At 73.1% G+C, this 56,740-nt stretch carries 53 protein-coding genes (2 of these 53 cut by a window edge); 27 read left to right on the top strand and 26 right to left on the bottom strand.

Annotated elements, in window-relative coordinates:
- A protein-coding gene (locus KBX06_RS00785; RefSeq protein WP_210832228.1) for a penicillin-binding transpeptidase domain-containing protein crosses the window boundary here: on the bottom strand, window positions 1-1,696 show its 5' portion. 266 nt of this gene lie to the left of the window's left edge; the window shows 1,696 of its 1,962 coding nt (coding positions 1-1,696); its start codon is at window positions 1,694-1,696; its stop codon lies off the left edge, out of view.
- Window positions 1,697-1,982: 286 nt separating this feature from the next.
- Between KBX06_RS00785 and KBX06_RS00780 the strand changes: the two genes are divergently transcribed.
- Window positions 1,983-7,061, top strand: coding sequence for an NAD-glutamate dehydrogenase (locus KBX06_RS00780; protein WP_210832227.1), 5,079 nt, complete (start codon window positions 1,983-1,985; stop codon window positions 7,059-7,061).
- 96 nt (window positions 7,062-7,157) lie between these two features.
- Here the strand turns inward: KBX06_RS00780 and KBX06_RS00775 are convergent, their stop codons facing one another.
- Window positions 7,158-7,862 carry a class F sortase gene (locus KBX06_RS00775; protein WP_210832226.1) on the bottom strand — a complete coding sequence of 235 codons (705 nt, stop codon included), beginning with the start codon at window positions 7,860-7,862 and terminating at the stop codon, window positions 7,158-7,160.
- Window positions 7,846-8,889, bottom strand: a complete 1,044-nt coding sequence (locus KBX06_RS00770) for a hypothetical protein (RefSeq protein ID WP_210832225.1) — start codon at window positions 8,887-8,889, stop codon at window positions 7,846-7,848. The genes KBX06_RS00775 and KBX06_RS00770 overlap by 17 nt, the downstream gene beginning before the upstream one ends.
- 567 nt (window positions 8,890-9,456) lie before the next feature.
- Between KBX06_RS00770 and KBX06_RS00765 the strand changes: the two genes are divergently transcribed.
- On the top strand, window positions 9,457-11,244 hold the full coding sequence (locus tag KBX06_RS00765) for a glycoside hydrolase family 6 protein (protein ID WP_210832224.1): 1,788 nt from the start codon (window positions 9,457-9,459) through the stop codon (window positions 11,242-11,244).
- Window positions 11,245-11,356: 112 nt separating this feature from the next.
- Here the strand turns inward: KBX06_RS00765 and KBX06_RS00760 are convergent, their stop codons facing one another.
- The 3 genes from KBX06_RS00760 to KBX06_RS00750 form a co-directional block, all read right to left on the bottom strand.
- A complete protein-coding gene (locus KBX06_RS00760; protein WP_210832223.1) occupies window positions 11,357-11,740 on the bottom strand; it encodes a hypothetical protein in 384 nt (127 codons plus the stop codon).
- A gap of 153 nt (window positions 11,741-11,893) precedes the next feature.
- Window positions 11,894-12,859, bottom strand: coding sequence for a hypothetical protein (locus KBX06_RS00755; RefSeq protein WP_210832222.1), 966 nt, complete (start codon window positions 12,857-12,859; stop codon window positions 11,894-11,896).
- A 10-nt stretch (window positions 12,860-12,869) separates the two neighbouring features.
- Entirely contained in the window at window positions 12,870-13,466 is a 597-nt protein-coding gene (locus KBX06_RS00750; protein ID WP_210832221.1) for a hypothetical protein, read from the bottom strand.
- A gap of 174 nt (window positions 13,467-13,640) precedes the next feature.
- Here KBX06_RS00750 and KBX06_RS00745 point away from each other — a divergent pair, with 174 nt between their 5' ends.
- The 9 genes from KBX06_RS00745 to KBX06_RS00705 all read left to right on the top strand — a co-directional run bounded on the left by KBX06_RS00745 (window position 13,641) and on the right by KBX06_RS00705 (window position 24,651).
- Window positions 13,641-14,060, top strand: coding sequence for a Fur family transcriptional regulator (locus KBX06_RS00745; protein WP_210832220.1), 420 nt, complete (start codon window positions 13,641-13,643; stop codon window positions 14,058-14,060).
- A 32-nt stretch (window positions 14,061-14,092) separates the two neighbouring features.
- The gene (locus KBX06_RS00740) at window positions 14,093-15,583 is read left to right on the top strand and encodes a catalase (protein WP_247684963.1); all 1,491 of its coding nucleotides are present in this window, start codon (window positions 14,093-14,095) and stop codon (window positions 15,581-15,583) included.
- Between the two features lie 229 nt (window positions 15,584-15,812).
- Window positions 15,813-18,500, top strand: a complete 2,688-nt coding sequence (locus KBX06_RS00735; protein ID WP_210832218.1) for a nitrate- and nitrite sensing domain-containing protein — start codon at window positions 15,813-15,815, stop codon at window positions 18,498-18,500.
- Window positions 18,500-18,919 (top strand): roadblock/LC7 domain-containing protein, encoded by a 420-nt coding sequence (locus KBX06_RS00730; RefSeq protein ID WP_210832217.1) that lies wholly within the window; start codon window positions 18,500-18,502, stop codon window positions 18,917-18,919. The genes KBX06_RS00735 and KBX06_RS00730 overlap by 1 nt, the downstream gene beginning before the upstream one ends.
- Window positions 18,909-19,298 carry a DUF742 domain-containing protein gene (locus KBX06_RS00725; protein WP_210832216.1) on the top strand — a complete coding sequence of 130 codons (390 nt, stop codon included), beginning with the start codon at window positions 18,909-18,911 and terminating at the stop codon, window positions 19,296-19,298. The genes KBX06_RS00730 and KBX06_RS00725 overlap by 11 nt, the downstream gene beginning before the upstream one ends.
- The gene (locus tag KBX06_RS00720) at window positions 19,279-19,881 is read left to right on the top strand and encodes an ATP/GTP-binding protein (protein ID WP_210832215.1); all 603 of its coding nucleotides are present in this window, start codon (window positions 19,279-19,281) and stop codon (window positions 19,879-19,881) included. The genes KBX06_RS00725 and KBX06_RS00720 overlap by 20 nt, the downstream gene beginning before the upstream one ends.
- Window positions 19,882-20,015: 134 nt before the next feature.
- Window positions 20,016-21,053 carry a lactonase family protein gene (locus KBX06_RS00715; RefSeq protein ID WP_210832214.1) on the top strand — a complete coding sequence of 346 codons (1,038 nt, stop codon included), beginning with the start codon at window positions 20,016-20,018 and terminating at the stop codon, window positions 21,051-21,053.
- Between the two features lie 142 nt (window positions 21,054-21,195).
- Window positions 21,196-22,956 carry a substrate-binding domain-containing protein gene (locus KBX06_RS00710; RefSeq protein ID WP_210832213.1) on the top strand — a complete coding sequence of 587 codons (1,761 nt, stop codon included), beginning with the start codon at window positions 21,196-21,198 and terminating at the stop codon, window positions 22,954-22,956.
- A gap of 213 nt (window positions 22,957-23,169) precedes the next feature.
- A complete protein-coding gene (locus KBX06_RS00705) occupies window positions 23,170-24,651 on the top strand; it encodes a sugar transferase (RefSeq protein ID WP_210832212.1) in 1,482 nt (493 codons plus the stop codon).
- Between the two features lie 13 nt (window positions 24,652-24,664).
- Here the strand turns inward: KBX06_RS00705 and KBX06_RS00700 are convergent, their stop codons facing one another.
- A complete protein-coding gene (locus KBX06_RS00700) occupies window positions 24,665-25,795 on the bottom strand; it encodes a PP2C family protein-serine/threonine phosphatase (RefSeq protein WP_210832210.1) in 1,131 nt (376 codons plus the stop codon).
- 96 nt (window positions 25,796-25,891) lie between these two features.
- Here KBX06_RS00700 and KBX06_RS00695 point away from each other — a divergent pair, with 96 nt between their 5' ends.
- The gene (locus KBX06_RS00695; RefSeq protein ID WP_210832208.1) at window positions 25,892-26,425 is read left to right on the top strand and encodes a MarR family winged helix-turn-helix transcriptional regulator; all 534 of its coding nucleotides are present in this window, start codon (window positions 25,892-25,894) and stop codon (window positions 26,423-26,425) included.
- A gap of 36 nt (window positions 26,426-26,461) precedes the next feature.
- Here the strand turns inward: KBX06_RS00695 and KBX06_RS00690 are convergent, their stop codons facing one another.
- Together KBX06_RS00690 and KBX06_RS00685 are read right to left on the bottom strand one after the other, a co-directional pair.
- Entirely contained in the window at window positions 26,462-28,132 is a 1,671-nt protein-coding gene (locus KBX06_RS00690) for a PP2C family protein-serine/threonine phosphatase (protein WP_307854365.1), read from the bottom strand.
- Between the two features lie 128 nt (window positions 28,133-28,260).
- Window positions 28,261-29,526, bottom strand: a complete 1,266-nt coding sequence (locus KBX06_RS00685) for an ROK family protein (RefSeq protein WP_247684961.1) — start codon at window positions 29,524-29,526, stop codon at window positions 28,261-28,263.
- Between the two features lie 49 nt (window positions 29,527-29,575).
- On the opposite strand from KBX06_RS00685, the gene xylA reads away from it, so the two are divergent.
- The 3 genes from xylA (at window position 29,576) to KBX06_RS00670 (ending at window position 33,766) form a co-directional block, all read left to right on the top strand.
- Complete coding sequence (gene xylA, locus KBX06_RS00680) at window positions 29,576-30,763, top strand: xylose isomerase (protein WP_210832205.1); 1,188 nt, start codon at window positions 29,576-29,578, stop codon at window positions 30,761-30,763.
- Between the two features lie 12 nt (window positions 30,764-30,775).
- The gene (xylB, locus tag KBX06_RS00675) at window positions 30,776-32,227 is read left to right on the top strand and encodes a xylulokinase (RefSeq protein ID WP_210832203.1); all 1,452 of its coding nucleotides are present in this window, start codon (window positions 30,776-30,778) and stop codon (window positions 32,225-32,227) included.
- Between the two features lie 114 nt (window positions 32,228-32,341).
- Window positions 32,342-33,766, top strand: a complete 1,425-nt coding sequence (locus KBX06_RS00670) for an MFS transporter (protein WP_210832200.1) — start codon at window positions 32,342-32,344, stop codon at window positions 33,764-33,766.
- Between the two features lie 51 nt (window positions 33,767-33,817).
- Here KBX06_RS00670 and KBX06_RS00665 read toward each other — a convergent pair whose 3' ends face one another.
- The 5 genes from KBX06_RS00665 to KBX06_RS00645 form a co-directional block, all read right to left on the bottom strand.
- Complete coding sequence (locus KBX06_RS00665) at window positions 33,818-35,494, bottom strand: glycoside hydrolase family 13 protein (protein WP_210832910.1); 1,677 nt, start codon at window positions 35,492-35,494, stop codon at window positions 33,818-33,820.
- 58 nt (window positions 35,495-35,552) lie between these two features.
- Window positions 35,553-36,599 carry a LacI family DNA-binding transcriptional regulator gene (locus KBX06_RS00660; protein WP_210832199.1) on the bottom strand — a complete coding sequence of 349 codons (1,047 nt, stop codon included), beginning with the start codon at window positions 36,597-36,599 and terminating at the stop codon, window positions 35,553-35,555.
- A gap of 59 nt (window positions 36,600-36,658) precedes the next feature.
- Entirely contained in the window at window positions 36,659-37,627 is a 969-nt protein-coding gene (locus KBX06_RS00655) for a carbohydrate ABC transporter permease (protein WP_210832197.1), read from the bottom strand.
- Window position 37,628: 1 nt separating this feature from the next.
- Window positions 37,629-38,678: a carbohydrate ABC transporter permease gene (locus tag KBX06_RS00650; protein WP_210832195.1), complete on the bottom strand. Its 1,050-nt coding sequence runs from the start codon at window positions 38,676-38,678 to the stop codon at window positions 37,629-37,631.
- Window positions 38,679-38,746: 68 nt separating this feature from the next.
- A complete protein-coding gene (locus KBX06_RS00645; RefSeq protein ID WP_210832193.1) occupies window positions 38,747-40,090 on the bottom strand; it encodes an ABC transporter substrate-binding protein in 1,344 nt (447 codons plus the stop codon).
- 247 nt (window positions 40,091-40,337) lie between these two features.
- On the opposite strand from KBX06_RS00645, the gene KBX06_RS00640 reads away from it, so the two are divergent.
- Complete coding sequence (locus KBX06_RS00640) at window positions 40,338-41,111, top strand: M23 family metallopeptidase (protein ID WP_210832191.1); 774 nt, start codon at window positions 40,338-40,340, stop codon at window positions 41,109-41,111.
- A gap of 127 nt (window positions 41,112-41,238) precedes the next feature.
- On the opposite strand, the gene KBX06_RS00635 is transcribed toward KBX06_RS00640, so the two are convergent.
- From KBX06_RS00635 to KBX06_RS00615, 5 genes are all read right to left on the bottom strand, one after another.
- Window positions 41,239-41,733: a TspO/MBR family protein gene (locus KBX06_RS00635; protein WP_210832189.1), complete on the bottom strand. Its 495-nt coding sequence runs from the start codon at window positions 41,731-41,733 to the stop codon at window positions 41,239-41,241.
- 160 nt (window positions 41,734-41,893) lie between these two features.
- Window positions 41,894-42,037: a GPGG-motif small membrane protein gene (locus KBX06_RS00630; protein ID WP_210832187.1), complete on the bottom strand. Its 144-nt coding sequence runs from the start codon at window positions 42,035-42,037 to the stop codon at window positions 41,894-41,896.
- Window positions 42,028-42,804, bottom strand: coding sequence for a metallophosphoesterase (locus KBX06_RS00625; RefSeq protein ID WP_210832185.1), 777 nt, complete (start codon window positions 42,802-42,804; stop codon window positions 42,028-42,030). The genes KBX06_RS00630 and KBX06_RS00625 overlap by 10 nt, the downstream gene beginning before the upstream one ends.
- Before the next feature lie 9 nt (window positions 42,805-42,813).
- On the bottom strand, window positions 42,814-43,089 hold the full coding sequence (locus KBX06_RS00620; RefSeq protein ID WP_210832183.1) for a hypothetical protein: 276 nt from the start codon (window positions 43,087-43,089) through the stop codon (window positions 42,814-42,816).
- Window positions 43,086-43,724 (bottom strand): nucleotidyltransferase family protein, encoded by a 639-nt coding sequence (locus tag KBX06_RS00615; protein WP_210832180.1) that lies wholly within the window; start codon window positions 43,722-43,724, stop codon window positions 43,086-43,088. Before KBX06_RS00615 ends, KBX06_RS00620 begins: the two co-directional genes overlap by 4 nt.
- 102 nt (window positions 43,725-43,826) lie before the next feature.
- Between KBX06_RS00615 and KBX06_RS00610 the strand changes: the two genes are divergently transcribed.
- The 4 genes from KBX06_RS00610 (at window position 43,827) to KBX06_RS00595 (ending at window position 48,120) form a co-directional block, all read left to right on the top strand.
- Entirely contained in the window at window positions 43,827-44,582 is a 756-nt protein-coding gene (locus KBX06_RS00610; protein ID WP_210832178.1) for a dTMP kinase, read from the top strand.
- A gap of 255 nt (window positions 44,583-44,837) precedes the next feature.
- Window positions 44,838-45,752 carry a MurR/RpiR family transcriptional regulator gene (locus KBX06_RS00605; protein WP_210832175.1) on the top strand — a complete coding sequence of 305 codons (915 nt, stop codon included), beginning with the start codon at window positions 44,838-44,840 and terminating at the stop codon, window positions 45,750-45,752.
- On the top strand, window positions 45,749-46,699 hold the full coding sequence (locus KBX06_RS00600) for an N-acetylmuramic acid 6-phosphate etherase (RefSeq protein ID WP_210832173.1): 951 nt from the start codon (window positions 45,749-45,751) through the stop codon (window positions 46,697-46,699). Before KBX06_RS00605 ends, KBX06_RS00600 begins: the two co-directional genes overlap by 4 nt.
- Before the next feature lie 431 nt (window positions 46,700-47,130).
- Window positions 47,131-48,120, top strand: a complete 990-nt coding sequence (locus KBX06_RS00595; protein ID WP_210832909.1) for an RNA polymerase sigma factor RpoD/SigA — start codon at window positions 47,131-47,133, stop codon at window positions 48,118-48,120.
- 73 nt (window positions 48,121-48,193) lie between these two features.
- On the opposite strand, the gene KBX06_RS00590 is transcribed toward KBX06_RS00595, so the two are convergent.
- On the bottom strand, window positions 48,194-49,168 hold the full coding sequence (locus KBX06_RS00590) for a C40 family peptidase (RefSeq protein ID WP_210832171.1): 975 nt from the start codon (window positions 49,166-49,168) through the stop codon (window positions 48,194-48,196).
- Between the two features lie 540 nt (window positions 49,169-49,708).
- Here KBX06_RS00590 and KBX06_RS00585 point away from each other — a divergent pair.
- Window positions 49,709-50,191, top strand: coding sequence for a DUF6232 family protein (locus KBX06_RS00585; protein ID WP_307854362.1), 483 nt, complete (start codon window positions 49,709-49,711; stop codon window positions 50,189-50,191).
- A gap of 6 nt (window positions 50,192-50,197) precedes the next feature.
- Here KBX06_RS00585 and KBX06_RS00580 read toward each other — a convergent pair whose 3' ends face one another.
- Both KBX06_RS00580 and KBX06_RS00575 read right to left on the bottom strand, forming a co-directional pair.
- Complete coding sequence (locus tag KBX06_RS00580; protein WP_210832166.1) at window positions 50,198-50,527, bottom strand: DUF3817 domain-containing protein; 330 nt, start codon at window positions 50,525-50,527, stop codon at window positions 50,198-50,200.
- Between the two features lie 26 nt (window positions 50,528-50,553).
- The gene (locus KBX06_RS00575) at window positions 50,554-50,979 is read right to left on the bottom strand and encodes a hypothetical protein (protein WP_210832164.1); all 426 of its coding nucleotides are present in this window, start codon (window positions 50,977-50,979) and stop codon (window positions 50,554-50,556) included.
- A 121-nt stretch (window positions 50,980-51,100) separates the two neighbouring features.
- On the opposite strand from KBX06_RS00575, the gene KBX06_RS00570 reads away from it, so the two are divergent.
- The 3 genes from KBX06_RS00570 to KBX06_RS00560 are packed head-to-tail and all read left to right on the top strand — an operon-like array spanning window position 51,101 to window position 52,320.
- A complete protein-coding gene (locus KBX06_RS00570; RefSeq protein ID WP_210832908.1) occupies window positions 51,101-51,427 on the top strand; it encodes a DUF6158 family protein in 327 nt (108 codons plus the stop codon).
- A complete protein-coding gene (locus KBX06_RS00565) occupies window positions 51,427-51,747 on the top strand; it encodes a hypothetical protein (RefSeq protein ID WP_210832163.1) in 321 nt (106 codons plus the stop codon). The genes KBX06_RS00570 and KBX06_RS00565 overlap by 1 nt, the downstream gene beginning before the upstream one ends.
- A 36-nt stretch (window positions 51,748-51,783) precedes the next feature.
- Window positions 51,784-52,320, top strand: coding sequence for a DUF1360 domain-containing protein (locus KBX06_RS00560; protein WP_210832161.1), 537 nt, complete (start codon window positions 51,784-51,786; stop codon window positions 52,318-52,320).
- 63 nt (window positions 52,321-52,383) lie between these two features.
- Here KBX06_RS00560 and KBX06_RS00555 read toward each other — a convergent pair whose 3' ends face one another.
- The 3 genes from KBX06_RS00555 to KBX06_RS00545 all read right to left on the bottom strand — a co-directional run bounded on the left by KBX06_RS00555 (window position 52,384) and on the right by KBX06_RS00545 (window position 54,124).
- Window positions 52,384-52,593 carry a hypothetical protein gene (locus tag KBX06_RS00555; protein ID WP_088998736.1) on the bottom strand — a complete coding sequence of 70 codons (210 nt, stop codon included), beginning with the start codon at window positions 52,591-52,593 and terminating at the stop codon, window positions 52,384-52,386.
- A 58-nt stretch (window positions 52,594-52,651) separates the two neighbouring features.
- Window positions 52,652-52,900 carry a hypothetical protein gene (locus KBX06_RS00550; protein ID WP_210832907.1) on the bottom strand — a complete coding sequence of 83 codons (249 nt, stop codon included), beginning with the start codon at window positions 52,898-52,900 and terminating at the stop codon, window positions 52,652-52,654.
- A 135-nt stretch (window positions 52,901-53,035) separates the two neighbouring features.
- Complete coding sequence (locus KBX06_RS00545; RefSeq protein WP_210832159.1) at window positions 53,036-54,124, bottom strand: 3-deoxy-7-phosphoheptulonate synthase; 1,089 nt, start codon at window positions 54,122-54,124, stop codon at window positions 53,036-53,038.
- 312 nt (window positions 54,125-54,436) lie between these two features.
- Between KBX06_RS00545 and KBX06_RS00540 the strand changes: the two genes are divergently transcribed.
- Together KBX06_RS00540 and KBX06_RS00535 are read left to right on the top strand one after the other, a co-directional pair.
- Window positions 54,437-55,591 carry an alkaline phosphatase PhoX gene (locus KBX06_RS00540; protein WP_210832157.1) on the top strand — a complete coding sequence of 385 codons (1,155 nt, stop codon included), beginning with the start codon at window positions 54,437-54,439 and terminating at the stop codon, window positions 55,589-55,591.
- Window positions 55,592-55,676: 85 nt separating this feature from the next.
- Window positions 55,677-55,892: a hypothetical protein gene (locus KBX06_RS00535; protein WP_210832155.1), complete on the top strand. Its 216-nt coding sequence runs from the start codon at window positions 55,677-55,679 to the stop codon at window positions 55,890-55,892.
- On the opposite strand, the gene KBX06_RS00530 is transcribed toward KBX06_RS00535, so the two are convergent.
- Window positions 55,859-56,599: a phosphodiesterase gene (locus tag KBX06_RS00530; protein WP_210832153.1), complete on the bottom strand. Its 741-nt coding sequence runs from the start codon at window positions 56,597-56,599 to the stop codon at window positions 55,859-55,861. The two genes, KBX06_RS00535 and KBX06_RS00530, sit on opposite strands and share 34 nt — an antisense overlap.
- An 88-nt stretch (window positions 56,600-56,687) precedes the next feature.
- Between KBX06_RS00530 and KBX06_RS00525 the strand changes: the two genes are divergently transcribed.
- Window positions 56,688-56,740 carry the beginning of a pitrilysin family protein gene (locus KBX06_RS00525; protein WP_210832150.1) on the top strand. It continues 1,240 nt past the right edge of the window, so only the first 53 of its 1,293 coding nucleotides appear in the window; it begins with the start codon at window positions 56,688-56,690; its stop codon lies off the right edge, out of view.

The following is a 56,740-nucleotide window of genomic DNA, read 5'->3' as shown; positions in this document are numbered from 1 at the left end:
TGAGCTGCGGGCCAGGGGCGGCGGGCTGCGCCGGGGCCGGGTCGAGCACCAGCTTCGGCTGTTCGAAGCGGCCCCGGGCGACCGCCGCGGTGGCCGACGCCATGGCCAGCGGGCTGACCAGCGTGGTGCCCTGGCCGATGGCGGCGGCGGCCTGCTCGGTCGCGCCGCCGTTCGCCGAGACCTTGCCGGTGAAGGCGTCGAGGCCGACGTCCCACTGCCCCTCCAGCCCGAGGGAGCGGCCGGTCACGGCCAGCCCGTCGGGGCCGAGCTTCGGCGCCAGCGCGGCGAACGCGGTGTTGCAGGACTTGGCGAAGTCGGTGCGGAACGGCACCGCACCCAGCTCGAAGTTGTCGCTGTTCTTGAACGCCCGCCCGTCGACGGTGAACGTCTTCGGGCAGCCGACCGTCGCGTCGGGCGTGACCACACCCCGGTCGAGCAGGCCGAGCGCGCTGACCATCTTGAAGGTGGAGCCCGGCGGGACCTGGGCGGTGAAGGCCAGGTTCTCCCCGGCCGCCCCGGGGCCGTTGGCCGCGGCGAGCACCGCGCCGTCGCCGATCCGCACCGCCACCAGCGCCGCCCGGCGCTTCTCGCCGCGCAGGGCGGTGTCGGCCGCGTTCTGGGTGGCCACGTCGAGCGTCGTCTTCACCGGCTGCCCGGGCTTCGGCTCGCTGCGGAACACCTCGGTGCCGGTGGGCACCAGCGTGCCGTCCGGGCCGGGACGCTCGGTGATCACGGTCAGCCCCGGTGCGCCGCGGAGCCGCTCGTCGTGGCGGCCCTGGAGCCCTCCGTGCCCGACGAGGTCGCCGGCCTCGTAGCGGTCGGGGTGCTGGGCGAGGTCGTCGGCCTGGGCCGGGTCGACGGAACCGAGCACCGCCCGGGCGAACTCCCGGGTGGGTGCCAGGTCGAGCTCGTCACTGCGGAACTTCGTGCCCGGCAGGTCGTAGATGCGCGGCTTGATCTGCCGGTACGCCTCCTCCCGCAGGGTCACCACCTCGACGAACGCGCCCGGATCCGCGTCGGCGAGCCGCTGGGGCAGATTTGAGAGGTCCACGGGGGGCGTGATCGTGGGCCGGACCGCCCGGAAGGCCGCGTCCAGCTTCCGGGTCAGGCTGGCGAGGTTGGTGACCTCGCCCGGTTGGAGCCCGACCCGCACCACGGGCCGGGGCGCCACGATCGGCCGGCCGGCGGCGTCGAGCACCGCGGCCCGGGTGGCGACGCTGCGGCGCAGCCCCAGCCGGTCGCCCCGGGTGAGCTGCTCCTGCACCAGCTGCGGTTCCCAGATCACCCGCCACTCGTCACCGCCGCGGTTGAGCCGCACCGGGCGCTCGTACGCCCAGCGGGCCTCGCCCGGGAGCGCCCAGTCGACCTTGACCACCGCGGTCGCGACGTCCTTGGTCACCTTCGCCTCACCCCGGCGGGTCAGCGTGGGCGGTGTGGCCGCCAGCTCGCCGGAGAGCTCCTTGAGCTCGCGGGCGACGTCGGACGCCGACAGCTTCGCGCCGGTCGGGTCGACGAAGCCGACGGCCTGGAGGTCGCCCGAGCGCCAACCGGCGAGGAACGCGTCGACGCTGCGCTCCGGCCCGTCACCGCCCGAGCACGCGGTGAGGACGCCGGTCGCGAGCGTGGTCGCGGCGAGCAGCGCCAGTGCCGGGCGGAGCCGGTTGCCGCGGGGGCGGCGGGGGTACGACAGGGGCATGGGAACGGATCTCCGATCTCGGGCTGTCCCGCACGCTAGTACGGCGACGCCGTCCGCACCGTCCCCCGCACCGGGACGTGCGGAAAGAGAGGTCGATGGCGGGGTGATGAACGACCGGAGGCGGGGTACTCCCGAACCGGCCAACCTCGTACCCGCAACGGGTGAAAGGACGAAGTCCGGAACCGGACGTCCGCACCGTGGTCCGCCGAGCAAGGGGCGGAACGGCAGGGCCTAGGCTGGGCGGCAGAGTGACCCACAACGCGGTGGGTCGAGGGGAGTGGCACCGATGGACCGGCGTCCGGCGATCAAACCGGGACCCGACCTCCGGCAGGATGACACCAGCCGGGACGACAGCTTCGATTCGGCGACCGACGGGGACGGCCTCGGCCGGCTCGACACAGGAGTTACCGGGATGACCGGTTCGAGTATCGACACCCTCTACGACCTGGGCCTGCCCGCCGACGCGCTGGTCGACGACGTGGAGGACAACGAACTCGACGAGCCCGTTCCCAACGTGGAGCGCCTGGTCGCCCAGGCGGTCGCGTTGGCCGGCGACGACCACGACGCGGCGACCCTGGTCAGCCGCTTCTGGCGGTTCGCGCCGGACGAGGAGCTGATCGGGTTCACCGCCGAGGAGATGCTGGAGGCGGCCCGCGCGCACCGCGACCTCGCCCAGCAGCGGGTGCCCGGCGAGTTGAAGCTGCGCATCCACGAGCCCGACGCCGACCAGCACCACACCGTCATCGAGATCGTCACCGACGACATGCCGTTCCTGGTCGACTCGGTGACCGCCCTGCTCAACTCACACCACCTGGACGTGCACCTGCTGGTCCACCCGCTGGTGGTGGTCCGGCGTGAGCCGCTGGGCCGGCTGGTCGAGGTCTCCGCCGACGTCGAGCCCGACGACGCCATCGCCGGTGACATCGTCGAGAGCTGGATGCACATCGAGGTCGACCCCGTACGCGACGCCGCCGAACGGGACACGCTGCGCCGGGAGCTCCAGCGGGTGCTCACCGACGTGCGGGAGGCGGTGGAGGACTGGCCGAAGATGCGCCAGCGGGCCCTCGCCCTCGCCGACGAGCTGGCCGCCGCGCGGACGTCGGACACCCGGCCGCCCGTCCCGGAGAAGGACATCACGGACTCCGTGGAGCTGCTCCGCTGGCTCGCCCACGACCACTTCACGTTCCTGGGCTACCGGGAGTACCGGCTGGTCGACACCGGCGAGTCGGGTGTCGGGGGCGGCGATCGGGGCAGCGGCCAGGCGCTGGAGGTGGTGCTCGGCACGGGGCTGGGCATCCTGCGCCAGGACTCGCCGGAGGCCCGGCCGCTGTCGTCGATGACGTCCGAGGCGCACGACAAGGTCACCGAGAAGCGCCTGCTGATCATCACGAAGGCGAACTCACGGGCCACGGTGCACCGCTCCGCCTACCTCGACTACATCGGCTTCAAGATCTTCAACGAGTCCGGCGAGGTGATCGGCGAGCGGCGCTTCCTGGGCCTGTTCTCCACGGCCGCGTACCGGACCAGCGTGCAGGAGCTGCCGGTGGTCCGCCGCAAGGTGGCCGAGGTGCTGGACCGCTCCGGCCTGAGCCAGCGCAGCCACTCCGGCAAGGACCTGCTCCAGATCCTGGAGACCTACCCGCGCGACGAGCTGTTCCAGATCAAGACCGAGGACCTCTACCACGCGGTGATCGGCGTGCTGCGGATGGCCGGCCGCCGGCAGCTGCGGGTGTTCCTGCGCCGCGACGCGTACGGGCGGTTCATCTCCTGCCTGATCTACCTGCCCCGGGACCGGTTCACCACCCAGAACCGGCTGCGGATGCAGGACATCCTGCTGCGCGAGCTCAACGGCGTCGGGGTCGACTACACGACCCGGGTCACCGAGTCGATGCTCGCCCGGGTGCACTTCATCGTCCGGACCGACCCGACGAAGACCCCGGGCGACATCGACGCCGACCTGCTCGCCGAGGAGCTGGCCGACGCCACCCGGCTCTGGGATGACGACTACCGGCTGGTGCTGGAGCGCAAGCTCGGCGACGAGCAGGCCAAGCACCTGTTCACCCGCTACGCCGACGCCTTCCCCGAGGGCTACAAGGACGGCCACACGCCGTACGAGGCGATGAAGGACCTGGCGAAGCTGGAGCTGCTCGAGGAGCCCGGCCAGCTGGAGATGCACCTGTTCCGCAAGCAGCTCGCGCCGCGGGCCGGCGGGCGGGGGCCGGACGTCGACGAGGCGATGGACGTCCGCTTCAAGGTCTACCGCTACGGCGAGCCGATGATGCTCTCCGCCGTACTGCCGGTGCTGCACTCGCTCGGCGTCAAGGTGGTCGACGAGCACCCGTACGAGGTGGACCGGATCGACGGTCGGGTCTACCTCTACGACTTCGGGCTGCGGCTGCCCGAGGGGCACCAGGAGCTGGCCGAGGTGCGCCCGCACGTGGAGAACGCCTTTGCGGCGGCGTGGCGCGGCGAGGCCGAGGTGGACGGCTTCAACGAGCTGGTGCTGCGCGCCGGGCTCACCTGGCGGCAGGTGGTGGTGCTGCGCGCGTACGCGAAGTACCTGCGTCAGGCCGGCACCGTCTTCTCCCAGGAGTACATGGAGCAGACCTTCATCGGCTACCCGAGGATCGCCGCACTGCTGGTGGAGCTGTTCGAGGTGCGGTTCGCGCCCGGCACGGACGGCCACGAGCAGCGGCAGCAGCGCAGCGCCGAGCTGGTGGGCGACATCCGGGCCGCGCTGGACGACGTCGCCAGCCTCGACCAGGACCGGATCCTGCGCGCCTACCTGACGATGATCCAGGCCACCCTGCGCACCAGCTTCTACCAGAAGCGCGCCGACGGGCGGCCGAAGTCGTACGTGGCGCTGAAGCTGGACCCGCAGGCGATCCCGGACCTGCCGGCGCCGCGGCCGAAGTTCGAGATCTTCGTCTACTCGCCCCGCTTCGAGGGCGTGCACCTGCGGTTCGGGCCGGTGGCCCGGGGCGGGCTGCGCTGGTCCGACCGTCGCGAGGACTTCCGCACCGAGGTGCTGGGCCTGGTCAAGGCGCAGATGGTGAAGAACGCCGTGATCGTGCCGGTGGGCGCCAAGGGCGGCTTCGTGCTCAAGCAGAAGCCGGGGGACCGCGACGAGGCGGTGGTCTGCTACAAGGAGTTCATCTCGGCGCTGCTGGACGTCACGGACAACATCGTCAGCGGCGAGATCGTGCCGCCGGAGGACGTGGTCCGGCACGACGGCGACGACCCCTACATGGTGGTCGCGGCGGACAAGGGCACGGCGACGTTCTCGGACATCGCCAACGAGATCTCCACGGCGCACCGCTTCTGGCTCGGCGACGCGTTCGCCTCCGGCGGCTCCGCCGGCTACGACCACAAGAGGATGGGCATCACCGCGCGGGGCGCCTGGGAGTCGGTGAAGCGGCACTTCCGCGAGATGGGTCACGACACCCAGACCGAGGACTTCACGGTCGTCGGTGTGGGCGACATGTCCGGCGACGTGTTCGGCAACGGGATGCTGCTGTCGGAGCACATCCGGCTGGTGGCCGCGTTCGACCACCGGCACATCTTCCTCGACCCGGACCCGGACGCCGCCACCTCGTACGCCGAGCGGAAGCGGCTGTTCGACCTGTCCCGCTCGTCCTGGGAGGACTACGACCGGGCGCTGATCTCGGCCGGCGGCGGGGTGCACCCGCGTACGGCCAAGTCGGTGCCGATCTCGCCGCAGGTCCGGGAGCGGCTCGGCCTGGACGCCGACACCGAGCAGCTCTCCCCGCAGGAGCTGATGAAGGCGATCCTGACCGCGCCGGTCGACCTGTTCTGGAACGGCGGCATCGGCACGTACGTGAAGGCCTCCAGCGAGACCAACGCGGAGGTGGGCGACAAGTCCAACGACGCGATCCGGGTGGACGGCAGGAACGTGCGCTGCCGGGTGGTCGGCGAGGGCGGCAACCTGGGCTGGACCCAGCTCGGCCGGATCGAGTACGCCCAGACCGGCGGGCGGATCTACACGGACTTCATCGACAACGCGGCCGGGGTGGACTGCTCCGACCACGAGGTGAACATCAAGATCCTGCTGAACACGGCGGTCGCGGACGGCGAGCTGGGCCTGCCCGAGCGCGACGAGCTGCTCGCGGAGATGACCGACGAGGTCGCCGAGCTGGTGCTGCGGGACAACTACGACCAGGCCCGGGCGATCAACAACGCGCAGGCGCAGGCCGCCTCGCTGCTGCCGGTGCACCGGCGGATGATCACGGATCTGGAGCGTTCCGGCGCGCTGAACCGGTCCCTGGAGGCGCTGCCGCCGGACGACGAACTGGCGGTGCGGACCGAGTCGGGGCTGACCGCGCCGGAGTTCGCGGTGCTGCTCGCGTACATCAAGATCGCCCTTGAGACGGAGATCCTGGCCGAGGGGCTCGCGGACGAGGAGTGGACGACCGACGTCCTGGTCAACTACTTCCCGACGCCGATGCGCCAGCGGTTCGCCGACCGGATGGGCCAGCACCGGCTGCGCCGGGACATCGTGACGACGGTGCTGGTCAACGAGGCGATCAACCGGGGCGGGATCTCGTTCGTCTTCCGGGTGGTCGAGGAGACGGCCGCCTCGGCGGCGGACGTGATCCGGGCCTACGTGGTGGTCCGCGAGGTGTTCGGGCTGCGCGCGCTGTGGGACGCGGTGGAGGCCCTGGACAACAAGGTCGACCCCGAGTTGCAGACCAGCGCCTACCTGGACACCCGGCGGCTGCTCGACCGGGCGGTGCGGTGGCTGGTGACCAACCGCCGTTCGCCGATCGACGTGCCGGCGGAGATCGCCCGGCTGCGCGACGGGGTGGCGCTGCTCCTGCCCGACCTGGAGGAGCGCTTCCACGGCAGCGAACGGGAGTCGCTCGCGGCGCACATCGACTCGCTCGCCGAACGGGGGCTGCCGCGCGACCTGGCCGAGCAGGCGACCCGGCTGATGTACAGTTTCGGCCTGCTCGACGTGGTGGAGACGTCGGCGAGCAGCGGGCGGGACGTCGGCGAGGTGGCCTCGGTCTACTTCGTGCTCTCCGACCGGTTCCGGGTCGACTCGCTGCTGTCGAAGATCTCCCTGCTGCCGCGTGAGGACCGCTGGCAGACGCTGGCCCGGATGGCGCTGCGCTACGACCTGTACGCCGCGCTGGCCGCGCTGACCGTGGAGGTGCTCGACTCCACTCCCGGCGACCTGTCGCCGCAGGAGCGGGTGCTCCAGTGGGAGCAGTCGAACGCCACCTCGATCCACCGCGCCGAGCGGGCCATGGGGGAGTTCGACGAGTCCCGGGCGGACCTCGCCGCCCTGTCGGTGCTGCTGCGCCAGATCCGTACCCTGGTGCGGACCTCCGCCGCCGCCTGACGCGTACGGCAGACGGTCCGGCCGGTCGGGTGTCCCGACCGGCCGGACCGCGTCGTGCCGTCCGGTGGCTTCCGCGCGGTGCCCGCGGTTGCCGGCTCAGACCGGCATGGAGGCGAAGACGACCACGTTGTCCGGGTAGCTGCCGGCGGCCCGGTCGAAGGTTCCGCCGCAGGTGACCACGCGCAGGCCGGGCCGGTCGCTGGGGCCGTAGACCTGCTCGGTCGGGAACTCCGTCTTCGGGTACGCCTTGACCGACTCGACGGTGAAGGTGGCCTGCTGGCCGTCCTCCCGGGTGACGGTGATGGTGTCGCCCGGCTGCAGGGCGCCGAGGGAGAAGAAGACCGCCGGCCCGATCTCCGCCGAGTCGACGTGCCCGACGATGACCGCGTTGCCGATCTCACCCGGGCTCGGACCCGGCTCGTACCAGCCGGCCAGCTGCGCCTGTTCCAGCGGGGGCACCTGGACGGTGCCGTCCGGGTTGGTGCCGAGCGACATGATCGAGGCGTCGACCCCGATCCGGGGGATGGTGATCGTGGTGGGGGCGGAGCGGGCCAGGCCCGTGCCGGTGGCGACGTCCGGGTCCGCGTCGGGGGCGGGCACGTCGGCGACCGCCGGCCCGGTGCGGGTGGGCGCGGCCAGTGGCTGCGGGGGCAGGGGAGCGGGCGCGGACTTGAGCGAGGCGCCGATCAGGCCGGCGCCGACCATGGCGACCACGACGACGACGGCCGCGCCGGCGGCGCGCCACGGTGTCCCGTGACGGCCGCCGGCCGGTGTCGCCGTCGGGTCAGACGAAGGACTCATCGGTCCGACGCCGGCGCATCAGCACGAGGCCGCCCAGGGCGGCAGCGCCGATCAGGCTCGCCCCGCCGGCGGCCAGGCCGCGGTCGGTGCCGGCGGCCACGCCACCGTCACCACCGTCGACCCCACCGCGCGGCAGCACGACCAGTTCGCCCTCGCCGCACGAGCCCTTGAGCTTGTAGTGGCCCGGCGTGGCGTCCTCGGACACCTCGGCCTCGCCGTAGTACACGTAGTCCCGCTTGTGCTTCCAGCGGCCCTCGCTGTTGCCGTTGCCCTCGGACTCCTCGTCCGACCAGCCCTTGTGGTGGCCCTTGCGGTCGTACTCGTCCGAGTCGTATCCGTCGTGGTCGCCCTCGGCGTCCTGGCCGTGCTCGTAGCCCATCCAGCCGTGCTTGCGCTCGTCCGCGGCGTCGTCCGCGGCAGCGTCGTCGACGTCGACGGCAGCGTCGGCGGCGGCAGCGGCGGCAGCAGCGTCGGCGGCGGCAGCAGCGTCGGCGGCGGCGGCAGCAGCGTCGGCGGCGGCGGCAGCAGCGTCGGTGGCGGCGGCGTCGGCACCGCCACCCTGGCCACCGTTGGGCTGGCCACCGTTGGCGGGCGGCTGGCCACCGTTGGCCGGCGGCGTCGGCTGGCCGGTGCCGTCGGCGGGCGGCGTCGGCTGGCCGGTGCCGTCGGCCGGCGGCTTCGGCCTGGGGGTCTCGTCCCTGCCGTCCTGGCCCTTGTCGTGGTCGCGGCCCTTGTCGTGGCCGCGGGAGTCCTGCTCCCCGCGACGCCAGTCGCCCCGGTCCTCGGCCGGCTTGAGCTTGACCTTGCCGGTGACCTTCGACCACACGTAGGCGTGCTCCTGCCGGTCGGGGCAGACCTCGATCAGCTTGACCGTGTCGCCCGCCTTGACGACGTGCGGCTTGGCGTAGACCTTGCCCTCGCCGGCGGGCTGGCCGTCCGCCAACGCGATCCCCGGCGTGAACACGAGCAGGGAGGCCCCACCCAGGGCAGCGCCCGCAACGACCTTCCCGAGCATCTTGTTTGCCATGACCTGCGTCACTCCATCCCTGTTGTCCTTGGCTCGGTGACAACCGAGCTACCGATGACGTTAGACCGTTTCACGAGCTATGAAGGGAAAGATTCGTGTTTTAGCGCTTCACGGAACTACGCCCGGTAGAAGTGCTTCGCGGCTTTAGTCGGGCTAGCAGTCCGGCCGGGTGGTTCGCGACCGGCGGTGCGCCGAGGGGTCGGTCGCGCGACTCGCGCCGCCGCGGTCGGATCGTCCCCTCTCATCGGTCCCGGGGGTGCCGGTGGCCTCGCCAGCCTCGGTCGTTGCATCGAGGCATTGCCATGGAAGCGCTCCCATGCAAGAATCGCTGCACGCGGTTCGGGGAGCCACACCGCGCAAGGCAGGAGTCGAGGGCACCGGTTCGCCGGACGACGTCCCGCCTCCCGGCCGGCACCTTGTCGCCGGTCGGACCACCACCACAACGCCCGTCCGGGTCGGGCACCCCCCGAAGAACCCGTGGCACCGGCGGACGTCCGTGCAGGACGCCCATCGGGCCGTAACGCCGGGCCGTTCGCGGATCCGGTCTCGCCCAAGGAGATCAGTGGCATGAATATGTGGAGAAGGCTGTCCGGCCCCCGCCGGGCCCTCGCGCTCGGCGGCGCGGGCGCTCTGGTCGCGGGCGGACTGGTGGCCCTGCCGGTCACCGTGGCGCACGCCGCCACCCAGTGCGACGTGTCGTACACGACCAGCGACTGGCAGGGCGGGTTCACCGCCTCCGTCAACATCAAGAACATCGGCGACGCCCTCAACGGCTGGACGCTGGGCTTCACCTTCCCCGACGGCAACCAGCGCGTGCAGCAGGGCTGGTCGGCCCGTTGGTCCCAGAGCGGCCGGAACGTCACCGCGCAGAACGAGTCCTACAACGGCACGGTGGCCAGCGGCGCCACGGTGAGCATCGGCTTCAACGGCGCCTGGAGCGGTAGCAACCCGAAGCCCACCTCGTTCACGCTCAACGGCGTGACCTGCAACGGCGGCACCCCGCCCACCACGGCCCCGCCGACGACGCCGCCCCCCACGACGCCGCCGCCGACCACCCCGCCGCCCACCACTCCGCCGCCCACCACCCCGCCGCCCGGGCAGAAGGTGGACAACCCCTACCTGAACGCCCAGGGGTACGTGAACCCGGAGTGGAAGGCCAAGGCCGAGTCGGTGCCCGGCGGCAACCGGGTGTCGAACAACCCGACCGCCGTCTGGATCGACCGGATCGCCGCCATCAACGGCACCCCGGACAGCAGCTCCAACGGCGCCATGGGCGTCCGTGACCACCTGAACAAGGCGCTCGAGCAGGGGGCGAACTACATCCAGTTCGTCATCTACAACCTGCCCGGCCGCGACTGCGCCGCGCTGGCGTCCAACGGTGAGCTCGGCCCCAACGAGCTGCCGCGCTACAAGGCCGAGTACATCGACCCGATCGCCGCGATCCAGGGCGACCCGAAGTACGCCAGCCTGCGCATCATCAACATCATCGAGATCGACTCGCTGCCGAACCTGGTGACCAACACCTCCGGCAACCCCGGCGGCACCGCGATGTGCGACACGGTGAAGGCCAACGGCGCCTACGTCAACGGCGTCGGGTACGCCCTGTCGAAGCTGGGCGCGATCGGCAACGTCTACAACTACATCGACGCCGCCCACCACGGCTGGATCGGTTGGGACAGCAACTTCGGCCCGACCGCGCAGATCCTGAAGGACGCCGCCGTCGCCTCCGGCAGCACGGTGAACCACGTCCACGGCTTCATCGTCAACACCGCCAACTACTCGGCGCTGCGCGAGCCGCACATCAAGATCACCGACAACGTCAACGGCACCAGCGTGCGCCAGTCCAAGTGGATCGACTGGAACTTCTACGTGGACGAGCTCTCGTTCGCCCAGGCGTTCCGCAACGAACTGGTCGCCAAGGGCTTCGACTCGAAGATCGGCATGCTGATCGACACCTCCCGCAACGGCTGGGGCGGCTCGGCCCGACCCACCGGCCCGGGCGCGACGACCAACGTGGACACCTACGTCAACGGCGGTCGGGTGGACCGTCGGATCCACGCCGGCAACTGGTGCAACCAGGCCGGGGCCGGCCTGGGCGAGCGCCCGAAGGCCGCGCCGGAGCCGGGCATCGACGCCTACGTCTGGGTCAAGCCCCCGGGCGAGTCGGACGGCTCCAGCAAGGAGATCCCGAACAACGAGGGCAAGGGCTTCGACCGGATGTGCGACCCGACCTACACCGGTAACGCCCGTAACGGCAACAGCATGAGCGGCGCCCTGCCGGACGCCCCGATCTCGGGCGCCTGGTTCCCGGCGCAGTTCACGCAGCTCATGCAGAACGCGTACCCGGCGCTCTGAGACCGGAGCCCACCCGCCGCTGGCAGTAGGTGAGGCGCTCCAGCGGCAGGTTCCCCGGGCCCCCGGTCCGACCGTCCGACGGTCGGGCCGGGGGCCCCCTCGCGTGCGCCCGTCAGGGCACCGTCCTCTCGATCGCGGCACGGCCCAGCTCGGCCAGGTCCCGGCGGGCCCGCTCGACGTTCTCCGCCGTCAGGTCCTGCCCCCGGGCCGCCACCAGGTCCTCCGGCTCCCAGGGCTGCTCCGCCCCGGTGCGGATGTGCTCCGGTGCCGCGCCCGTGCCGGTGCCCGTCGCGCCGGTGCCGGCGGCGTACGGGTCGCCGATCAGCTCGTCGCCGCCGGTGTCGTCGGCCGGCTGGTCCCCGCCCCCGGTGAACGACGGAGTGTCGCGGTCGGCGCCGCCCCCGGTCATCAGCTGCGGGACGCCGGTGTCGTCGTCGACCGCCGTCGCCGTCTCCGGGCTCTCCTCCAGCGGCCGGTCACGGTCACGGTCCGTCATGTCGCTGCCCTCCTGGCGCCCGATGGTCTCCTGGCCCTGATCGCGTACCCGCCGTGGCGGGCCCCATGCCCGCCACCGCGTCCCGGCCAGTGCGGGCTCCGGACACGGCGACGCCCCCGACCGGTCGGCCGGGGGCGCCTTCGTGGGAACGGGTCAGCGCCCGAGCACCCGGTCCAGGAAGTCGCGGTAGTGGCGCACCGCCATCCGGAGCTGCTCGGTGTCGGCCGAGCCGGCGTCCTGCCAGCCGCCCAGCTTGTTCTTCTGCGCGGACAGCGCCGAGGAGAGCGCCTGGATGGCCTCGTCGACCAGCGACTGGGCCTCCCCGGCCGCCGCGCGGGGATCGTCCACGAAGCGCAGCTGCACGTCCCGCCAGCGGTCCCGGAACCCCTGCGCCGTCGTGGGGTCGAAGAGGCTGGCCGGTTCGGCGGCCACCGTGGCGCCCGCGGGCCGGTCGATTCCGGCGGCCTCCAGGTCCTTGGTGCCCGCGCGGCCGACCGGCGCGTGCTCGGCGTCCGGGTCGACCAGGGCCGGTGTGGCGCTGCCGTACCCCGCCGCGCGGTCCTCCGGGTCGCCGACCCGGTCGGCCCGGCGCCCGGGACGGCCGTCGGTGGCGTCGGGGGGCGGCACCTCCGCGTCACCCCGGCGGGCCTGCCGGTCATCAGGCTCGGCGTCGCCGAGCCCGACGGAGCGGTGGAACCCGGCGGTCGGGTCCGCCCGGCGGTTCTCCCCGGGGCCGCCCACGGCGCCGTCGCCGGGCCGCGCGGTCGACTCCGAACGCGGGTCGGGCTCGTCCTCCGGAAGAGGGCTGGCCAGGGCGGACGCGGCGACCGCGCCGCCGACGCTGGTGGCGCCGAAGGCGGTCGGCACGGGCCCCGGCTCGTGGAACCCGGGCCGGTCGCCGTCGGCGTCCCGCTCGTGCGGCCGGTCCCTGCCGGCGCTCCGGCCGCGCGACGGCTCGTCGCCGGCGACGGCCGGGTCGTCGAAGGTGCCCCGGTCGTCCAGGGCGTCCTCGGGTACGTCGGCCCGGCCGGCCCGGTCGCCCGGAGGCGGCACCGGCACCGGCTCGGAACGGACGGCCTCGGGGTGCTCGTTGCCCACCCGCTGCTCTTCCTGGCGCATGGTGATCCTCCTAGCGGCTCGTGGCGTCGTGTTGGCTGTCCGGGTTGCGCTGCTCGGACGGTCGGGCTCCGACCGGCTCCTCGCCGAGCAGGTCGGCGAAGAGGGCGCGGTAGTGGACGACGGCCTGGCGCAGTTCCTCGGTGCTCGCCTCGCCCCGGGAGTTGCGCAGGTGGATCTCGTGGGCGTCGCGGTAGTGGCCCAGCGTTCGGGCGTGCTCGACGGATAGGTGGGCGACCTGGTCGGAGAACTCACCGGTGGGGTAGCCGCGTTCCGCGACGAGCCGGGTGACCAGTTCGTCCGCGTCTCCCACGGTCTCGGCGGGGGAGTCGACGAAGCGGACCTGGAGCTCCTCCCACGCGGCGGCGTACCGGGCCCGGGACTCGGGGGCGAGGGGGGTGAGGGTGAGATCCGCGTGGCGACGTTCCCGCTCCCGCAGCTCCCGCTCGGCGGCGGTCCGGCTGTCCTGCTCGGCGACGGCGCGGTCGTACTCGGGTCCGAACCGCGACCGCAGCGCGCGGCGGCGGGCGTACGACCGGGCCGCCACGGCCGCGACCGCGATCACCACCAGCACGACGAGAACTATGACGATTACCTGCGTGGGCGACATGGCTCCTCCTTCGTCAGGTGGTATTCCCTCCGCTCAGTGATCGCCAATCCCGTTTCGCGGCACTTTCCTGACGAACCCGCCGGTGGTCCATTCCCCGTCAGGACATGACGAGTCACACAGAGTGATGGACCGTCAAAACTTGACTCGTTCCAGAAAACGGGCTTGGGTGGGGAGATGCCGGTCGGATCCGACGTCGAACGCCTGCGGGCGGCGGGGCTGCGTGTCACGCGGCCCCGGCTCGCGGTGCTCGCGACGGTGCGCGACCGGCCGCACCTGGACGCCGACACGATCACCCGACTCGCCCGGGTCCGCCTCGGGCGGATCTCGGGCCAGGCGGTCTACGACGTCCTGCACGCGCTCACCGGCGCGGGTCTGCTGCGCCGGTTCACCCCGGCCGGCGGTCCGGCCCGGTACGAGGTGGGCGGGGACGACCACGACCACCTGGTCTGCCGGGACTGCGGCGCGATCGTCGACACCCGGCGCAACCGGGCCCCCGGGCCCTGCCTCGACCCCGGGGCCGCCGCCTTCGCGGTGGAGTTCACCGAGGTCACGTACTGGGGCCGGTGCCCCGGATGCCAGCCGCGACACGGCTGACGCCAGCCGCCACACCGATCTGGAGGAGAGCCATGAGCGACCCGCAGGCCAGCAAGCCGATCCTCACCACCCGTCAGGGTCACCCCGTGCACAACAACCAGCAGCAGCGGACGGTCGGCTCGCGCGGCCCGGCGACGCTGGAGAACTACCACTTCCTGGAGAAGATCAGCCACTTCGACCGGGAGCGGATCCCGGAGCGGGTGGTGCACGCCCGCGGCTTCGTCGCACACGGCGAGTTCGAGGCGTACGGGACGATCGGTGACGAGCCGGCATCGACGTACACCCGGGCCAAGCTGTTCCAGACCAAGGGCGGCAGGACCCCGGTCACCGTCCGCTTCTCCACCGTCATCGGCGGGCGGGACTCCTCCGAGGCGGCCCGCGACCCACGCGGCTTCGCCGTGAAGTTCCGCACCGAGGACGGCAACTGGGACATGGTGGGCAACAATCTCCAGGTCTTCTTCATCCGCGACGCGATCAAGTTCCCCGACGTGATCCACTCGCTGAAGCCGGACCCGGTCACCTTCCGCCAGGAGCCGAACCGGATCTTCGACTTCATGTCGAACACGCCCGAGTCGATGCACATGCTGACCTGGCTCTTCTCCCCGTACGGCATCCCGAGGAACTACCGGACGATGCGCGGCTCCGGGGTGAACACCTACCGCCTCGTCAACGCCGAGGGCGAGGGCGTGCTGGTCAAGTTCCACTGGCTGTCCCAGCAGGGCGAGCACAACCTCACCCAGGCCGAGGCGGACGCCGTCCAGGCCACCGACCTGGGCCACGCCTCGAAGGACATCTACGAGGCGATCGAGCGCGGCGAGCACCCGAAGTGGGAACTCAACGTCCAGGTGATGAGCGACGACGAGCACCCGGAGCTGGACTTCGACCCGCTCGACGACACCAAGATCTGGCCGGCGGAGGACTTCCCCTACCTGCCGGTCGGCATGATGACGCTCAACCGCAACATCACCGACCACCACGACGAGAACGAGCAGATCGCCTTCGGCACCGGCGTGCTGGTCGACGGCATCGACTTCTCGGACGACAAGATGTTGGTCGGCCGGACGTTCTCCTACTCGGACACCCAGCGCTACCGGGTCGGCCCGAACTACCTCCAGCTGCCGGTCAACCGGCCGCGCGAGGACGTGCGGGTCAGTACCAACCAGGGCGGCGGCCAGATGTCCTACGGGGTGGACGACCGTGGTGCCAACCCGCACATCAACTTCGAGCCGTCCTCGGTCGCGGGCCTCCGGGAGGCCGACGAGTCCTACCGGGAGTACCGTCCGTTCGTCTCGGGCCAGATCATGAAGGCCCCGATCGAGCGGCAGGACAACTACTCCCAGGCCGGCCGGCGCTACCGCGAGATGGACGACTGGGAGCGCGACGACCTGATCCTCAACCTCACCACCCTGCTGGCCCAGTGCGACAAGCACATCCAGGAGAAGATGGTCTGGCACTTCAGCCAGTGCGACTCCGACTACGGCCGTCGGGTCGCCGAGGGTCTCGGCATCCCCGCCGACGCCTGATCCGCACCGCCCACGAACGCCCCGCCGGCCTCCGGCGGGGCGTTCGTCGCATGTGGACGCTCGTCGGGTAGGCCGGACGCGACGGACGGTAGTGCATCGGGCGAGGATTACGTATCCTGCCCAAGGCGTCCGCCGGACCTCCCGGCACCGCGGGCCGGGACCGTCCGACCGCGACGTTGCCCGGCCGGCGCCGGCGCCCCCGCAGCCACACCTTCCGGGCGAGGTCTGATTGAACACCCGTGACTGGCCGATCCGCTCGAAGCTGACCGCATTGGTCGTCGTGCCGGTGACCGCTCTGCTGGCGCTCTGGATCTTCGCCACGACGCTCACCTTCGGGCCCGCCCTCGACCTGCTCGCCGCCCGGACCCTCCTCTACGACCTCGGCCGTCCGGGCGAGACCGTGGTGACCGAGCTGCAACGGGAGCGCCGGCTCTCGGTGGTCCAGTTGGCCGGCGACGGCACCGCGCCCGGGCTCGCCGAGCAGCGGCAGCGGACCGACCGGGCGATCGCGGAGCTGCGCCGCCGGGTGGGCGGGGAGGACCTGCGCGACGCCGCCGACCACATCCTCGACGCCCGACTCGACCAGTTGGCCACCGCGCTGGAGGCGCTGCCCGCCGGACGGAAGTTCATCGACCAGCGGGCGGTGGACCGGGCCGGTGCGATCGGGCTCTACAGCGGGATGATCAACTCCGCCTTCCAGGCGTTCTCCGCGATGGCCAACCTGCCCGACCGGGACCTCAACCGGCAGGCGCTCGCCGTCACCGCGCTCGGCCGGTCCCGGGAGCTGCTGGGGCAGACCGACGCCCTGCTCGCCGGGGCGTTCATCGCCGGCCGGTTCGCCGACGGCGAGCGCCTCCAGCTGGTGCAGACCATCGGCAACCAGCGGTTCCTCGCCGAGACGGCGGTCGCCGACCTGCCCGACGCCGAGCGCGCCGCGTTCCAGCGGATGACCGAGGGGGAGGCCTTCGGCCGGTTGCGGACCATGCAGGACACGCTGGTGGGCACGGGATCCGCCAGCAGCCGGCCGACGGTGGACCCGACGGCCTGGCAGGAGAGCTACCAGGCGGTGCAGCAGGCGCTGCGCGACTTCGAGCTGGCGCAGGCCGACGGGCTCGCCGACCGGTCGGTGCCGTCGGCCGTGCGCATCCTGGGCCGGCTCGGCGCCGCCGGGGTGCTGGGGCTGGCCGCCGTCGTGGTCTCGGTCCTCGTGTCGCTGCGGGTCGGTCGCAACCTGGCGCACCGGCTCACCGGCGTACGCACGGCCGCGCTGGAGACGGCCGAGCGCCGGCTGCCCGACGTGGTGGCCCGGCTGCGCCGGGGCGAGCAGGTCGACGTCGCCCGGGAGGCGCCCCCGCTGGAGTACGGTCGCGACGAGATCGGCCAGGTGGCACGGGCGTTCACCGAGGTGCAGCGCACCGCCGTCCAGTCGGCCGTCGACGAGGTGACCCTGCGGCGCGGGCTCAACGAGGTGTTCCTCAACATCGCCCGGCGCAGCCAGGGACTGGTGCACCGGCAGCTCGCGCTGCTCGACCGGATGGAACGGCACACCGAGGACCCGGACGAACTGGCGGAGCTGTTCCGGGTCGACCACCTCGCCACCCGGCTGCGGCGGCACGCCGAGGATCTGGTCATCCTGGCGGGCGCGGCCCCCGGGCGGGGCTGGCGCAACCCGGTCGCGACGGTCGACCTGGCCCGGGGCGCGATCTCCGAGGTCGAGTCGTACGACCGGGTCGACATCACCGCCGTGGCGCCCGCCGGCGTGCTCGGGCGGGCCGTCGGCGACGTGATCCACCTGCTCGCCGAGCTGATCGAGAACGCCACCGCGTTCTCGCCGCCGCAGACCCGGGTGGCGGTCTCCGGGGAGCACGTGGCGAACGGCTACGCGATCGAGATCACCGACCGGGGCCTGGGCATGTCCGCCGCCGCGCTGGAGGACACGAACCGGCGGCTGGCCCGCTCGCCCGACTTCGAGCCGACCGAGACCGCCCGCCTCGGGCACTTCGTGGTGGCCCGTCTCGCCGCCCGGCACGGCGTCCGGGTGCGGCTGCGCCCGTCCGACGGCGGAGGGCTGACCGCCGTGGTGCTCATCCCCGCCGACCTGGTCACCGACGAGCCCTCCCTGCCCCCGACCGGCGGCCCGCCGGTGGCGCGGCCAGCCGCGGGGACCCCGGAGGAGCGCCGGCTCGCCCGGGCGAGCCGGCTGAGCACACTGCCCCGTCCGGCCCGCGCCGCCGCACCCGCCACGGTGACTCCGGCCGCCGCGCGACCGGCGCCGCCCGGAGGGACCGCGGGTCCGGCCCCGAACGGCGCCGCTCACGGTGGCCCGACCACGGGCGGTGCCGCTCCCGGCGTCCCGGCCCGGAACGGCGTTGCCTCCGGCGTCCCGACCCCGGTCGGGGAGGTCGACGGGCTGCCCCGACGGGTGCGCCGGCGGCCACCGACGCCCGGGCCCCGGCAATCGGCCCCGGGCACGCCCGGGCCCCGGCAATCGGCCCCGGGCACGCCCGGGCCCCGGCAATCGGCGCCGGGCACGCCCGGGGGGCAGCCGTCCGCCGGGGAAGCCCCGGGGCGGTGGTCCGCGCTGGACGGCCCGACGCTGCGGCAACCGCTGACCGAGAGTCCCGCCCCGCGCAGCCCGGAGGAGGCGCGGCGGGCCATGTCCGCCCTGCAGGCCGGCACCGCCCGTGGTCGCGCCGCGGCCACCGGGGCGGCTCCGGACCGGGCGTCCGGCGGCAGCGCGGCGGCCCCGGGGCCCGCGTCGGAGCAGACCGGCGACGGCACCACCGCGGCCCCCACCGGGCCGGCCGCCGCCGGCACCACCGACCGGCAGGGCCGGCCACCCGAAGACCCGAGCCCGACGTCGGCCGAGCGGCCGGTGGAACCCGAACCCAAGACCGCGACTGAGAGGGACGCCTGATGCATCCGACGAGGCAGAGCGCCGATCTCGACTGGTTGCTCGACGAGCTGGTGGAGCGGGTGCCGCCCGCCCGACAGGCGGTGGTGCTCTCCGCGGACGGACTGCTGGTCGGCTCCTCCGCCGGCATGGACCGCGCCGACGCCGAGCACCTTTCCGCGCTGGCTTCCGGCTTCTCCAGCCTGGCCCGGGGCACGAGTCGGCAGGTGGCCGGCGGGGCGGTCCGGCAGACCGTGGTGGAGATGGAGTCCGCGTACCTCTTCGTCACCGCTGCCGGGCAGGGCGCCTGCCTTGCCGTGGTCAGCGACGCGGACGCGGACATCGGCCTGGTGGCGTACGAGATGGCGATGCTCGTCACCCGGGTCGGGGAGAACCTGAGCGCGCCGGCCCGGTCGACGACGGGGGCCGCCGATGCGGGCTGAGTCGCCCGGGCCGCAGCACGAGTGGCTGGACGACGACGCCGGTCCGGTCGTGCGGCCCTACACACTCACCGGCGGCCGGGTCCGGTCCGCCGCGGACGGGTTCGACCTCGTCGCGTTCGTGCTGGCCGAGGCGGCGGCCGACCCGAGCGTCCACCCCGAGCTGCACCCCGAGCACCGGCGCCTGGTGCAGTTGGCCGCCCGGCCCGTCCCCGTCGCGGAACTCGCGGCCGACCTCGACCTCGCGGTGGGCGTGGTCCGCGTACTCCTCGGCGACCTACTGGCGCGGGGGCTGGTCGCGGTGCACCAGCCGACGGCCGCCGCGTACCTGCCCGACGACGACATCCTCAAGGCGGTGGTCAGTGGACTCCGTGCGCTATGACCGAACCGGATCCGGCTCCCGGGTCCCGCTCGCGCTCAAGATCCTGATCGCCGGGGGCTTCGGCGCCGGCAAGACGACGCTGGTGAGCGCGCTCAGCGAGGTCCGGCCGTTGCAGACCGAGGAGGTGCTGACCGGCGCCGGCATCGGCACCGACGACCTCTCCGGCGTCGAGGCGAAGTCGACCACGACGGTGGCGATGGACTTCGGCCGGATCACGATCAACGACGACCTTCAGGTCTATCTCTTCGGCACCCCGGGGCAGGACCGGTTCTGGTTCCTCTGGGACGAGCTGGCGTTCGGGGCGCTCGGCGCGGTGGTGCTCGCCGACACCCGCCGGCTGGCCGACTGCTTCCCGTCGATCGACTACTTCGAGCAGCGGGGCGTCCCGTTCGTGGTGGGGGTGAACTGCTTCGACGGCGCCCGCAAGTTCGGCCTGGAGTCCGTCCGCCAGGCGCTGGACCTCGACCCCGACGTGCCGCTGGTGCTCTGCGACGCGCGGGACCGGCAGTCCGGCAAGGAGGTGTTGATCGCGCTTGTCGAGCACGTGGCCCGGCAGCGCGGCGAGCCCGTGCCGGCGGCCTGATCCCGCGCGGCGGCGACCCCGGCGGGCGTCCGCCCGGCCGGGCCGCCGCGATTCGGCGGGGTCTTCGGGGCTAAGTGGGCGGCCCAGCGGGAAGGCTGGTGGGATCGGTGCAGGAACGACGGAGGGCGGATCCGGTGACAGGTCAGGACGAGATCGTCCACATCGGCGGTTACACGGCGCACAGCGGGGGCCGGGGCACCGGCATCGTCGCGGCGCGACGGGACCCCGCCTCCGGTGAGCTGACCCCGCTCGGCGTGGTCGCGGTCACCCCCTCGCCCTCCTTCCTCGCCCGGCACCCGCGGCTGCCCGTGCTGTACGCGGTGAACGAGCTGCCGGACGGGCAGGTCAGCGCCTTCCGGGTCGGCGTCGACGGCGAACTCACCCCGCTCGGCACCCGGGCCACCGGCGGCGCGGAGCCCTGCCACCTGGCGGTCGTCCCGGGCGGTGGTCACCTCGTCGCGGCCAACTACGGCGGCGGCAGTGTGACGGTGTTTCCGCTCGACCCCGACGGGGTGCCCGGCGAGCGCAGCGACCTGGTGCAGCACGAGGGGCACGGGCCGGACCCGGAACGCCAGGAGGGCGCGCACGCCCACATGGTGAACCCCGCTCCGGGCCGGGGCCCGCTGCTCGCGGTCGACCTGGGCACCGACTCGATCTACCGCTACGACCTGGACGCGGCCAGCGGCCGGCTGGTGCCCCGGGCGCCGCGGGTGCGTACGGCCGCCGGCGCCGGCCCCCGGCATCTGGCGCGGCATCCCGACGGGCGGCGCTGCTGGGTGGCGGGGGAACTGGACGGCTCGGTCACCGCCTACGAGCTGACCGGCGACGGTGCGCTGCACCAGCGGGGCCGGGTCGAGGCGAGCGACCGGCCCGGGCACGTCCAGCCGTCGGAGATCGCGGTCGGCCCGGACGGGCGCCACCTCTACGTCGCCAACCGGGGGGTGGGCACCGTCGCGGTCTTCGCCGTCTCCGCTGAGCTGCCGGAGCTGGTCGCGGAGGTGGACACGGGCGGCGAGTGGCCGCGGCACTTCGCCCGGGCCGGCGAGCACCTCTACGTCGCCGACGAGCGGGCGGACATGGTGCGGGTCTTCCGGGTGGACGCGGCCACCGGCGTCCCGGTTCCGGTGGGGGAGCCCGTGGCGGTGCCGAGTCCCACCTGTGTGCTGCCCTGACCAGCCACGATGCCGGTGACATCACCGCGACGGAACGCCATCCTCACTCAGCGTCATGATTCGGCGATCAACTGTTTCTCGTGCGTAACTTTCGTCCGAACGGCCGTGGCAGTCGTCCCGACGGGTCCGCAAGATGGTCAGCGTGTCAGCAGGCCGCCATCGCATGCGTACGAACCTTCACGCAGCCACCGCAGCCGCCGCCGTGGGCGTCCTCGCCGTCACGGCCGGCGGCTGGTTCGGCTACCAGCAGCTGGCGCAACCCAACTGCTCGGGGCGGCTCGAGCTCTCCGTCGCGGTCACGGCCGAACTCGCCCCGGCGGTCGACGACGCCGCCGCGCAGTGGGTGAAGGACGGCGCCGCGGTCGGCGACACCTGCATAGCGGTGAACGTCACGGCCTCCGACCCGGTCGACGTGGCCGCGACGGTCGCCGCCAAGCACGGCGTCACCCTGGCCGGCGTGGGACAGGCCAGCGGCACGTCGGTCAGCCCGGACGTCTGGGTGCCCGACTCCTCCACGTGGCTGCTGCGACTCAAGACCGGTGGCGCCACCGCCTTCGAGCCGGGCAACGGGGCGTCCATCGCGCGTAGCCCGGTGGTGGTGGCGATGCCGGAGCCGATCGCCACGCGGCTGGGCTGGCCGCAGAAGAAGTTCAGCTGGACCCAGCTCCTGCAACAGGTGCAGAGCGACAAGCCGTTGCGCACCGGGATCGTCGAGCCGACCCGCGACGCCGCCGGCCTGTCCGGCCTGCTCTCGCTGACGGCCGCCGCCAGCGCCGCCGGCGGCCCCGACGCCGAGAAGGAGAAGGTCGCCGCGCTGCGGGCGCTGGCCACCGACCGCTCCGCGCTGCGGCAGGACCTGCTCGCCCGGTTCCCCACCGCCTCGGATCCCACGACGATCGCGAGCAGCCTGGGTGCGGCGGCGCTCTCGGAAGAGAACGTGATCCAGTACAACAGCAAGAAGCCGCCGGTGCCGCTGGCCGCGCTCTACCTGGAGCCGGCGCCCGCGCCGCTGGACTATCCGTACGCGGTGCTGCCCGGCATCGAGCCGGCCAAGGCGGCGGCGGCGCGGGTGCTCTACGAGGTGCTCGTCAGCGACAGCTTCCGCGACCGGCTGGCGAGCCGGTCGCTGCGCGCGCCGGACGGCAACTGGGGCGAGGGTTTCGACGCGCCGCAGGGCGCACCCAGCCCGGCCGGTGGCGTGCCGGCACCGCCGGCGAACGGCGGCGGCTCGGCTGCCGGCGGGCTCGACCCGCAGGCCATGGACCGGGCGGTCTCCAGCTGGTCGATCGCCACCCAGTCCGGCCGGATGCTCGCCGTCATCGACGTCTCCGGCTCGATGAAGGAGAAGGTGGCCAACGCCGGCAACGCGACCCGGCAGCAGGTCACCGTCGAGGCGGCCAGCCGGGGGCTGAACCTCTTCGACGACTCCTGGTCGATCGGTCTCTGGACGTTCTCCACGCGGCTGGTTGGCGCCCGCGACCATCGGGAGCTGCTGCCCATCGGGCCGTTGTCCCGTCAGCGCGGCAAGCTGGAGCAGTCCCTGGGCTCGATCCGCTCCTCGACCGGCAACACCGGCCTCTACGACACGGTGCTGGCGGCCTACCAGAAGGTGCAGGACAACTGGGAGCCCGGCCGGGTGAACTCGATCGTGCTCTTCACCGACGGCAAGAACGAGGACTCCGACGGCATCACGCAGCAGGAGCTGCTGGGCGAGCTCGACAAGGTCAAGGACCCGGAGCGGCCCGTGCAGGTCGTGATCATCGGTATCGGCGGCGACGTGAGCAAGGCCGAACTGAAGTCGATCACCGACGTCACCGGCGGCGGGGCGTTCGTCACCGAGGACCCGACCAGGATCGGCGACATCTTCCTCAAGGCGATCGCGTTGCGCAAGGCCCCGGCCTGAGCCGACGCGCAGCGCGGGGCGGGTCCAGCGTACGGGACCGGGTGCCGCGGGCCCTTTCCCCGAAAGGGGTTCCTCGGGGAAAGTAGTGACGGTAATGCGTCCGAAGCAATCGGCGACCATGGTTGTCGGGGCAGGATGTCCTGGTGCCCCTGTGCCGGGCCCGCGACCCGGGCCCCGTCCGCGGGCCGTCGGCGACCGAAGTGGGGAGGGCCGGTGACCTCAGCGACGCTGTTGACCCCCGCCAGCACGTCGTCGAAGCCGGACGAACCGCGGTCTGGGCCGGCCCGCGCCCGCGAGCGCGCCTACGTCCGCTCCCTGGTGGTGCTGGACACCACCGTCCTGACCGTCGCCGTGCTCGTCGGCTACGTCGCCCGGTTCGGCGACGAAGCCCCCGGCGGCTCGAAGATCCCCTACGTCCTGGTCGCCCCCGGGCTGGTGCTCGCCTGGCTGGTCTCGCTGCGGGTGCTGCGCTGCTACGACGACCGGGTCCTCGGCTACGGCGCCGACGAGTACCGGCGGGTCAGCACCGCCAGCCTGCGCCTCGCCGGCGGCATCGCGATCGCCGGCTACATCGCCGACGTGGGCGTCTCCCGGGGGTTCCTCGGCATATCGTTCGCCGTCGGGATGCTCGGCCTGGAGGTGGCCCGGTTCGCCGCCCGGAAACGCCTGCACCGGGCGAGGTCCGAGGGCGCCGGCTGGTCGCGCAAGGTGCTGGTGGTCGGCGACACCGCGCACGTGCTGGAGTTGGTGCACACGCTGCGCCGCGAGCCGTACGCGGGCTACCAGGTGGTCGGCGCCTGCATCCCGGACGCGCTGCTCGCCCCGGTGGCACAGCGGTTGGGCGACGTGCCGGTGGTCGGTTCGTTCCGGGGCATCCCCGAGGCGGCCACCGCCATCGGCGCGGACACCGTCGCGGTGACCGCCTCCGGTGAGTTGACCGCCACCCGGCTGCGGCGGCTGGGCTGGCAACTGGAGGGCACCGGCATCGACCTGGTGGTGGCCCCGGCACTGACCGACGTCGCCGGCCCGCGCATCCACACCCGGCCGGTCGCCGGCCTGCCGCTCATCCACGTCGAGGCACCGGAGTTCCGCGGGGCCCGCAAGCTGGTCAAGGGCTTCGTCGACCGGGCCGTTTCCTCGGTGGCCCTGACGCTGCTGCTGCCGCTGCTGGCCGTCGTCGCGCTGGCGATCAAGATCGACAGTCGGGGGCCGGTGCTGTTCCGGCAGACCCGGGTCGGGCAGGGCGGGCGGGAGTTCGGCGTCTACAAGTTCCGCACCATGGTCATCAACGCCGACGCCCTGCTCGCCGCGCTGGCGGCCCGCAACGAGACCGACGGCCTCATGTTCAAGATGCGCGACGACCCGCGGGTGACCCGGGTCGGGCGGCTGCTGCGCAAGTGGTCGCTCGACGAGCTGCCGCAGCTGGTCAACGTCCTGCTCGGGCACATGAGCCTGGTCGGTCCTCGCCCGCCGCTGCCCTCCGAGGTGGCCCGCTACGACGGCGACGTGGCCCGCCGGCTGCTGGTCAAGCCCGGCATGACGGGGCTCTGGCAGGTCAGCGGCCGTTCCGACCTGAGCTGGGAGGACGGCATCCGGCTCGATCTCTACTACGTGGAGAACTGGTCGCTGACGGCCGACCTGACGATCCTGTGGAAGACCTTCGGCGCGGTGGTCAACAGCCGCGGGGCGTACTGAGCGGCCCGGCCCCTCAGTCCTGCGGGCCGGTCCAGTCCAGGCAGACCACCACCGCGTCGTCGATCAGGTCGCCCGCGACGAACGCGCGCAGGTCGCCGATCAGCGAGCGGACGGCGTCCAGCGGCTCCATCGGCCCGGTCCGGCGCAGGAACCGGTCCAGCGCGGTCTCGCCGTACCGCACGTTCTGCCCGGTGGCGTCGATCACGCCGTCGCTGACCACGAAGAGCCGGTCGCCCCGGCACAGCTCGAAGCGCTGTTCCCGGTAGTCGGTGGCCTCGAACATGCCGAGCGGGAACTGCGCCTCCAACGGCAGCTCCTGGACCTTCCCACCGCGCAGCAGCAGGAGGCGGGGTGACCCGGCGTCGACCAGGGTGAGCAGCCCCGAGCGCAGGTCCAGCTCCATCAGCAGCGCCGCGATGTGCCGGTCGCCCCGGTGCACGTCGTAGACCGCCTGGTCGGCGAGGGCCGCCTGGTCGGCGAGGCCGAGCCCGGACCGGCGGGCGTTGCGCAGCGCGTGGGTGGCGAGCGAGGTGAGCATCGCGGCGGCCACCCCCTCACCCGTGCCGTTGATGGTCGACAACCAGACCCGGTGGCCGTCGTCGGACCAGTCGAAGCTGTCGCCGCGCACCGCGTACGCCGGCTCCAGTTGCCCGGCGAGGCGGAACGACGGGCGGGTCCGGCTGCGGCCGGGCAGCAGCTCCCACTGCATCTCGGCGGCGAGGGTGAGGCGCCTGCTGCGGCTCGCCATCCGGTACACGTCCGTGCCCTCGGTGACGGCGGCGATCTGGTGGGCGAGCGCGGTCGCCACCTCCGTCAGCTCGTCGAGCGCGCCCGGCCGGGTCGGCACGGGGGCCACCACCAGCACGCCCCGGCGTTCCCCGCGCATCGACACCGGGAGGTAACCCGTGTCGTCGGCGACGATCGGGGTCTGGTGGTCGAAGCAGCGCCAGGCGGGGTGCCCGGGTGAGGTGACGGGTTCGTCCCCGACGAGCGGCAGCAGCGTCGCCAGCCGGTAGTCGACCTGGAGCAGCTCCACCCGGGTCGTCCCGTAGCCCGCGGCCAGGACGTCGGCGATCCGTTCCAGCAGGAGATCGGCGGGCGCCTCGTCGAGGGCGCGCCGTGCCTGGTCGACCGGTTCGCTCATCATCGCTCCTTCATCACGAGCCCAGACCAGTGGATTCGGAGTAGTCTCGGGCCCACCATGGCGCAAGTGCACGGTCCCCACGGACCCGAGACGAGTATGGCCGTCGAGCTCGACGCGGTGGCCGGTGCCCTGCTGACGGTCTGGGAGGCCGCGCGGGAGCGGACGACCAGCCGGGTCTCGGGCGCGCAGTTGCGCGCGATCATGCTGGTCGAGCAACACGAGGGGATCAACCTCCGCCGCCTGGCCACGGGGCTCGACATGCTGCTCTCCTCCGCCAGCCGGCTCTGCGACCGCCTGGTGGCGGCGGGCATGCTGGAACGCGAGCCCGGCCGGTTCGACCGACGGGAGATCTCGCTGCACCTGACCCCGGAGGCCCGCCGGCTCCTCGCGGAGCTGCGCGACGACCGGCGTCAGCAACTCGCGGCGATCCTCGCCGACATGACCCCCGAGGGGAGCCAGGCCCTGCTGCGGGGCATGCGGGAGTTCGACGAGGCGGCGCGCCACCGCAACGCGTCGGTGGAGTCCGTCGAGGCGGCCGGCCCCTGGCCGGGCGTACCGATGGAGAGTCCGGCCAGCCTGCCGACGCAGGCGCAGCCGGGCAACGAGCCGCAGGTGGCAAGGACGGCCTGACCCGGCGGGGGTGCCGTCGTCGGCCGGGAGTTCCGTTCAGACCGGGGCCGCCGCGACGGCCAGCATCGCGATGTCGTCCTGGCTCTGCCCGTCGAGCCACTCGTCGAGGGATCCCAGGAGCCGGTCGACCAGCGCCGCGGGCGCCGACCCGGCGGCCGAGGCCAGCGCCGCGCGCAGCCGTTCCTCACCGAACATCTCCTGGCCGCCGGGGCCGCCGCGCGCCTCGACCACCCCGTCGGTGTACGCGAACAGCAGCTCGCCGGGAGCGAGGCGGAGTTCGGCCTCGGCGAATCGGGCGGCGGCGAACGCGCCCACCGGCATTCCGCCGACCGCGACCGGGGTGACCCCGCCGTCGGCGCGTACGCGCATCGGGGACGGGTGGCCGCCGCCGGCGATCCGGACGGTGAAGCCGCCGGTGGGTGCGGCGTCGAGGGTGCCGAGCAGCAGGGTGGTGAACTGGCTGCGGCGGGCGGCGTCCGGGGCGTCGAGGAGCGCCTGGTTGAGCAGCCGCATCAACTCCAGGGGCCGCTGCTCGACCAGGCGCAGGGTTCGCAGGGACTGCCGGACCCGACCGGTGAGCACGGCCGCGCCGACGCCCTTGCCGGCCACGTCCCCGAGGGCGAAGATCGCGCCCCCCTGGACGGGGAACACGTCGTAGAAGTCGCCGCCGATGCGCAGCCGGTCCCCGGCCGCCCGGTACCCGCCGGCGAGGGTGGCGCCCGGCACGGCCGGCAGGTCGGGGGGGAGCAGGCTGTGCTGGAGCACCCGGGCGAGGTGGACCTGCTCGCCGTAGAGCTCGGCGGCGCCGAGGGCCGCGCCCGCCCGGGCGGCGAACTCCCGGGCCAGCTCGACGTCGCGCCGGGCGAAGCCGGCACGCCCGGCCCGGCGGACCAGCACCAGGGCGCCGGTGGTGCGTCCGGCGCCCCGCATGGGGCTGGCCAGCACGGTGCCGGGGCGGCCGAAGTGGGACGGAAGCACGGTGGCCGGGCCGTCCGCCTCCTCGTCCGGCCACGGGGACGGGCCGGCCGCCTGCCCGGCCAGCGCCTCGGCCAGGCCGGGCAGGGAAGCGGTCAACGACCACGTCGCCAGCCCGGTCGCCGGGGCGGCGTCGGTCCCGTCGTACCGGATCCAGTGCGGCTGGCCCGTCGCGGGCGGGGACGGCAGGTGGACCACCACGGCCAGGTCGGCGAGGTAGGGCACGGGCAGGGTCGTCGCCGTCCGGAGGGTCTGCTCGCGCTGGAGGGACTGCCCGAGACGGTTGCCGGCCTGGGCGAGGAACACCGTCCGGGAACGTTCGACGTGCAGCGCCTCGGTGCGCGTGTGTTCCTCGGTGACGTCCCGCACATACCAGGCGTGCCGCCCGTCTGCCAGGTCGCGCCGTACGCCACGCAGCCGGCGACCGCCGTGCTCGGCGTCGAAGCCGTCCGCCCCGACCCTGACCGCGCGGGCCACGGCCGGCACCGGGCAGGCGTGCAGGTGCGTGCCGGGCACGACCTCGGGGAGGAGCGCGGTCGCCGTCGCGTTGACCATCGTGACCAGCCCCGACCGGTCGACCGTCAGGACCGCCTCGGCGAGCCCGTCGAGCACCTCGCGGGTGAGCCGGAAGCCGGCCGGCCGCGCGGTGTCGGGGGAGCGGCCGGAGTGGGGGCGGGCGGGTCGACCGTCGTCGGCCGGGCCCGTGACACCGCCTCGGGAAGCGGTGGTCACCGCCGCTCGCCGGGCGCCCCGGTCTGTCGACCTGTGCGCATGCTGGTCGTGCACTCCTCGGATGGGGGTCGTTGCCTCGGGGCAAGCGTACCGAGGCGAAGCCGCGCCGCCAGCGGAGGAACGCGGGCTCAGCCCGGACGGGCCAGCCAGCCGCCCGGACGTGCCAGGATCCGGCGTACCACCGACCCGGCCCCGCCGACGGCCGCGGCGGCGGCGCCGAGGGCCGCCGGGCGGACGACGACCGGTGACCAGGCCGCGGTGAGCACCCGCCGGGAGATCTCGGTGAGCACCGGCGGGCGCAGCCACGGCGCCAGTGGGGCGTACCCGCCGCCGAGCACCACGGTGTCCAGGTCCAGCAGATTCACCACACCGGCGACGGCGACGCCCAGGGCCGTCCCGGCCCCGGCCAGTGCCCGCAGCGCGGCGGGGTCGCCGGCCCCGGCCAGCTCGGCCAGCCGGGTCGTCGCGGTGTCGGCCGGGAGATCGGCGCCGGCGAGGCCGGCCGCCGCGAGGATCGCCTCCTGACCGGTGTACGTCTCCAGGCAGCCCCGGCCACCGCACCGGCAGGGCGGTCCGTCGGGCCGGATCGGGATGTGCCCGATCTCGCCGCTCCAGCCGCGCGCGCCCCGGAAGAGGGCCCCGTCGAGCACGATCCCGGCGCCGATGCCGACCTCGCCGGAGATGTGCAGGAAGCTCGGCCGGCCGGCCGGGCCGGCGTGCAACTCACCCAGCGCGGCGAGGTTGGCCTCGTTGTCGACCACCAGGGGCGCGATGCCGTCGACGTGCGCGGTGAGCGGCGCTTTCCCACCGAGCAGCGCGGGGACGGGCACGTCGCGCCAGCCGAGGTTCGGCGCGAGCCGGACCAGGCCGGCGTCGTCGACCAGCCCGGGCACCGCGAGGGCCGCCCCGGCCAGGGTGAGCCCCGCGCGGCTGGCGTCGGCGCGGGCGTGCGCGGCCAGGTCGGCCAGCCGGGCGAGCGCCTCGGCGGGGGAGAGGGGCCGCAGGTCGGCGCGGTGCACGGTGTGGTGGCGGACCCGGCCGGCGAGGTCCACCACGCAGGCGGCCAGGTAGTCGACGTTGACCTCCAGGCCGAGCCCGGCCGGGCCGTCGGTGGCGAGCACCAGGCCCCGGGACGGCCGGCCGGCGCCGGTACGGGGCGTCGGCTCCGCCTCGGCTACCAGCCGGCCGGCGAGCAGGTCCTCCACGACGGCCGAGACGGTGGCCCGGGTGAGGCCGGTGCCGGCGGCCAGCTCGGCCCGGGAGGGCGGGCGGTCGGCGGCGGCGATCCGGCCGAGCACCACGGCGAGGTTCCACTCGCGCAGGCTGCCCTGCCGTACCGCCCCGGGCGGGGCGTCGGGTCGGGTCACCCCTTGACACTGCCACAGGCCAGCCAAATAATTCAACCACTGAACAAATAGCGGACGACATACCCGGAGGTCTGCCATGGCACCCCGTCCCACCCCCGCCGACAAGTTCTCCTTCGGCCTCTGGACGGTCGGCTGGCAGGCCCGCGACCCGTTCGGCGATGCCACCCGCCCCGAGCTGGACCCGGTCGAGGCGGTGCACCGGCTCGCCGAGCTGGGGGCGTACGGGATCACGTTCCACGACGACGACCTGGTGCCCTTCGGCGCGGACGCCGCCACCCGCGACCGGCAGGTGACCCGCTTCCGCAAGGCGCTCGACGAGACCGGCCTGGTGGCTCCCATGGTGACCACCAACCTCTTCACCCACCCCGTCTTCAAGGACGGCGGCTTCACCAGCAACGACCGCGACGTCCGGCGGTACGCGCTGCGCAAGGTGCTGCGAAACGTCGACCTCGCCGCGGAACTCGGCGCCCGCACCTTCGTCATGTGGGGCGGCCGGGAGGGCGCCGAGTACGACCTCGCCAAGGACGTGCGGGCCGCGCTGGACCGCTACCGGGAGGCCGTCGACCTGCTCTGCCAGTACGTCGTCGACTCCGGCTACGACCTGCGCTTCGCCATCGAGCCCAAGCCGAACGAGCCGCGCGGCGACATCCTCCTGCCCACCGTCGGGCACGCCCTGGCGTTCATCTCCACCCTGGCCCGCCCCGAGCTGGTCGGGCTCAACCCGGAGGTGGGGCACGAGCAGATGGCCGGGCTGAACTTCGCCCACGGCATCGCCCAGGCGCTGTGGCAGGGCAAGCTGTTCCACATCGACCTCAACGGCCAGCGCGGCGTCAAGTACGACCAGGACCTCGTCTTCGGCCACGGCGACCTGCTCAACGCCTTCGCCCTGGTCGACCTGCTCGAGCACGGCGGCCCCGGCGGCGGGCCCGCCTACGACGGCCCCCGGCACTTCGACTACAAGCCCTCGCGCACCGAGGACATGACCGGCGTCTGGGCGTCGGCGGAGGCGAACATGCGCACCTACCTCCTGCTCAAGGAGCGGGCGGCGGCGTTCCGGGCCGACCCGGAGGTCGCCGAGGCGCTGGCCGCGAGCCGGGTCGCCGACCTCGGCACGCCGACGCTGGCACCGGGGGAGAGCCACGCCGACCTGCTCGCCGACCGGTCCGCCTTCGAGGAGTTCGACGTGGACGCGGTTGCCGCGAAGGGCTTCGGCTTCGTCCGGCTCAACCAGCTCGCCGTCGAGCACCTGCTCGGCGCCCGCTGAGGGCCGCCGGAGATGCCGATCGTCGCGGGGGTCGACTCCTCCACCCAGTCCTGCAAGGTCGTCGTCCGGGACGCGGAGACCGGCGCCCTGCTGCGGCAGGGCCGGGCGCCGCACCCGGACGGCACCGAGGTCGACCCGGCGGCGTGGTGGTCCGCACTGGGCGCGGCGGTCGACGCCGCCGGCGGGCTGGCCGACGTGGCGGCGGTCTCCGTCGCCGGCCAGCAGCACGGCATGGTCTGCCTCGACGAGGCGGGCGGCGTGGTCCGGCCGGCGCTGCTGTGGAACGACACGCGCTCCGCCGGGGCCGCCGCCGAGCTGGTCGAGGAGGCCGGCGGCGGGGAGGCGGGCCGCCGGTTCTGGGCCCAGGCGGTGGGCAGCGTGCCGGTGGCCAGCTTCACCGTCACGAAGCTGCGCTGGCTGGCCCGGCACGAGCCGCAGCACGCGGCCCGGGTGGCGGCGGTCTGCCTGCCGCACGACTGGCTGAGCTGGCGGCTGGCCGGCGCGTCGGGCCTGGCGGCGCTGCGCACCGACCGGGGCGACGCCAGCGGCACCGGCTACTGGTCCCCGGCCACCGGCGACTACCGGCTCGACCTGCTGGAGCGGGCGTTCGGCGGGCGGCCGCACGTGCCGGCGGTGCTCGGCCCGGCGGAGCCGGCCGGCGTCGTACGCCCCGACGCCCTCCCTGGCCTGCCGGCCGGCGGGGCGGCACTCGGCCCCGGCACCGGGGACAACGCCGCCGCCGCGTTCGGCGTCGGCGCGGGCCCGGGGGACGTGGTCGTCTCGATCGGCACCTCCGGCACCGTGTTCAGCGTCGCCGACGCCCCGGCGGGCGACCCGAGCGGCGCGGTCGCCGGCTTCGCCGACGCCACCGGCCGCTTCCTGCCCCTGGTCTGCACGCTCAACGCGGCCCGGGTGCTCGACGCCGCCGCGGCGATGCTCCGGGTCGACCTGGAGGAGCTGGCGAGGCTGGCGCTCGCCGCCCCCGCCGGCGCGGACGGGCTGGTCATGGTGCCCTACCTGGAGGGCGAGCGGACGCCCGACCGGCCGCTCGCGTCCGGGGCCCTGCACGGGCTGACCCTGCGCACCTCGACGGCGGCCCACCTGGCGCGCGCGGCCGTCGAGGGGCTGCTCTGCGCCCTCGCCGACGGGCTCGACGCGCTCACCGCCCAGGGCGCCACGGTGCGCCGGGTGATCCTGGTCGGCGGCGGCGCCCGCTCGGAGGCCGTGCGCCGGATCGCACCGCAGGTCCTCGGCGTGCCGGTCGTCGTCCCGCCGCCCGGCGAGTACGTCGCCGACGGTGCCGCGCGCCAGGCCGCCTGGGTCGCCCTGGGCGACGCGGCGGCGCCCGCGTGGTCCGCCGCGGGCACCGAGGAGTACGCCGCCGCCCCCGTCCCCGCCATCCGGGAGCGGTACGCCGCCGCCCGCGGGCACTTCCTCGACCGGGTCGACGCCGTGGCGGGGTGACGGCCGCACCACCCGCCCGCGCCGCCCCATCCACGATCGGCGGGCCCTGCGAGCGCTCCGCCGTGCCCGCGCGTCGTCACCCGCTCGTGACCTGATCCTGGTTGGCTGCCGCACATGACCTTGACCAGGGGTGGGCCGGCGCGGGCCCGGGGCGGTACGCCCGCGCACCGGTTCTACAGCGTGGTGGTCTTCGTGCTGCTCGCCTCGCTGGACAACGTCGCGATCGGTCTGGTCCCCCCGCTGTACGGGCCCATCTCCGACGCCTTCGACGTGCCGCGGCGGCTGCTCGGCCTGGTCACCGCCGTGAGCTTCCTGGCCAGCGCGGTGGCCGCGGTGGGCTGGGCGTACGTCGGCGACCGCGCGAACCGTAAGCCGCTGCTGATGGTCGGCACCCTGATCTGGGCGCTCGGCACGGGCGGCAGCGCGCTGGCGGCGAACTACCCCGCCTTCCTGGCGGCGCAGATCCTGGCGGCGGTCGGGCTGGGCGCGGTCGGGTCCGTCGGGTTCTCGGTCGTCACCGACCTGATCTCGCCCCGCCGCCGGGGGCTGGTGATGAGCTTCTGGGGGCTGTCCCAGGGCGTCGGCACACTGGCCGGCACGCTGGTCGGCGGGCTGCTCGGGGCGGCCGACTGGCGGCGGCCGTTCCTGCTGCTGACCGTGGTCGGCCTCGCGGCCACCGTCGCCTACCTGTTCACCTACGACATCCGGCGCGGACAGAGCGAGCCGGAGCTGGCCGACGCGCTCGCCACCGGCGCCGAGTACGACTACCGGATCAGCCGGGCGGACCTGCCGAGGATCCTCGGCCGGCGCACCAACCGCTGGCTGATCCTCCAGGGCCTCACCGCGCAGGCGGCCTTCGGGTCGCTGGTCTGGCTGCCGGTGCTCTTCGCCGAGCGGGCCGAGGACCAGGGCTACTCCGCCGCCACCGCCGTGGTCGTGGGCAGTGTCTTCGCCACCCTGTTCCAGCTCGGCGGGGTGCTCTCCATCGTGGGCGGGCTGGTCGGCGACGCGCTGCAACGGCGTACGCCCCGGGGCCGGGCGCTGGTCGCGGCGGTCGGCATCCTGGCGGCCCTGCCGTTCTACCTGGTGCTCTTCTTCGTGCCGGTACGCATCGACGTGCCCGACGGCGCCGGGACGGGGGCGGTGGTCCGGGCGGTGCTGGCCAGCGTGGTCACCGAGCCGACGGTCGGGCTGAGCCTGCTCACCGCCGTGGTGGCGCTGGCGCTCACCTCGGCCAACTCGCCGAACTGGTTCGCCCTGATCGCCGACGTCAACCCGCCCGAGCACCGGGGCACCGTCTACAGCCTGGGCAACCTGGTCAACGGCGTCGGCCGGGCGGCCGGCAACGGGCTGGTCGGGGTGGCCTTCCACGGCCTGCGGGCGGTGTTCCCGCCGCCGCTGAACTACGCCGTCGGGCTGGCGGCCTTCCAGCTCTTCTTCATCCCGACGGGCGTCATGTACTGGCTCGCCTCGCGGACCTCGCCCGACGACATCGCCGCCGTGCGCGACCTGCTGCACGACCGCGCCGAACGCCTGTAAGGAAGGGCCCCTTGTTAACGCATAGCGTTAACAAGGGGCCCTTCCTTACAGCTACAGCGGGCGGACCCAGACCGTCACGTCGGTTCCGACGGCGCCGTCGGCGTCCAGCGGGGCGCTGGCGTGCACCAGCTCGGTCCCGGCGGGCAGCGGCACGGCGGCGTCGCCGAAGTTGGTCAGCACGGTCAGCGCGCCGTTGCGGAACGAGAGCACCTCGTCGCCGGAGGCGAGCCACTCCAGCGGGCCCTCGCCGAGCCGGTGCTCGCGGCGCAGCCGCAGCGCCGTCCGGTACAGCTCGTACGTCGAGCCGGGCGTGTCCCGCTGACGGTCCAGGGCGTACTCCGCCCAGAGCGACGGCTGCGGCAGCCAGCTCGCGTCGGTCGGTCCGAAGCCGTACGACGGGGCGTCGGCCTCCCACGGGATCGGCACGCGGCAGCCGTCGCGGCCCCGCTCGGTGTGCCCGCTGCGCGTCCAGGTCGGGTCCTGCCGGGCTTCGTCGGGCATCGTGGTGTGTTCGGGCAGACCCAGCTCCTCACCCTGGTAGAGATAGGCCGAGCCGGGCAGCGCGAGCATCAGCAGGGTGGCCGCCCGGGCCCGGCGCAGGCCGAGCGCGGCGTCGGGCTGCGGGTCGCCGATGCCGATGCCGTTGGGCCGCTTGCGGCCGATCGGCAGCCCCAGCCGGGAGGCGTGCCGGACCACGTCGTGGTTGGACAGCACCCAGGTGGTCGGGGCGCCGACGGTGTCGGTGGCCTCCAGCGAACGGGTGATCACCGCGTACTGGGCCGGGGCGGTCCACGCCGCGAGCAGGTACTCGAAGTTGAAGGCCTGGTGCATCTCGTCGGGGCGGACGTACCGGGCCAGCCGCTCGGCCGGTTCGACCCAGGCCTCGGCGACGAGGATCCGCTCGTCCGGGTAGCCGTCCAGCAGGCGTCGCCAGTCCCGGTAGATCTCGTGCACGCCGTCCTGGTCCCACATCGGCGGGCGCGGCTTGTCGACCTCCTGGCCGGAGAGGATCTCCTGCGGCTCCTGCCAGTCGGCGAGGTCGGCCTGCTTGATCAGGCCGTGCGCCACGTCGACGCGGAACCCGTCGACGCCGCGGTCCAGCCAGAACCGCAGCACGTCCAGGAACTCCTCCCGCACCTGCGGGTCGTCCCAGTTGAGGTCGGGCTGGCCGGAGTCGAACAGGTGCAGGTACCACTGGCCGGGGCGCCCGTCGGTCTCGGTGACGCGGGTCCAGGCCGGCCCGCCGAAGACGCTCTGCCAGTCGTTCGGCGGCTGCGCGCCGTCCGGCCCCCGGCCGTCGCGGAAGACGTAGCGGTCACGCTCCGGGCTGCCGGGTGCGGCGGCGAGCGCGGCGGTGAACCACCGGTGTGCCGACGACGTGTGGTTGGGCACCAGGTCGACGATGACCCGCAGCCCCCGCGAGTGCGCCTCGGAGATCAGCCGGTCGGCGTCGGCGAGGGTGCCGAAGAGCGGGTCCACGTCCCGGTAGTCGGCGACGTCGTACCCGGCGTCGGCCTGTGGTGACGGGTAGAACGGCGACAGCCAGACCGCGTCCACGCCCAGCTCCACGAGGTGGTCCAGGCGGGCGGTGATGCCGGGCAGGTCACCGATCCCGTCGCCGTCGGAGTCGGCGAAGGATCGCGGGTAGACCTGGTAGATGGTGGCCCTGGTCCACCAACCGGTGGCCGGGTCGGCGGGCGTGTCCTGGTGCGTCGGGTTGCTGTTCAGGGCTTCTCCCGTGTGTCGAGCCGGACGGTCGGATGCTGCCGGGCGGCGGCGTTTCCCGTTAGTGTGCCCGGGGTGCTGCCGTCGATTCACGCACGATGAGCCGAGTGGGCAGGATCACCGGGGCCCCGGGCGTGTCGAGGCAGGGGCCGCCCGACGACGGTCGGGCCCCGCCGTGCAGCGGGTCGAGCAGGATCCGCGCGGCGAGCCGGCCCTGTTCCGCCGCGGACTGGGCGATCGTGCTCAGCCCGAGGACGCCGGCCAGGTCGTGGTCGTCGACGCCGATCACGCTGACGTCCTGCGGCACCCGCAGGCCGGCGTCGCGCAGCGCGGTCATCGCACCCATCGCCATCTCGTCGCAGGCCGCGAAGATCGCCGTCGGCGGGTCGCCGCGCCGGAGCAGCTCCTCGGTGGCGCGCGTGCCACCGCTGATGGTGAACTGCGACTCCACGTCCAGGCCGGGGTCCGGGTCGATCCCGGCGTCGCGCAGCGCCTCCCGGTAGCCGCGCCGCCGGTCCAGGTGGGTGGTGTAGGCCAGCTCGTCGTGCGGATCGCCGGAGATGTGGGCGATCCGCCGGTGGCCCAGGTCGAGCAGGTGCCGGGTGGCGGTCCGCGCGACGCCCACGTCGTCGATGCGTACGCAGGGCCAGTCGGGCACCACCGTGCCGGAGCTGATGGTCACCCCGGGCAGCCTGAGCTTCGTCAGGGCGGTCAGGTCGGCGGGCCGCAGCGGCGTGGCGACCAGCATGACCGCATCCACCCGCTTGTGCAGGTTGGCCGTGCCCAGCACCCGCTGACGCACCTGCTCCCGCCCGCCGAGGTTGTAGAGCAGCAGGTCGTAGCCCGCCTGCTGGAGGACGTCCTCCACCGCCTCGACGACGGTGCCGAAGAACCACCGGGTGATGCGGGGGACCACGACGGCCACCGTGCCGGTGCGCCCGCCGGCCAGGCGGGAGGCGCTCGGCGATACGGCGTAGTCCAGTTGCTCGGCCGCGGCGAGCACCCGGCGTCGGGTCGCGGCCGAGACCGTCGGCAGCCCCCGCAGCGCCCGGGACACGGTGGCGGTGGAGACCCCGGCCAGGCGTGCGACATCATCGATCCTCGTCACGTACCCCCCGCTCCGCCCGGCTCCGCCGCCGCCGGAGACCCGGCGGCGGCGGAGACGCCTCAGCCCTTGACGCTGCCGGCGAGCAGGCCGCGCACGAAGAAACGCTGGAGGGACAGGAAGACGATCATCGGTACGACGATCGAGACGAACGCGCCGGCGGTGAGCCGCTGCCACTCGTTGCCCCGGGTGCCGGCCATCTCGGCCAGCCGGACGGTGAGCGGGGCGGTCTCGTCGCCGCCACCGGCGAAGATCAGCGCGACCAGCAGGTCGTTCCAGACCCAGAGGAACTGGAAGATGCCGAACGCGGCCAGCGCCGGGGTGATCAGCGGCAGCACGATCGAGCGGAAGATCTTCGGGTGGGTGGCCCCGTCGACCCGGGCCGACTCCATCAGTTCGCCGGGCAGTTGCGAGATGAAGTTGTGCAGCAGGAAGACGGCGAACGGCAGCGCGAAGCAGGTGTGCGCGAACCACACCTGCGCGAACTTCTGTTCGTCGACCAGGTCCCAGGCCGGCATGACGGTGACCCCGCCGATGCTGACGCCGGTGGAGAAGAACTTCAGCAGCGGCACCAGGGCCATCTGCAGCGGCACGATCTGCAGCGCGAAGATCGCGATGTACATCCAGTCCCGCCCCCGGAAGTTGATCCAGGCGAGCGCGTACGCGGCCAGGGACGCGAAGGCGAGCGGGAAGAGCACCGACGGGATGGTGATCGCCAGCGAGTTGATGAAGTAGCTGGCGAGCTGCCCGGACGACGAGGATCGCCCGAACAGCACCTCCTGGTAGTTCTCCAGCGTGAACGACGGGTTGGTGAAGAAGGTCCACCACCCGCTGCCCTTGATCTCGTTCTCCGGCCGGACCGAGGAGATGAACAGGCCGAAGGTGGGGATGGTCCAGACCAACGCGATGACGATCGAGACGATGGTCGCGGTGCGGCTGTTCAGCCGCTTGCGGACCCGCCCGGCGGCGCTGGTGCCCCGCCCGCCGGTCTTCTGGGTGCCGGCGGCGACGGTGGGCGTTGCGGTGGTCATCTCAGCCCTCCCGCTGCTGACGGATGTTGCGGATCTGGTAGATCACGATCGGGATCACCAGGATGAACAGGAACACCGCCAGGGCCGAGCCCTGCCCGTTCTGGCCGTACCGGAACGCCTGGTTGTACATCTCGTTGGCGATCACGCTGGTCTCGTAGTTGCCGTTGGTGGTCGTCCGGACGATGTCGAAGACCTTGAGGGTCGCGATCGACAGTGTCACCACGACCACGATCAGCGCCGGCCGGATGCTCGGCATGGTGATCTGCCAGAACATCTGCCACGGGGTGACCCCGTCGAGGCGGGCGGCCTCGACGATGTCGGCGGGGATCGCCTTGATCGCGGCGGAGAGCACCACCATCGCGAAACCGGCCTGGATCCAGACCATGATCACGATCAGCAGCAGCGTGTTGAGCGGTGAGTCCAGCAGCCACTGCTTCGGTTCGCCGCCGAGGCTGACCACGATCTGGTTGAGCAGGCCGATCTGCTCCTGCCCGTCACCACGGTAGGCGTAGACGAACTTCCAGATGATGCTCGCGCCGACGAAGGAGATGGCCATCGGCAGGAAGATCAGTGACTTGGCCACCGACTCGAACCGGGCCTTGTCCACCATGACGGCGTAGAGCAGGCCGAACGAGGTGGCCACCAGCGGGACGAGGAGCACCCACACCAGGGTGTTGATCAACACCCGGACGATGGAGTCCTCGGAGAACATCCAGCCGTAGTTGCGCAGCCCGATCCAGTCGTTGCTGTTCGCGTCCATGAACGACAGCATCGTGGTGCGGATGGCCGGGGCCACCAGCCCGATGGTGAGCAGCAGCAGCGTCGGCAGCAGGAAGAAGAGCGCGAACATGCCCTCCCGCGGCTTGCGCCGCCGGGGGAGCGGGGCGCCGCTCGCGGAGGCGGCGACGAGCTGCGCCTCCCGGCGGCGGGCGAACCAGGCCGGCACCACGTCGAGGAGCAGGAGCAGACCGCCCACCACCGCGACGAAGGCGATCAGCCCGTACATCAGCATGAGGAACTTCGGCTGTTCCGCAGCGAAGTCGAACTCCATCGACCCTCCCAGGTCTCTGATCAGCCGGTGGGCCGGCCCGCGCACGCGGACCGGCCCACCGGTTCAGATCACTTCCAGCTGCCCTCGATGCCGTCGAGGACCGTCTTGGTGTCCTTGCCGTTGATCCACTGGACCATGCCCTTCCAGAACGTCCCGGAGCCGACGGCGGCCGGCATCAGGTCCGAGCCGTCGAAGCGGAAGACGGTGGACTTGTCCTGGAGGATCTGGACGGAGAGCTTGTCGATGGGGTTCGCGACGTTGGCCAGGTCGAGCTTGTTGTTCGCCGACACCCAGTCGCCGATCTTGGCGCGGCTGTTGGTGTACTCGCCCGAGGCGAGGTAGGTCTGCACGGCCTGGACCTCGGGACGGTCGGCGAAGGCCGCGACGAACTCGCCGCCGCCCAGCACCGGCTTGCCCTTGCTGGCGTCGATCGCGGGGAAGTAGAAGGCGAAGACGTCGCCGTCCTCGGCCACCTTGGTGCCCTTCGGCCACTGGTTGGCGTAGAAGGACGCCTGGCGGTGCAGTGCGCACTTGCCGGTGGTGATCGGCACGCCGGCCTCCTGGAAGGAGGTGGTGGCGATGCTCTTCACGCCGCCGAAGCCGCCGTTGACGTACTTCTCGTTCTTGAGGATCGTGCCGGCCTTGTCGAGGGCCTCGGCGACCTTCGGGTCGTTGAACGGGATGCCGTGGGTGGTCCACTGGTCGTAGACCTCGGGGGTCTGCGTCCGCAGCATCAGGTCCTCGATCCAGTCCGTGGCCGGCCAGCCGGTGGCCTCACCGGACTCGATGCCGGCGCACCACGGCTTGGTGCCGGTGGCCGCGATCTGGTCGCTGAGCTTGATCAGCTCGTCCCAGCTCGTCGGGACCGTCCAGCCCTTCTCCTTGAAGGTCTTCGGCGAGTACCACACGAAGGACTTCACGTTGGAGCCGAGCGGGGCACCGTAGAACTGGCCGTTGACGGTGCTGTACTTCAGCCAGTCGGCCGGGTAGTTCTCCTCGGCCATCTTCTTGGTGTCGGCGCCGACCGGCTTGAGCTTGCCCGAGTCGACGAAGCGCTTGAGCAGACCCGGCTGCGGGATGAACGCGAGGTCGGGTGCGTTACCGCCGTCGACCCGCACGTTGAGCTGAGCCTCGAACTCGCCGCTGCCCTCGTGGTCGATCTCGATGCCGGTGCAGTCCTCGAACTGCTTCCAGGACTCCGCGAGGCGGTCGGCCTCGATGTCCCGGATCGACGAGTAGATCGTGACCTTCTTGCCGTCGTTGTCACCGTACTTCTCGTATGCGGCGCACTCCGCGGAGCCCGCCGCAGTGTCGCTCTTCTTGTCGTCGCCGGTGCCGCAGGCCGTGGCGCTGAGCGCCAGCCCCAGTACGCCGGCGATCGCGAAAGCCTGGCGTGATCTGGCAAACGCCATGCCGTTCTCCTTCCTTGCCGGCGCGTCAGGGATCGAACCCGCGCCGGTCCGATGGGCGTCACCACATGTAAGCGCTTGCATCTGGCCTGGTCCACCCCTATCCGGACACGAGGAAGTAACAATCCGGAAACCCGTAGAACCCCTGCTGGGCACGCTCCCACGCGGTAATTCGACCTCTTTCCATCGATGTCATTTTCTGACAACCTGGAGACGGATGATCGAAGGATTTCGACATAGGAGGTGTTGTATGGGCAAGCGGTGGTTGGGCCTGCTGGCGGCCGGTCTGCTGGCGGTGGGCGCGCTGCTCCCGGCGGCCCCGGCGATGGCCGCCCCCACGTTCAAGGTGCCGTTCCCGTGCGGGCAGTCCTGGTCGGGTCAGACCCGGACCGGCCACAGCCCGGCGTACGCGGTGGACTTCAACCGCACCGACGACCTCGGCGACCCGGTGGTGGCGAGCGCCCCGGGCACCGTCGACCGGGTCACCAATCTCGGCGGCACCAGTTACGGAAAGTACGTCCGGATCAACCACGGCGGCGGCTACAGCACCTACTACGCCCACCTCAACGGTTTCAACGTCTCCGTGGGCCAGACCGTCGGCTACGGCAAGGTGATCGGCTGGGTCGGCAGCACCGGCGGCTCCAGCGGCCCGCACCTGCACTACGAGCAGCGGCTCAACGGCAACGACATCCAGGTCCGGTTCAACGGCGCGCTCGCCCTCTACTGGGGCACCAGGACCTACACCAGCGACAACGGCTGCGGCAGCAGCGCCGGCTCCGGCACGGTCAACACCAGCGGCACGCCGTTGACCGTCCGCTCCGGCCCGGGCACCGGCTACGCCGCCGTGGGCACCGTCGCCGACGGCACCCGGGTGACCATCCGCTGCCAGACCCGTGGCACCAGCGTCACCGGCACCTACGGCACCAGCACGATCTGGGACCGGATCGGCGCCGGCCGCTTCATCGCCGACGCGTACGTCTACACCGGCCACGACGGCTACATCCCCAACGTGCCCCGCTGCTGAGCGGGCGACGGGGCCCCGGCTTCGCCCGGGGCCCCCGCCGTCGTCGCGCATTCCGCCGTCCGGCCGGGCCACAGCCCCGCTCTCGCGCCGGCCGGCTCAGCTGTTCAGGCGCCAGATGCCGGTCGGCTCAGCTGTTCAGGCGCCAGATGGCGAAGTTCAGGGCGGCGGCGAAGGTGACCCAGGCCCAGTAGGGCAGCATCAGCAGCGTCGCCGGGCGGGACACCCGGCGGAAGAGCGCGACCGTCACGCCGATCGCCACCCACATCAGCAGGATCTCGACGAACGCCAGCCCGTAGCGGCCGGCACCGAAGAAGAGCGGGGTCCAGATCGCGTTGAGCACCAGCTGGGCGATCCACGCCCAGAGGGCCGGGCCGAAGCCGACCCGCCGCCAGACCAGCCAGCCGGCCACCGCGATCATCGCGTAGAGCAGGCTCCAGACCGGCCCGAAGAGCCAGGACGGCGGCGCCCAGGCGGGCTGTTCGAGGCTCGCGTACTCGGCGGTGGTGCCCTGTACCCCGAGCCCGCCGATCGCTGCGGCGACGAACACCGCGGCCCCGAAGCCGAGCAACGCCCACCACTGCCCGGCGCCGCCCGTCCGCTCAGCGCTCCGAGATGTCTCCATGGTCGAGATGTCTCCGCAAAGCACGGGCGGTAAACCTTCGTGTCACCCTCCGGCGCGCACGACACCGGGGTCGTCGTGCCCGGACGCTCCTGTCGGGAGGACGGAGTTCCGGTCGCGACGACCCCGGTGGGTCCTTGAACGGCGGCCTGTGGCCGCCACGTCAATTGAAGATGCTCACACCACCCGGCCCGACGAGCAGGCCCACCACGATGAGGACGACGCCCCACAGGATCTGCCGCCGGAACAGCGCGAAGATGCCGGCGACCACGAGTACGACTGCGAGAATCCAGAGAATCAGCTCCATGATTGCTGAATACCCGAGCCGCCGACGCCGGAAACCTGGGCGTGGCCGAGGTTGTCGCCGAGGTGGAAGACGCTGTACGCCTGCTTGATCACGGGGTGGGCGACGTTGCGCACGCGTACCCCGCCGGGCGTGGTGCCCCGCTCGGTGCCGGCGTGCGCGTGCCCGTGCAGGGCCAGCGCCGTCGGCGCCGAGTCGATCGCCTGACCGAGCTGGTACGAGCCCAGGAACGGGTAGATCTCCAGCGGCTCGCCGGCGAGCGTGTCCGGCACCGGCGAGTAGTGGGTCAGCGCCACCCGCACGTCGCAGTCCAGCCCGCGCAGCGCGGCGGACAGGGCGTCCGCGCTCTGCGTGGTGGTCCGGACGAAGGCCTTCATCTCCGGCTCGCCGAAGTCGCTGGCGCAGCGGCCGGCGAACCCCCCGCCGAACCCCTTCACCCCGGCCACGCCCAGCCGACCGCCCGCGCAGTCCAGCACGACGCCGTCACCCTCCAGCACGGTGATCCCGGCGTCCTCGAGCACCTTGACCACCTGCGGCACCTGGTCGCACTGGTGGTCGTGGTTACCCAGCACCGTCACCACCGGCACGCCGAGCCCGCCGAACTCGGTGGCCACGCACCGGGCCTCGGCCTCGGTGCCGTGCCGGGTCAGGTCGCCGGCGAGCAACAGCGCGTCGGCGTGCTCGGGCAGCTCGTCCAGTGCCGGCCGGAACCGGCCGACCACGTCCTCGTCCAGATGCACGTCGCCCACGGCGGCGATCCGGATCACCATGGAACCTCCTCAGGGCAGTTGTTCGATCTCCGTGGGCGCCTGCGCGCGGATCACCCCGATGTCGATGGTGATCGGCACGTCGGGGAAGCGTTCGGCCACCCGCCGCAGGATCTCCTCCCGCCGGTGCGGGCTCTCGACCTCGCCGTAGAGCATCAGGCCGCGCTCCCGGCGGACCACGGTGATCCCCTGCTCGGCCACGTCGGGGTCCTCGGTGAGCAGGCGGTGGACCTCCGCCTCGACGTACTCGTCGGGCGGTCCGGTGGCGACGTCACGGTGCTCGGTCACGGTGTCCCCTCTCCCTCGCCGGTGCCGGAGTGCGGCACCACCTCCAGCCGGTCCAACAGCACCAGGAACGCCTCGGCGTACGGCGAGTGCTGCGTCTCCTTGCGTACCCGTTCCCAGTCGATCTGCTCGCGCAGGGAGCGGGCCAGCGGCAGACCCCGGGCGAAGTCGCAGTAGTGCTGCGAGAAGCTCAGCAGTTTGTGCACCATGAGCTGGGTGGCCGAGAGGACCGGCATGTGGATCGCGTCGACGGGCCGGACGACCGTGTCGGCGAACGTCTCCTCGGTCACCGGGGTCTCGATCGGCCGATGGATCAGGTCCACCATGCGGCCGTCGTCGAAGACCTTGACCAGCCAGTCCTCGGGCGGTCGCTCGGCGGTGAAGCCCGCCGCGACCAGCGCCTCCAGGGATCGCTCCACGTCGACCTCGCGGATCAGGAAGTCGACGTCGTGGTCGCTGGAGTGGCCGCCGTGGGCGTACACCGCGAAGCTGCCCCCGAGCGCGAAGGGAATCTCTTCCTGCTTGAGCACGGCGGCGACCTTCTTCAACGTGTGCACCAGGCTCTCGTCCCCGCGCTCTGCCATGGGCGTCTCCCGTCGATGATGGTGGGCGGCTGATCCGACTCCGGTACCCGACATCCCGCCGGGCCACACCTGGCAGGTGGCACGGTCGGGGGTCAACCGGGAGGACACGGCACAAATCTCCGGGGACGCGAGCGCGGGTCGGATAGCCTGTGCAGGGTGTCCAGATCACCGGAGGCGCGGCGCGGCAGGGCCCGATTGCGCGCCGTCGCCCTGATCGGCATCGACGGCTCGGGCAAGACCACCCAGGCGCACCGGCTCGCCGACGCGCTGACCGCGGCGGGCCGCCCCGCCACCTACCACCGCAACGCGGGCGGGCGACGCTGGCTGGGCCGTCTCGCGCACCGCCTCGGCCGCCCCGACGCCCAGCGACTGCTCGGGCGCAGCGGGATGCTAGCGGTCGAGTCCGTGCTCCGCTGGCTGGCGATCGCCGCCGCCCTGCTGAGCTGTCTGTTCACCGGCCGCGTCGCGGTCATGGACCGCTACTCCGCCTGCCAGTACGCGAGCATCCGGGCGCACGGGGGCCAGCGCTGGGAGCGACTGGCCCGCGCCGGCTACCGGCTGTTCCCACGACCGCAGGTGACCTTCCTGCTGACCGTCGATCCCGCCGAGGCGTACCGGCGGATCGAGCAGCGCGGCACCGACCACGAGAGCATGTGCTATCTGACCGCCGCGGACGCCGCCTACCGGACGCTGCCGGAACACCCGACCTTCGTGGTGGTCGACGCCGGGCGCCCGCCGGCGGAGGTCTCCCGGCAGATCCAGGCTCACATGGCCGGCTGGCTGGCGTCCGCCGGCGACCGGCCGGCCGAGGGACGCGACGGCCGGGCGGCCGGCGAGCGCGAGGCGGGCCCCGTCGTGGTGTCCGCGCCGGCGGGGGCGGAGCCGGTGGCAGTCGGCCGGCTGACCGGCTGAGCCGGTCGCGGAGGGTCCGCGGGGGCGGCTGCCGGGTGCCCGGGGCATCGCGGCCGGCGGCGAGGTGGCATGGTCTGCACGAGGGCGGGAAGGACCGGTGGGGCCACCGCCGCCTCCGCGCGGGTCTCGCCGGGAGGCGACGCCGTTCGGGGGAATCGCACGCCGGGCGAAACGGTACGTCCCGGGCGGGCGGTACTTTGCTCAATACACGCAGTCATGGTTGACGGTCACGCCTGGTGAAAGTAAGTTTCATCCGTGGCGAAGAGTCCGAAGATTTCTGCGAGTCACGAGCCGGGTGGGCTGATCGTCCACATCAGCGGCCTGCTCCCCTCGTTGTCGCCGGCCGAGCAGCGGGTCGCCCGACTGGTGGTGGCCGACCCGGCCGCCGCCGCGCGTCGGACCATCACCGACCTCGCCACCGCCGCGGAGACATCCGAGGCGACCGTCATCCGCTTCTGTCGGTCCGTCGGCATGGACGGCTACCCGCAGCTGCGGATCCGGCTCGCCGCCGAGGCCGCCCGCCGGGTCGAGCCGCCGGACGCCCGGGTCGTCGGCGGTGACATCCCACCGGGGGCCGACCTCGCCCAGATCATCGCGACCATCGCCTTCAACGACGCGCGGGCCGTCGAGGAGACGGCCGAGCAGCTCGACCCGGCGATCTGCGAGCAGGTCGTCGACGCCATCGCGGGCGCCGGCCGGATCGACGTCTACGGGGCGGGTGCCAGCGGCTTCGTCGCCTCGGACTTCCAGCAGAAGCTGCACCGCATCGGCCGCACCGCCTTCTACTTCCCGGACGTGCACACCGCGCTGACGTCCGCCGCGCTGCTCGGGCGCGGCGACGTGGCGGTGGGCATCTCGCACACCGGCACCACCTCCGACGTGATCGAGGTGCTGGAGCAGGCGCGGGCCCGGGGGGCGGCCACGGTGGCGCTCACCAACTTCCCCCGGTCGCCGATCACCGAGGTGGCCGACTTCGTGCTCACCACGGCCGCCCGCGAGACCACCTACCGCTCCGGGGCGATGGCGAGCCGGCTGGCCCAGTTGACCGTGGTCGACTGCCTCTTCGTCGGGGTGGCCGCGCGCAACCGGTCCCGGGCCAGGAAGGCCCTCGAAGCGACAGCCGAGGCGGTCCGGTCACACCGGGTCGGCCCGGGACGGAGGCGGGCATGACGGCGGTGGAACCCCACGAGGTGACGGCTCCGGTGGTGCCCCGGCCGGTGATCCGGGTCGGCGCGCCGACGGAGCGACGTAACCCGCTCAGCGCGGACCTCGACCTCATGTCGACCCGGGACGTGCTCACGGTGATCAACGACGCGGACCGGCGGGTGCCGGGTGCCGTCGCGGCCGTCCTCGACGAGATCGCCGCGACGGTGGACCTGGCGGTGACCGCCCTGCGCGCCGGGCACCGGGTGCACTACTTCGGCGCCGGCACCTCCGGCCGGCTCGGCGTACTCGACGCCGCCGAACTCGCACCCACCTTCAACTCGCCCCGGCACTGGTTCTGCGCCCACATCGCCGGCGGTTCCGAGGCCATGTGGCGGGCGGTCGAGGATGCCGAGGACGACGACCGGGGCGGCGCGGCCGAGGCCGCCGGCTGCGTACGGGCCGGGGACCTGGTGGTCGGACTCGCCGCCAGCGGACGCACACCGTACGTCCTGGGGGCGCTCGCCGCGGCGAGGGCCAAGGGGGCCTCGACCGTGCTGCTCTGTGCCAACCCGGAGGCGGAGGCCGCCGGGACGGTGGACGTCTTCATCGGGGTGGACACCGGGCCGGAGGTCGTGACCGGGTCGACCCGGATGAAGGCGGGGACCGCCCAGAAGTTGGTGCTGAACACCTTCTCCACGGCCGCGATGGTTCGGCTGGGTCGGGTCTACTCGAACCTGATGATCGACATGGTCGCGACCAACGCCAAGCTCCGGGGTCGGATGATCTCGATCCTGATCGAGGCCACCGGCTGCGCGGAGGAGATCTGCCGGCGGGCCCTCGCCGAGGCCGACGGCGACATGAAGGTGGCGCTGGTCTCGCTCGTCTCCGGGGTGGAGGTGTCGGCCGCGCGGGCCGCCCTGGCCCGCTCCGCCGACCAGGTCCGCGGCGCGCTGGCCCTGCTCGCCTCCTGAGCCCCACCCGACCCGAGACGCCCCGTCCTGCGATCCCCGTCACGCGGGGCATCGAACCGCGGTGCGGATTGTTCACCGGGGGGTGGGGTAATACCACGGGCGTGGATGAACCGACCCGTTCACCGATGCGTGTTCCGGCAGTGACCAGGATCGCAGCGCGACGGTGATCCGGGTCGCTGTGTCTCTCGGGCGGGCGGTGCTGCCATGGACCGGGCACGGGCGACACGTCGATTCGCCGCCCCTGGCGTGCCCCGTCGGAGGGCCGCCACATGGGGTGCTGACAGCAAACATGGATTGCGCTCTCAGCGGATTATCAGGCATTCGTGACAGTTTCGACTCCCGACATGGAATCCCCGACGCGTCTCAACTGTTGTGCAGGTGTCGGCAGCGGTGGGCGCAGAAGTTTCGGGGGAGGGCTGATGGACGTGGGGATGGCAAGGAACCGGGCAACCGGCGCGAGCGAGGGGACCGTGGACAACGTGGACAAGAACATCGGCATGCGAACCGACGAGGTCGCCGAGGAGCGCGACCTGGTCGGCGTCTACCTTCACGAGATCTCCCGGACGCCACTGCTGGACGCCGCCAAGGAGGTCGACCTCTCCAAGGCGATCGAGGCCGGCCTCTACGCCGAGCACCTGCTCGGTGAGGACCGCGTCCCGGCCGGTGTCGACCGGGACGACCTGGAGCGCCTGGTCGCCGAGGGCGAGCGGGCCAAGGACCTGTTCATCCGGGCCAACCTGCGGCTGGTCGTGTCGATCGCCCGCCGCTACGTCCGCTCGGGCATGCCCATGCTGGATCTGATCCAGGAGGGCAACACCGGCCTGGTGCGGGCGGTCGAGAAGTTCGACTACGTGCGCGGCTACAAGTTCTCCACCTACGCGACGTGGTGGATCCGCCAGGCGATCAGCCGGGCGATCGCGCAGCAGGAGCGCACCGTACGGCTGCCGGTGCACCTGGTCGAGGACGTCAACCGGATGCGCAACGTGGCCCGCCAGCTCACCCGCGAGCTGGGCAGCGACCCGGAGCCGGAGCAGATCGCGGCGTCCCTCGGGGTCACCGTCGAGCGGGTCAACGAGCTGGTCCGCTGGTCGCAGGACACCGTCTCGCTGGACACCCCGGTGGGCGACGACGGCGACACCAACCTCGGTGACCTGGTCGCCGACAGCGACGCGCCGTCGCCGGAGGAGATCGTCCTCACCGGGCTGGAGCGGCAGCGGATCGAGGGCCTGCTCAACCACCTCGACGACCGTTCGGCCGGCATCATGCGGGCCCGCTACGGGCTCGAGGACGGCCGGGAGCACTCCCTGACCGAGGTGGCCTCGCGCTTCTCGCTCTCCCGGGAGCGGATCCGGCAGCTGGAGATCCAGGCACTGGGCCGGCTCCGCGAGCTGGCCCGGGCCGAGGGGCTCCAGGCGGCCTGAGCAGGGTAGGAACAACGGCGAACGGCCGGCGTCCGATAGGGGGACGCCGGCCGTTCGCCGTTGCCGGTCGAGGTCAGCGGACCCGGCCGTAGCCCTGGATGGGCATCAGGTTCATGCCCCGTTTGAGCACGTTGCGCCCGGCGCTCGGCGCGTCGATCACCTGACCGCCGCCGACGTAGAGGCCCACGTGCCCGAGCCCGCTGTAGAAGACGAGGTCGCCGGGGCGCAGCTCGCTGCGACTGATGTGGGTCACCGCGCCCCACTGCATCCGGGTGTTGTGCGGCAACGACTTGCCGGCCGCCCGCCAGGCCGCCGAGGTCAGCCCCGAGCAGTCGTAGCCGTTCGGCCCGTCGGCACCCCAGACGTACGGCTTGCCGAGCGCGCCGTACGCGTACCGCACCGCGACGCCGGCCCGGCCGGAGACCGCCGGCGCCTTCTTCGCGCTGTCGGGCCGGGCGGCCGGCTTCTCGGTGGCCCGGCCGTACGCCTGCCGGCGCAGCTCGTAGAGCTCGGCCAGGTCGCGTTCGATCCGCTTCTTCGCGGCGGTCATCTGCCGGGCCTGCGCGGCCTGCCGGCCCAGCGTGACCTCCAGCCGCGTCTTCTCGTCGAGCAGCTTGCGCTGGTTGCCGGTGAAGTTCGAGATCTTCTCCTGCCGCCGCCGGGCGAGCTGGTCGAGCATGCCGAGCCGGTCCAGCAGGGTGTCGGCGCCGCCGGGACGCAGCAGCGCGTCCGCGGTGGTCAGGTTGCTGCCGGTCTTGTACGCGGTCACCGCCATCTCGCCGACGTCCGCCCGGCTCCGCTCGGTCTCCTGTTCCAGCGGGCCGATGCGGCTCTGCACCCGCGCCACGGCGGCCTGGTTGGCCTTGATCTCCTCCCGGAGCTTGTTGTACGCCTCGACGACGTGTTCCAGCTGGGTGGAGGAATTCTCGATCCGCCGGGTCAGCTCGGCGGGGGACGGTTCGGCCCGGGCGGGTACCGCCGGTGCGAGCAGCGTGGCCGACACCACGGCGACCGCCAAGGCGCGCAGCGTGTTCCTGAGGGACGACAAGAGCGGAATGCTCCTCTCCCACCGGCCGCCGCGGGCTGCTGAGGCCCCCGACGACACCGGGCCGGTGCTGTCCGGGTGGACGGCGATCGACCGGGCCGGCCCGGACAACCTATCCCGGGGCAGGAGTGATGCGCAGTTGAAGCAGGGTCGAATGTTGGCGGAGTGACGGAAACTGTCGATCACCCGGGCCACCGAGCGTGATCGACTGTCCGGACTCGGGACGGGGTGCCGGGGATTTTGCCGGTGTTGGAGGGAAGTGCGCTGTTCGTCGTTGTGGACGCATGCCGCCGGAAGCTGGACGGTCATGACCGACAAGACCGACTTGGCGGCCGGAACCGGCGGAGCGCGGGGCCGCCCGCCCCGAACGCGAGCCGAAAGGGGCGTCCGGGCTGGCACGTGCGTCACACAATGAGGCGCGCAGCCGGGAATCCCGTCGACCGGCACCGACGCGAGACCGTCGACGGAGCCGACCCGGCACCAGCCGCGGGAGGTAGAACCGTGCACCCTCAAGGCGCCACCCGACAGCCCTGGTCACCGCGGGTGACCGCGGCGAAGACCACCCTCCTCTACGCCCGACCCGGGATCATCGTGACGGTCGACCGGTTCACCGTCGGCCGCAACAGCTGGCGGGTCACCGAGCTGACCCACCTGCACACCGGCCGCGGCCCGCACGACCGCGTGGCGGTCCGGGCCGTCGTCGTCACCGGCGCCATGATCGGCGGCGTCGGCCTGCTGCTCGGCTTCACCGGCGGGCTGCAACGGCTCACCGCGGGGGCGTACCTCGTCCTGGGCCTGGTTTTTCTGCTGCCGGTGCTGGTCGCGCTGGTGGGGGACCGGTGGCGCCCGCCCGCGTACGAGCTGTGGGGCCGGCGCCGGGGCGAGCGGGTGCTGCTGTTCACCAGCGACGACGAGCGGCAGTTCGGCCAGGTCTCCCGGGCCCTGCGCCGGGCCCGGGAGATGAACCGCTACGGCGGCTGGGAGGACCCGCTCGCCTCGGCCGACCCGTGGCGGCCCGACCGGTGACCGGCGTCAGCCGGCGACCGGCTCCGGCGTGCGCCCGGCCTGTTCCGCCGTCACCCAGGAACTGACCCGGCGCTCGGCGAAGAAGGAGACGAACGGCACCGTGCCGGCCAGCATGACCAGGACCATCCGCTTCAGCGGCCAACCGGCCCGGCGGGACAGGTCGAAGGCGGCCACCAGGTAGAGCATGTAGAGGAAGCCGTGGGCCTGGCCCACCGTCTCCACCAGGATCGGGTCGTCGAAGGCGTACTTCATCGGCATGCCGATCACGACCAGCAGGATCAGCGCCACGCCGACGATCCAGGCGATGACTCGGTACCGGGTCAGGGCAGCGCCCACCGTCGTCCGTCCTTTCGCGCCCGGCCTCAGCCGGGGTAGTCACCGGGCTTGGCACCCGGGTTGTCGTTCAGCCATTGCAGGTAGTGGTTGTAGGCGACCAGGTCGCCGTCCTCGCCGCCGTCGGCAGCCGCGGACACGCGGGCGACCCGAACGGGTCGGCGTACGACCGGGCGTGTCGCGGCCTGCGGGGCGTCGGCCGGAGCCCCGGCGGCGGACGCCTCCCCGGGTGGGTCGGCCGCCGCCGGCCCACGCAGCGTGTGCCGGACCTCGCGCCACCAGACGAAGACCACGAAGCCCGCGAAGATCGGCCACTCGACCGCGTAGCCCCAGCTGATCGCGTTGCCGGCGGCGGCCCGGCTGACCTGCCACCAGCCCAGCGCCAGGAAACCGGTGACCAGCACGACCATGGCCACGTGGCGTGCGATCCACGCCGGGGTCCAGAGCCGTTTCATGGCGTCGAGAGTACCGGGGGTGGCCGCGCTCTCCGACACGGCGTCGTAGGCGCGGCCGGGTTTGGTGCCACCCGGTGTGGGCATCCGTCTAGACGCGAGCCCAAACCAGAGCAGGGGGTCGATCATGACGGGATCGGTACGGCAGGACGACTTCGGCAGCCCGGAGCAGCGGCTTCCCGAGTGGGACGGCGACCACGTCCACGACAGGGCCTCCGGTGAGGCGGACCCGCCCGACGGCGAGCTGCTCGGCGTCGACCCCGCCGACCTGGCCGACGAGGACCTGATCCGGGAGGTGCACAGCCTGCACCGCACCCGCCTGGACACCCTGCGTCACGCGTCGGACTCCGCCCTCGCCAACCATCTGCGGCGCACCGCCGAGCTGGAGACCGAGTACCTCGCCCGGCACCCCGGCCGAGAGGTCGATCCGAGCCGCCTGCGGGACGCGTGATGGCGTCCGCCGAGCGCGGGATGTCCGCGCCGCCGGAGGTGGTGTTCAACACCGCCACCGACCCCGCCCGGGCGTCGGCGTGGCTGCCCGAGCCGCTGCGGGCCGACGGCAGTCCGGCGGACCAGGTCAGCGCGGAGGAACTGCGGGCCCGGTGGAGCGCCGCCGGAAAGTGGTCGGCTGAGATCCAGGTCGAGCCCGCCCAGGCGGGCGGCGCCCGGATGCGGCTCGACCTCACCGGCGGACCGGACGCCGAGCGGCTGGCCGAGGAGTCGCTGGACAGCCTCGCCCGCGAGGTGGCCGACAACCTGCAGGCCGGCTGAGCCGGCCCGCGCGACCGAGAAGACCGAGGAGACCGGGTGACCGCCCTGAAGAAGAAGGTGGCGCGGCTGCGCCAGGCGTACGCGCCGCACGAGCACCGGCCGTTGGGCGGTTACCTCGCGGCGATGGGAACCTATGCCGGGGTGACCGCCGGCATCGCCGGCCTGGTCCGGGCGACCGGCCGACCGGTGCCCGAGCGGCCCGCCCCGGCCGACGTGGTGCTGCTGAGCATCGCCACCCACAAGCTGAGCCGGCTGCTGTCGAAGGACGCGGTGACAAGCCCGCTGCGGGCGCCGTTCACCCGCTACGACAAACCGATCGGCAGCGGGGAGGTGATGGAGCAGGTCCGTGACCAGGGCAGCTCCACCAGGCACGCGATCGGGGAGCTGCTGAGCTGCCCCTTCTGCCTCGCCGTCTGGATCGCCACCGGGCTCACCGGCGGGCTGGTGCTCGCCCCCCGGCTGACCCGCCTGGTGGCGACCGCGCTGACCGCGGTGGCCGCCTCGGACTTCCTCCAGATGGCGTACGCGGTGGCCCAGCAGGCCGCCGAGGGCGACGAACGCCGCGACGACTGACGACGTACGACGAAGGGGGCCGGCGCGGAGCCGGCCCCCTTCTCGTCGCGCGTCGTCGGCCGATCAGGTCGGGGTGGTGCCGTGGTCCTCGCCGGCCCAGCCGCGGGAGGTTTCCGGCTCGCGCTCGTCGGCGTCGGCTCCGGTGATGATGTCCCGGTCGACGGCGGTGCGGTCGTGCTCGTTGGCGAAGTCGGGCTCCGGCAGGGTGTCCCGCCCTCCGGGGGGTTGACCGAGCGCCGGCAGTTTCTCGTGCTCTTCCTCGTGGTGGGACATCCCGCTCTCCTCACTGCTCGTCGGCCTCCGGTGCGTGAGGCCGTCCGCCCCCCGGGCGTCAGATGACCGAACCGCCGAGCATGTCGGCCACCTCGTCCACGCCGTACGTGCCCTCGGGCAGGGCGGCGATGCGGGTGAGGAGCTGCGCCGGCAGTTGCGCGGCGACGGCCCGGCGGTAGATGTCCGCCTGACTGATCCGCTCCTGGCCGTGGTAGAGATCATCGAGCAGCTCGTCGAGGCGCCGGGTGTCCGGCTCCTCGGTCACGGGCGCGTCCGTCACGGGTGCGTCGTCGGTCACGACGGTCAGCTACCCGCCTCCGAATCGGTCAAACCCCACGGCCCCGCCGGCGCACGACCCGCACACCCGCACCAGCGCCGTCCCCCGGAACCCAGGGCCCGGGGGACGGCCCAGCCGTCCGCCGCCTCCCGAAGCCGATCCTGGTCAGGCCGGGGTGGCGGCCGGGGCCCGGCGGCGGGTACGGACGGCGGCGGCCAGGTGGTTGAGGACCTCCTCGGTGGTGTCCCAGCCGATGCAGGCGTCGGTGACCGACTGGCCGTACGTCAGCTCCCGGGTCGGGTCGAGGTCCTGGCGGCCGGGGAGCAGGAAGCTCTCCAGCATGATCCCGACGACGCCGCGCTGGCCGGCGTCGAGCTGGGCGGCCACGTCGGCGGCCACCCTCGGCTGGTTGCGGTGGTCCTTGCCGCTGTTGGCGTGGCTCGCGTCGATCACCACGCGCTCGGGCAGGCCGGCGGCCCGCAGCAGTTCGAGGGCGCCGGCGACCGAGTCGGCGTCGTAGTTCGGCCGGCCGCCCCCGCCGCGTAGCACCAGGTGCCCGTCGGCGTTGCCCCTGGTGTGCAGGATCGCGGGCGTGCCGGAGACGTCGATGCCGGGGAAGACGTGCGGTACGCCGGCGGCCCGGATGGCGTCCACGGCGGTGCCGATGCTGCCGTCCGGGCGGTTCTTCATGCCGATCGGCATCGACAGGCCGGAGGCGAGCTGCCGGTGCACCTGGCTCTCCACCGTCCGCGCGCCGATCGCGCCCCACGCCACGGTGTCGGCGATGTACTGCGGGGTGATCGGGTCCAGGAACTCGCAGCCGACGGGGAGCCCCAGGCGCAGCACGTCGAGCAGGAGCGCGCGGGCCTTGCGCAGGCCGGTGTTGACGTCGCCGGAGCCGTCCAGCCCGGGGTCGTTGATCAGGCCCTTCCAGCCCACCGTGGAGCGCGGCTTCTCGAAGTAGACCCGCATGACCACCAGCAGGTCGTCGGCCACCCGGGCGGCGGCGGCGCGCAGCAGGTGGGCGTACTCCAGGGCGGCGGCCGGGTCGTGCACCGAGCACGGGCCGACCACCACCAGCAGGCGGTCGTCGGCGCCGTCCAGTACGCGGCCGACCGCGCGTCGCCCGGCCAGCACGGCCGAGGCGAGGGTGTCGTCGAGGGGCAGCTCGTGGTGCAGCAGGGCCGGGGTGGTCAGCGGCACGACGCGGTCGATCCGCTGGTCGCTGACCCGATCGGTCTCCGGGGTCGTCACGGTGGGAGTCCTTCCGCCGACCGTGCCCCGGGGCCGGTGCCCGGGTCGAGCCGGCTGCTCGTACGCAAAAGGGCAGGAACGAGAGCTCCTGCCCGGCCGGCTCGAATGTGGTGACGTCAGATCATGGTGAAGTCACCGGCGTGCGAGCCGGCTGCCTAAACCATCGATACGAACGCGTCACGCGGCCCAGCGTACCCGACCGTGCCCGAAGGTCCACCCGCTCGTCGGGAAAGACTCGTTTCGTGTTCACCTCGATCGATGCGTCCGACGGTAATTTCATCGACACCGACCGCTGTTACCCCGGAGGTTCCGATGGACCGTCGTACCGTCCTGCGCGCCACCGTCCTCGGCGGCGCCGCCGCCTTCTCCGGCAGCCTCTGGGCCGGCGCCGCCCTGGCCGCCCCTGCTCAGCCCGGTGCCAGCCCGTACGGGCCGCTCGGCGCGGCCGACGCCAACGGCCTCCAACTGCCCGCCGGTTTCACCAGCCGGGTGATCGCCCGCTCCCGGCAGGCGGTGCCCGGCACGTCGTACGTCTGGCACGACGCGCCGGACGGTGGCGCCTGCTTCGTCGCCGGCACCGGCTGGATCTACGTCTCGAACTCCGAGATCCTGACCACCGGCGGGGTGTCCGCGGTGCGCTTCGACGCCGACGGCAACGTCGCCTCGGCGTACCGCATCCTGTCGAACACCAACCGCAACTGCGCGGGCGGCGCGACCCCGTGGGGGACCTGGCTCTCCGGCGAGGAGGTCAGCCGGGGGTACGTCTACGAGACGTACCCGCAGGGCGGCCGGGCCGGGGTGCGCCGCGCCGCGATGGGCCGGTTCAACCACGAGGCCGCCGCCTGCGACCCGGAGCGCCGGGTCGTCTACCTCACGGAGGACGAGACCAGCGGCTGTTTCTACCGGTTCCGGCCGACCACCTGGGGTGACCTCTCCGCCGGCACCCTGGAGGTGCTGGTCGCCGGCACGGGCACCAGCGGCCCGGTGAGCTGGGCGCGGGTGCCCGACCCGGACGGCTCGCCCACGCTCACCCGCAACCAGGTCTCGGGGGCCAAGAGGTTCAACGGCGGCGAGGGCTGCTGGTACGCGGACGGCACCTGCTGGTTCACCACCAAGGGCGACAACCGGGTCTGGGCGTACGACGCCGTCAACCAGCGGATCGACCTGGCGTACGACGACTCGCTGGTCTCCGGGACGGCGCCGCTGACCGGCGTGGACAACATCACCGGGGCCCGCTCGGGCGATCTCTACGTCGCCGAGGACGGCGGCAACATGGAGATCAACGTGATCACGCCGGCGGGGGTGGTCGCCCCGTTCCTACGGATCACGGGCCAGTCCTCGTCGGAGATCTGCGGGCCGGCGTTCTCGCCCGACGGCGGCCGGCTCTACTTCTCGTCGCAGCGCGGCACGTCCGGCTCCTCCTCCGGGGGAATCACCTACGAGGTGCGCGGACCGTTCCGCTCCTGACCGCCCGCCCCGGGCGGGCCGCCCGCCGGGTCCCGGCCGCGATCTTGCGGCGTGCCGGAGGCGCCGGCGGGGTATGTGGGCGGTCATGAGTCACGAGCAGAGCGACCAGGAACGGGTGGAGTCCCGTGCACACCTGCTGCCCGAGGAGGCGGCGGCCGGCAGCGACGACCCCCAGGCGCAGGCGGAGGCCATCCTCGCCGAGTCCGACATGCGGGAGGAGGACCGCAACGCCGCCCCCGACACCGTGCTGGAGCGGCGTACCTCCGATCAGACGGTGACCCCCATCGAGCCCCCCGACTGAACCACGGCGCCCCGGGCCCGTCGCGAGCCCCGGTAGGCGTGCTCCCGCAGCCAGGCGATCGGGCCGACCGCCCGCAGCCCCGGCGGCAGGTTGCCGATCGGGTCGAAGGCCAGCGCGGCGTCGGTCCGGGCACTGAGCTGTCCACCGAGGCTGACCTGGCCGAACGGCCGCCACGGCCCGACGGCGGACGCGACCGCGAGCACCAGGCGCGGCGCGTCCGCCCGGGCCGCGGCGGTGACCTCGGCCAGGCTGCGGCCCAGGTCGGGCGAATCCGGGTCGGCCAGCGCGGCCAGGAAGAGCCGCCGTCGGCCCGCGCGCAACGGCATGATCGTGCTGTACGTCCCCACGAAGCGGCGCCGGGGCAGCGGCAGGTTCCGCAGCAGCGGCGCGGCCCCGCTGGAGCTGACCAGCAGGTCGAACGGCCGGCCCGGACCCCGGTGCAGCCGCACGGCCAGCCCCAGCACGTCCGGCCAGGCGCCCGGGGTGGGCACGCCCTTGGAGAGCCGCACGGTCGCCGGGAAGCGACCCGCGTCGTCCAGCAGCGGCACCCCGGTCGGCGGTCCCGCCGTACCCCAGACGACGACCTCGCCCGCGAACGAGCGGCCCGCGGGGTGCAGCAGCCGGGCCCGGCGCAGCCGCGTCAGGGCGGCGCTCGCGCGGTCGACCGCGACGGCGGCCCGGTCTGTCACGGAGGCGGCAGGCGGCATGCCTCCCCGGTACCCGACCGCAGGCGGTCGATACCTCGCCGCGTGCGGCGCGTCCCGTCCCGCGCACCTGATCGGATAGCGTCGTGCCATGCCCGACAGCGGTTACCCCTGGCCCATCGAGACCACCCGACTGGACAACGG

It is taken from the genome of Micromonospora sp. C31 (assembly GCF_018070575.1).
Classification (GTDB): Bacteria; Actinomycetota; Actinomycetes; order Mycobacteriales; family Micromonosporaceae; genus Micromonospora.
This window is presented reverse-complemented; position numbering and strand designations above follow the sequence as displayed.

Coding starts and splice junctions, on each gene's coding strand:
- KBX06_RS00555 (WP_088998736.1), bottom strand. CDS start 52,593: ATGTCCCACCACGAGGAAGAGCACGAGAAACTGCCGGCGCTCGGTCAA.
- KBX06_RS00725 (WP_210832216.1), top strand. CDS start 18,909: ATGCGGGCTGAGTCGCCCGGGCCGCAGCACGAGTGGCTGGACGACGAC.
- KBX06_RS00755 (WP_210832222.1), bottom strand. CDS start 12,859: ATGCGCCAGGAAGAGCAGCGGGTGGGCAACGAGCACCCCGAGGCCGTC.
- KBX06_RS00645 (WP_210832193.1), bottom strand. CDS start 40,090: ATGGCGTTTGCCAGATCACGCCAGGCTTTCGCGATCGCCGGCGTACTG.
- KBX06_RS00775 (WP_210832226.1), bottom strand. CDS start 7,862: ATGAGTCCTTCGTCTGACCCGACGGCGACACCGGCCGGCGGCCGTCAC.
- KBX06_RS00600 (WP_210832173.1), top strand. CDS start 45,749: ATGACGGCGGTGGAACCCCACGAGGTGACGGCTCCGGTGGTGCCCCGG.
- KBX06_RS00750 (WP_210832221.1), bottom strand. CDS start 13,466: ATGTCGCCCACGCAGGTAATCGTCATAGTTCTCGTCGTGCTGGTGGTG.
- KBX06_RS00695 (WP_210832208.1), top strand. CDS start 25,892: ATGGCCGTCGAGCTCGACGCGGTGGCCGGTGCCCTGCTGACGGTCTGG.
- KBX06_RS00760 (WP_210832223.1), bottom strand. CDS start 11,740: ATGACGGACCGTGACCGTGACCGGCCGCTGGAGGAGAGCCCGGAGACG.
- KBX06_RS00575 (WP_210832164.1), bottom strand. CDS start 50,979: ATGAAACGGCTCTGGACCCCGGCGTGGATCGCACGCCACGTGGCCATG.
- KBX06_RS00700 (WP_210832210.1), bottom strand. CDS start 25,795: ATGAGCGAACCGGTCGACCAGGCACGGCGCGCCCTCGACGAGGCGCCC.
- KBX06_RS00565 (WP_210832163.1), top strand. CDS start 51,427: ATGGCGTCCGCCGAGCGCGGGATGTCCGCGCCGCCGGAGGTGGTGTTC.
- KBX06_RS00630 (WP_210832187.1), bottom strand. CDS start 42,037: ATGGAGCTGATTCTCTGGATTCTCGCAGTCGTACTCGTGGTCGCCGGC.
- KBX06_RS00615 (WP_210832180.1), bottom strand. CDS start 43,724: ATGTCGGGTACCGGAGTCGGATCAGCCGCCCACCATCATCGACGGGAG.
- KBX06_RS00625 (WP_210832185.1), bottom strand. CDS start 42,804: ATGGTGATCCGGATCGCCGCCGTGGGCGACGTGCATCTGGACGAGGAC.
- KBX06_RS00595 (WP_210832909.1), top strand. CDS start 47,131: ATGGCAAGGAACCGGGCAACCGGCGCGAGCGAGGGGACCGTGGACAAC.
- KBX06_RS00765 (WP_210832224.1), top strand. CDS start 9,457: ATGAATATGTGGAGAAGGCTGTCCGGCCCCCGCCGGGCCCTCGCGCTC.
- KBX06_RS00670 (WP_210832200.1), top strand. CDS start 32,342: ATGACCTTGACCAGGGGTGGGCCGGCGCGGGCCCGGGGCGGTACGCCC.
- KBX06_RS00635 (WP_210832189.1), bottom strand. CDS start 41,733: ATGGAGACATCTCGGAGCGCTGAGCGGACGGGCGGCGCCGGGCAGTGG.
- xylA (WP_210832205.1), top strand. CDS start 29,576: ATGGCACCCCGTCCCACCCCCGCCGACAAGTTCTCCTTCGGCCTCTGG.
- KBX06_RS00730 (WP_210832217.1), top strand. CDS start 18,500: ATGCATCCGACGAGGCAGAGCGCCGATCTCGACTGGTTGCTCGACGAG.
- KBX06_RS00530 (WP_210832153.1), bottom strand. CDS start 56,599: ATGCCGCCTGCCGCCTCCGTGACAGACCGGGCCGCCGTCGCGGTCGAC.
- KBX06_RS00640 (WP_210832191.1), top strand. CDS start 40,338: ATGGGCAAGCGGTGGTTGGGCCTGCTGGCGGCCGGTCTGCTGGCGGTG.
- KBX06_RS00770 (WP_210832225.1), bottom strand. CDS start 8,889: ATGGCAAACAAGATGCTCGGGAAGGTCGTTGCGGGCGCTGCCCTGGGT.
- KBX06_RS00780 (WP_210832227.1), top strand. CDS start 1,983: ATGGACCGGCGTCCGGCGATCAAACCGGGACCCGACCTCCGGCAGGAT.
- KBX06_RS00655 (WP_210832197.1), bottom strand. CDS start 37,627: ATGACCACCGCAACGCCCACCGTCGCCGCCGGCACCCAGAAGACCGGC.
- KBX06_RS00740 (WP_247684963.1), top strand. CDS start 14,093: ATGAGCGACCCGCAGGCCAGCAAGCCGATCCTCACCACCCGTCAGGGT.
- xylB (WP_210832203.1), top strand. CDS start 30,776: ATGCCGATCGTCGCGGGGGTCGACTCCTCCACCCAGTCCTGCAAGGTC.
- KBX06_RS00540 (WP_210832157.1), top strand. CDS start 54,437: ATGGACCGTCGTACCGTCCTGCGCGCCACCGTCCTCGGCGGCGCCGCC.
- KBX06_RS00650 (WP_210832195.1), bottom strand. CDS start 38,678: ATGGAGTTCGACTTCGCTGCGGAACAGCCGAAGTTCCTCATGCTGATG.
- KBX06_RS00745 (WP_210832220.1), top strand. CDS start 13,641: ATGCCGGTCGGATCCGACGTCGAACGCCTGCGGGCGGCGGGGCTGCGT.
- KBX06_RS00535 (WP_210832155.1), top strand. CDS start 55,677: ATGAGTCACGAGCAGAGCGACCAGGAACGGGTGGAGTCCCGTGCACAC.